This window comes from Micromonospora sp. NPDC005194 (assembly GCF_040608335.1).
Taxonomy (GTDB): domain Bacteria; phylum Actinomycetota; class Actinomycetes; order Mycobacteriales; family Micromonosporaceae; genus Micromonospora.
This window is the reverse complement of the sequence record NZ_JBEXIA010000044.1, coordinates 1-47,559: the sequence shown is the minus strand read 5'-3', so window position 1 is coordinate 47,559 and position 47,559 is coordinate 1. Positions and strand designations below refer to the sequence as shown.

43 protein-coding genes, 1 tRNA gene and 2 pseudogenes are annotated in these 47,559 nt (G+C 71.1%); 36 read left to right on the top strand and 10 right to left on the bottom strand.

Annotated elements, in window-relative coordinates:
- Both ABZU53_RS27790 and ABZU53_RS27785 read left to right on the top strand, forming a co-directional pair.
- Window positions 1-69: pseudogene (locus ABZU53_RS27790) on the top strand (DUF4383 domain-containing protein); the annotation flags it as partial.
- A 159-nt stretch (window positions 70-228) separates the two neighbouring features.
- Window positions 229-705, top strand: coding sequence for a DUF4383 domain-containing protein (locus ABZU53_RS27785; protein ID WP_354860522.1), 477 nt, complete (start codon window positions 229-231; stop codon window positions 703-705).
- 4 nt (window positions 706-709) lie between these two features.
- On the opposite strand, the gene ABZU53_RS27780 is transcribed toward ABZU53_RS27785, so the two are convergent.
- Window positions 710-1,396 (bottom strand): TetR/AcrR family transcriptional regulator, encoded by a 687-nt coding sequence (locus ABZU53_RS27780; RefSeq protein ID WP_355068450.1) that lies wholly within the window; start codon window positions 1,394-1,396, stop codon window positions 710-712.
- Window positions 1,397-1,618: 222 nt separating this feature from the next.
- Complete coding sequence (locus tag ABZU53_RS27775; RefSeq protein WP_355068444.1) at window positions 1,619-2,584, bottom strand: acyl-CoA desaturase; 966 nt, start codon at window positions 2,582-2,584, stop codon at window positions 1,619-1,621.
- Between the two features lie 330 nt (window positions 2,585-2,914).
- Here ABZU53_RS27775 and ABZU53_RS27770 point away from each other — a divergent pair.
- The 8 genes from ABZU53_RS27770 (at window position 2,915) to ABZU53_RS27735 (ending at window position 10,620) form a co-directional block, all read left to right on the top strand.
- A tRNA-Gln gene (locus ABZU53_RS27770) sits at window positions 2,915-2,986 on the top strand.
- 110 nt (window positions 2,987-3,096) lie between these two features.
- Window positions 3,097-4,629 (top strand): bifunctional UDP-N-acetylglucosamine diphosphorylase/glucosamine-1-phosphate N-acetyltransferase GlmU, encoded by a 1,533-nt coding sequence (glmU, locus tag ABZU53_RS27765; protein ID WP_355068442.1) that lies wholly within the window; start codon window positions 3,097-3,099, stop codon window positions 4,627-4,629.
- A gap of 57 nt (window positions 4,630-4,686) precedes the next feature.
- Window positions 4,687-5,667 carry a ribose-phosphate diphosphokinase gene (locus ABZU53_RS27760; protein WP_030329105.1) on the top strand — a complete coding sequence of 327 codons (981 nt, stop codon included), beginning with the start codon at window positions 4,687-4,689 and terminating at the stop codon, window positions 5,665-5,667.
- A 314-nt stretch (window positions 5,668-5,981) separates the two neighbouring features.
- Window positions 5,982-6,680 (top strand): 50S ribosomal protein L25/general stress protein Ctc, encoded by a 699-nt coding sequence (locus tag ABZU53_RS27755; protein WP_355068440.1) that lies wholly within the window; start codon window positions 5,982-5,984, stop codon window positions 6,678-6,680.
- A gap of 90 nt (window positions 6,681-6,770) precedes the next feature.
- Window positions 6,771-7,361, top strand: a complete 591-nt coding sequence (gene pth / locus ABZU53_RS27750) for an aminoacyl-tRNA hydrolase (protein ID WP_354860515.1) — start codon at window positions 6,771-6,773, stop codon at window positions 7,359-7,361.
- Between the two features lie 135 nt (window positions 7,362-7,496).
- Window positions 7,497-8,327 (top strand): inositol monophosphatase family protein, encoded by an 831-nt coding sequence (locus ABZU53_RS27745; protein WP_354860513.1) that lies wholly within the window; start codon window positions 7,497-7,499, stop codon window positions 8,325-8,327.
- Window positions 8,328-8,392: 65 nt separating this feature from the next.
- Complete coding sequence (gene cysD / locus ABZU53_RS27740; RefSeq protein WP_355068438.1) at window positions 8,393-9,304, top strand: sulfate adenylyltransferase subunit CysD; 912 nt, start codon at window positions 8,393-8,395, stop codon at window positions 9,302-9,304.
- Complete coding sequence (locus ABZU53_RS27735) at window positions 9,304-10,620, top strand: GTP-binding protein (protein WP_355068436.1); 1,317 nt, start codon at window positions 9,304-9,306, stop codon at window positions 10,618-10,620. Before cysD ends, ABZU53_RS27735 begins: the two co-directional genes overlap by 1 nt.
- A 250-nt stretch (window positions 10,621-10,870) precedes the next feature.
- On the opposite strand, the gene galK is transcribed toward ABZU53_RS27735, so the two are convergent.
- Together galK and galE are read right to left on the bottom strand one after the other, a co-directional pair.
- Window positions 10,871-12,040, bottom strand: a complete 1,170-nt coding sequence (gene galK, locus ABZU53_RS27730; protein ID WP_354860510.1) for a galactokinase — start codon at window positions 12,038-12,040, stop codon at window positions 10,871-10,873.
- The gene (galE, locus tag ABZU53_RS27725) at window positions 12,037-13,020 is read right to left on the bottom strand and encodes a UDP-glucose 4-epimerase GalE (RefSeq protein WP_354860508.1); all 984 of its coding nucleotides are present in this window, start codon (window positions 13,018-13,020) and stop codon (window positions 12,037-12,039) included. The genes galK and galE overlap by 4 nt, the downstream gene beginning before the upstream one ends.
- A gap of 191 nt (window positions 13,021-13,211) precedes the next feature.
- Here galE and ABZU53_RS27720 point away from each other — a divergent pair, with 191 nt between their 5' ends.
- The 7 genes from ABZU53_RS27720 (at window position 13,212) to ABZU53_RS27690 (ending at window position 18,460) form a co-directional block, all read left to right on the top strand.
- On the top strand, window positions 13,212-14,252 hold the full coding sequence (locus tag ABZU53_RS27720; protein WP_355068434.1) for a hemolysin family protein: 1,041 nt from the start codon (window positions 13,212-13,214) through the stop codon (window positions 14,250-14,252).
- Between the two features lie 33 nt (window positions 14,253-14,285).
- Window positions 14,286-15,311, top strand: coding sequence for a tryptophan--tRNA ligase (gene trpS / locus ABZU53_RS27715; protein ID WP_354860505.1), 1,026 nt, complete (start codon window positions 14,286-14,288; stop codon window positions 15,309-15,311).
- A gap of 25 nt (window positions 15,312-15,336) precedes the next feature.
- Window positions 15,337-15,906: a 2'-5' RNA ligase family protein gene (locus ABZU53_RS27710; RefSeq protein ID WP_354860503.1), complete on the top strand. Its 570-nt coding sequence runs from the start codon at window positions 15,337-15,339 to the stop codon at window positions 15,904-15,906.
- A gap of 79 nt (window positions 15,907-15,985) precedes the next feature.
- Window positions 15,986-16,909, top strand: a complete 924-nt coding sequence (locus ABZU53_RS27705; RefSeq protein WP_355068432.1) for a YhjD/YihY/BrkB family envelope integrity protein — start codon at window positions 15,986-15,988, stop codon at window positions 16,907-16,909.
- A complete protein-coding gene (locus ABZU53_RS27700; RefSeq protein ID WP_354860500.1) occupies window positions 16,909-17,295 on the top strand; it encodes a GntR family transcriptional regulator in 387 nt (128 codons plus the stop codon). The genes ABZU53_RS27705 and ABZU53_RS27700 overlap by 1 nt, the downstream gene beginning before the upstream one ends.
- Before the next feature lie 107 nt (window positions 17,296-17,402).
- A complete protein-coding gene (locus ABZU53_RS27695) occupies window positions 17,403-17,915 on the top strand; it encodes a hypothetical protein (protein WP_355068430.1) in 513 nt (170 codons plus the stop codon).
- Between the two features lie 107 nt (window positions 17,916-18,022).
- Complete coding sequence (locus ABZU53_RS27690; RefSeq protein ID WP_354860498.1) at window positions 18,023-18,460, top strand: hypothetical protein; 438 nt, start codon at window positions 18,023-18,025, stop codon at window positions 18,458-18,460.
- Window positions 18,461-18,469: 9 nt separating this feature from the next.
- On the opposite strand, the gene ABZU53_RS27685 is transcribed toward ABZU53_RS27690, so the two are convergent.
- The 3 genes from ABZU53_RS27685 to ABZU53_RS27675 form a co-directional block, all read right to left on the bottom strand.
- Complete coding sequence (locus ABZU53_RS27685; protein WP_355068428.1) at window positions 18,470-18,595, bottom strand: VOC family protein; 126 nt, start codon at window positions 18,593-18,595, stop codon at window positions 18,470-18,472.
- 137 nt (window positions 18,596-18,732) lie between these two features.
- Complete coding sequence (locus ABZU53_RS27680; protein WP_355068426.1) at window positions 18,733-20,355, bottom strand: glycoside hydrolase family 13 protein; 1,623 nt, start codon at window positions 20,353-20,355, stop codon at window positions 18,733-18,735.
- A 73-nt stretch (window positions 20,356-20,428) separates the two neighbouring features.
- Window positions 20,429-21,475, bottom strand: coding sequence for a LacI family DNA-binding transcriptional regulator (locus ABZU53_RS27675; RefSeq protein ID WP_355068424.1), 1,047 nt, complete (start codon window positions 21,473-21,475; stop codon window positions 20,429-20,431).
- 198 nt (window positions 21,476-21,673) lie between these two features.
- Between ABZU53_RS27675 and ABZU53_RS27670 the strand changes: the two genes are divergently transcribed.
- From ABZU53_RS27670 to ABZU53_RS27615, 12 genes are all read left to right on the top strand, one after another.
- Window positions 21,674-22,921 carry a maltose ABC transporter substrate-binding protein gene (locus ABZU53_RS27670; RefSeq protein WP_354860491.1) on the top strand — a complete coding sequence of 416 codons (1,248 nt, stop codon included), beginning with the start codon at window positions 21,674-21,676 and terminating at the stop codon, window positions 22,919-22,921.
- Window positions 22,921-24,549 (top strand): ABC transporter permease subunit, encoded by a 1,629-nt coding sequence (locus ABZU53_RS27665; protein WP_354860489.1) that lies wholly within the window; start codon window positions 22,921-22,923, stop codon window positions 24,547-24,549. The genes ABZU53_RS27670 and ABZU53_RS27665 overlap by 1 nt, the downstream gene beginning before the upstream one ends.
- A gap of 116 nt (window positions 24,550-24,665) precedes the next feature.
- Window positions 24,666-25,472 carry an ABC transporter permease subunit gene (locus ABZU53_RS27660; protein WP_354860526.1) on the top strand — a complete coding sequence of 269 codons (807 nt, stop codon included), beginning with the start codon at window positions 24,666-24,668 and terminating at the stop codon, window positions 25,470-25,472.
- Window positions 25,469-27,283 carry a glycoside hydrolase family 13 protein gene (locus tag ABZU53_RS27655; protein WP_355068422.1) on the top strand — a complete coding sequence of 605 codons (1,815 nt, stop codon included), beginning with the start codon at window positions 25,469-25,471 and terminating at the stop codon, window positions 27,281-27,283. Before ABZU53_RS27660 ends, ABZU53_RS27655 begins: the two co-directional genes overlap by 4 nt.
- Before the next feature lie 68 nt (window positions 27,284-27,351).
- On the top strand, window positions 27,352-27,699 hold the full coding sequence (locus ABZU53_RS27650; protein WP_355068420.1) for a hypothetical protein: 348 nt from the start codon (window positions 27,352-27,354) through the stop codon (window positions 27,697-27,699).
- A gap of 278 nt (window positions 27,700-27,977) precedes the next feature.
- Window positions 27,978-29,045, top strand: coding sequence for a BMP family ABC transporter substrate-binding protein (locus ABZU53_RS27645; RefSeq protein WP_355068448.1), 1,068 nt, complete (start codon window positions 27,978-27,980; stop codon window positions 29,043-29,045).
- A 91-nt stretch (window positions 29,046-29,136) separates the two neighbouring features.
- Window positions 29,137-30,810 carry an ABC transporter ATP-binding protein gene (locus ABZU53_RS27640; RefSeq protein WP_355068418.1) on the top strand — a complete coding sequence of 558 codons (1,674 nt, stop codon included), beginning with the start codon at window positions 29,137-29,139 and terminating at the stop codon, window positions 30,808-30,810.
- Window positions 30,807-32,165, top strand: a complete 1,359-nt coding sequence (locus tag ABZU53_RS27635) for an ABC transporter permease (protein WP_355068416.1) — start codon at window positions 30,807-30,809, stop codon at window positions 32,163-32,165. The genes ABZU53_RS27640 and ABZU53_RS27635 overlap by 4 nt, the downstream gene beginning before the upstream one ends.
- Window positions 32,166-32,168: 3 nt before the next feature.
- On the top strand, window positions 32,169-33,446 hold the full coding sequence (locus ABZU53_RS27630; protein ID WP_355068414.1) for an ABC transporter permease: 1,278 nt from the start codon (window positions 32,169-32,171) through the stop codon (window positions 33,444-33,446).
- Between the two features lie 152 nt (window positions 33,447-33,598).
- Complete coding sequence (locus tag ABZU53_RS27625) at window positions 33,599-34,309, top strand: cytidine deaminase (RefSeq protein WP_355068413.1); 711 nt, start codon at window positions 33,599-33,601, stop codon at window positions 34,307-34,309.
- Window positions 34,310-34,444: 135 nt separating this feature from the next.
- Window positions 34,445-35,728 carry a thymidine phosphorylase gene (locus ABZU53_RS27620; protein ID WP_355068411.1) on the top strand — a complete coding sequence of 428 codons (1,284 nt, stop codon included), beginning with the start codon at window positions 34,445-34,447 and terminating at the stop codon, window positions 35,726-35,728.
- Window positions 35,729-35,839: 111 nt separating this feature from the next.
- A complete protein-coding gene (locus ABZU53_RS27615; protein ID WP_354863209.1) occupies window positions 35,840-36,520 on the top strand; it encodes a DUF4272 domain-containing protein in 681 nt (226 codons plus the stop codon).
- A 3-nt stretch (window positions 36,521-36,523) separates the two neighbouring features.
- Here ABZU53_RS27615 and ABZU53_RS27610 read toward each other — a convergent pair whose 3' ends face one another.
- Window positions 36,524-37,393 carry a putative RNA methyltransferase gene (locus ABZU53_RS27610; protein ID WP_355068446.1) on the bottom strand — a complete coding sequence of 290 codons (870 nt, stop codon included), beginning with the start codon at window positions 37,391-37,393 and terminating at the stop codon, window positions 36,524-36,526.
- Window positions 37,394-37,656: 263 nt separating this feature from the next.
- Here ABZU53_RS27610 and ABZU53_RS27605 point away from each other — a divergent pair, with 263 nt between their 5' ends.
- The 3 genes from ABZU53_RS27605 to ABZU53_RS27595 all read left to right on the top strand — a co-directional run bounded on the left by ABZU53_RS27605 (window position 37,657) and on the right by ABZU53_RS27595 (window position 39,890).
- Window positions 37,657-38,382, top strand: coding sequence for a hypothetical protein (locus ABZU53_RS27605; protein WP_355068409.1), 726 nt, complete (start codon window positions 37,657-37,659; stop codon window positions 38,380-38,382).
- A 67-nt stretch (window positions 38,383-38,449) separates the two neighbouring features.
- Complete coding sequence (locus tag ABZU53_RS27600; protein ID WP_354863207.1) at window positions 38,450-38,716, top strand: hypothetical protein; 267 nt, start codon at window positions 38,450-38,452, stop codon at window positions 38,714-38,716.
- A gap of 106 nt (window positions 38,717-38,822) precedes the next feature.
- The gene (locus tag ABZU53_RS27595; RefSeq protein ID WP_355068407.1) at window positions 38,823-39,890 is read left to right on the top strand and encodes an adenosine deaminase; all 1,068 of its coding nucleotides are present in this window, start codon (window positions 38,823-38,825) and stop codon (window positions 39,888-39,890) included.
- Between the two features lie 46 nt (window positions 39,891-39,936).
- Here ABZU53_RS27595 and ABZU53_RS27590 read toward each other — a convergent pair whose 3' ends face one another.
- On the bottom strand, window positions 39,937-40,254 hold the full coding sequence (locus ABZU53_RS27590) for a hypothetical protein (protein ID WP_355068405.1): 318 nt from the start codon (window positions 40,252-40,254) through the stop codon (window positions 39,937-39,939).
- Between the two features lie 502 nt (window positions 40,255-40,756).
- Here ABZU53_RS27590 and ABZU53_RS27585 point away from each other — a divergent pair.
- The 4 genes from ABZU53_RS27585 (at window position 40,757) to ABZU53_RS27570 (ending at window position 45,906) form a co-directional block, all read left to right on the top strand.
- Window positions 40,757-44,434, top strand: coding sequence for a nitrate- and nitrite sensing domain-containing protein (locus ABZU53_RS27585; RefSeq protein WP_355068404.1), 3,678 nt, complete (start codon window positions 40,757-40,759; stop codon window positions 44,432-44,434).
- The gene (locus ABZU53_RS27580) at window positions 44,431-44,835 is read left to right on the top strand and encodes a roadblock/LC7 domain-containing protein (protein ID WP_007455462.1); all 405 of its coding nucleotides are present in this window, start codon (window positions 44,431-44,433) and stop codon (window positions 44,833-44,835) included. The genes ABZU53_RS27585 and ABZU53_RS27580 overlap by 4 nt, the downstream gene beginning before the upstream one ends.
- 98 nt (window positions 44,836-44,933) lie before the next feature.
- Entirely contained in the window at window positions 44,934-45,311 is a 378-nt protein-coding gene (locus tag ABZU53_RS27575; RefSeq protein WP_030329021.1) for a DUF742 domain-containing protein, read from the top strand.
- Window position 45,312: 1 nt separating this feature from the next.
- A complete protein-coding gene (locus ABZU53_RS27570; RefSeq protein WP_007455465.1) occupies window positions 45,313-45,906 on the top strand; it encodes an ATP/GTP-binding protein in 594 nt (197 codons plus the stop codon).
- 267 nt (window positions 45,907-46,173) lie between these two features.
- On the opposite strand, the pseudogene ABZU53_RS27565 reads toward ABZU53_RS27570, so the two are convergent.
- Window positions 46,174-47,559, bottom strand: a pseudogene (locus ABZU53_RS27565) (transposase); the annotation flags it as partial.

Here is a 47,559-nt window from a genome sequence, read left to right as displayed (position 1 = left end):
GCCCAGGACGACACCCGCGTCCTCGGCCAGGGCGCCAACCTCGGCTTCTCGCTGCTCTGCGTGCTGCTCCGGGCGGTCAGGCTTGATCCCTGCGCAGCTCGGGCTCCGGCGAAAACCTGACCTGGTCCAGCCATGCGGCGGACCGCGCAGCCATCGGTGGTTTGCCTGACATGCCCGTTTCGTTGGGCGACAATTCCCCTGAACCAGTCACGTCAGGGGGTCAGGGGTATGCCGCACTTTCCGGTGAACCATCCGGCACGGCCGCTCTACCGGGTCCTCTCCGGCCTGATCGGCGTCTACATCCTGGTCTTCGGCGTCTGGGGTGTCGCCGAGACGATCGGCGACCCGCTCTTTGACCGGGGCAACCACTGGGCCCTCGGGCTCCGCACCAACCTGGCCTTCTCGCTCGCCTCGGTGGTCTTCGGAGTCGTCCTGATCATCGGGGCGTCCCGGCGCAGCAACCTCGGCCACTACATGAACCTCACCGCCGGGGCGGTGTTCCTGGTGACCAGCATCCTCATGATGTCCGTGCTGCAGACCGACGCGAACTTCCTCAACTTCTCGATGTCGACCGTGATCGTATCGATGCTGTTCGGCCTGATCCTGCTGGGCACCGGCCTGTACGACAAAACCGGCCCGTCGGAGCACGCCGAGGCGGAGCTGGAACGCCGCAAACATCCGGTGGCCGACGTGCACCGCCGCTGAACGGTCAGCGGCGGCGGGCGGTGATCAACGTGGGCTTCGCCTCCAGGTGCGACAACCCGTTCCAGGCCATGTTGACCAGGTGCGCCGCCACCGTCTCCTTGCGCGGCTTGCGCACCTCCAGCCACCAGCGGCCGGTCAACGCGACCATGCCCACCAGGGCCTGCGAGTAGAGCTCGGCCAGCTTCGGGTCGTACCCGCGGCTCTTGAACTCGGCGCCCAGGATGTGCTCGACCTGGTGGGCCACGTCGTTCATCACGCTGCTGAAGGTGGCCGTGCCGGACAACAGCGGCGACTCGCGGACCAGCACCCGGAACCCGCTGGTCTCCTCCTCGATGTAGCCCAGCAGGGCCATCGCCGCCTGCTCCAGCAACTCACGCGGATGCCCCGCCGTCAGCGCCGTGGTGATCCGGTCCAGCAGGGCCCGGACCTCCCGGTCGACCACGACCGCGTACAGCCCCTCCTTGCCACCGAAGTGCTCGTACACCACGGGCTTGGAGACCTTGGCGCGGGCCGCCACCTCCTCGATGGAGGTGGCGTCGAAACCTCGCTCGGCAAACAGCTGCCGGCCGATCGCGATCAACTGCTCCCGCCGCTGCGCAGCCGACATGCGTACCCGTGAGGGGGGCTTGGTTTTCGCCGCCGCGGCCGGCACTGCACGCCGACCGCCGGCTTCGTCACTGACCTCGGGCATGTCGCCGCCTCGCTGGCGCTCGGTGACGCCCTGCCGTGGAATGGTGCCTCCGCTGTGCCCGCTCACGTCGTCGCCTCACTGGCGGGCGGCCCGACCGGCCTGCCGTGCCGTCCGACCGTACCCGGATCGGGCTCGGCCCCCCGTCCGCCGAGCCGTCCGGCCCCCCGCTCCGCTCGGCCACCCGGCCATCCTGCCAGGTGGCACCCCGCGGCACCGCCCGGTTTACCGGGGTGCGACCGGTTTCACGAGCTTGGCCGCGAGACGTTCGGGCTTCGGCCAGCGCACCTGCGACGCCGCGCCGACCTTCTCGAACAGCCAGATCACCCGGGCCGAGATGTCCACCTGACCACGCAGCACACCGTGCCGCGCGCTGGTCGGGTCCGCGTGGTGCAGGTTGTGCCAGCTCTCACCGAACGACAGGATCGCCAGCGGCCAGAAGTTCGACGCGCGGTCGCCCTGGCGCATCGCGAACGGGCGCTCGCCGTACACGTGGCAGACCGAGTTGATCGCCCAGGTGACGTGGTGCAGGAGGCCGATCCGGACCAGCCCGGCCCAGAAGAACGCGGTGAGCGCGCCCTGCCACGACCAGGTCACCAGGCCCCCGATCAGCGCCGGGCCGAGCAGTGAGACGGCCACCAGCGCGGGGAACAGTCGGTCCACCCGGCTGATGTCGCGGTCGGCGATCAGATCCGGTGCGAACCGCTCCCGGTTGGACAGCTCGCGGCGGAACAGCCAGCCCACGTGTGCGTGGAACAGACCCCGCGTCAGCGCCCAGAAACTGGTGCCGAAACGCCACGGCGAGTGCGGGTCACCCTCCAGGTCGGAGAAGGCGTGGTGCCGCCGGTGGTCGGCCACCCACTGGATGATCTCGCCCTGTACCGCCAGCGAACCCGCGACCGCCAGGGTCACCCGCAGCCAACGCTTGGCCTTGAACGAGCCGTGCGTGAAATAGCGGTGGAAGCCCACCGTGATGCCGAGCCCGGAAACCACGTACCAGACCAGGCCGATGATCACGTCGCTCCAGCCCAGCCAGCCGCCCCAGGCGATCGGCACGGCGACCAGCAGGGCCACGAAGGGGATCACGACGAAGGCCCACAGGGCGGCCAGGATCCCGTTGGACTGGCTGCCGTCGGTGAGCGGTTTCGGGCCGGGGCCGGCGGTGTTGGGTTCGAGCATGGTAGTGGACATGGCACCTCGCAGAGGGGACGGAAACGATCACGAACCTACGCCTACGTCACCGTAACTTACGGCTCGGTAGATCGCACGGGGAAGTTTGAAAAAGCTGTCGTACGTAGGTCCTAAAGCCCTGCTCAGGGCCCACCCTCCATTCGCTGTGGGGTGCCGCCCGAGCGGTTTCCCGCGCGGGGTGTCACCGCCGCCTCGGTCACGAGCCACGTGCGATGGTCGGCAAGGCCGAGGGGATCATGAAGGGCAGGAGTGCTGGCGTCGCGGCCGTCGGGCGTTAAGGTGTACCGGCAGGATGCTCGTTCTGAGGCGACGGTGTTCTTGACGTTGCAATCGGCCGTGGTGTAATTGGCAACACCCGGGTCTTTGGTACCCGTATTTCAGGTTCGAACCCTGGCGGCCGAGCTGTCCCGACAAGTCCGTTTTGGGTTCTGCTGGGGGTAAGAGGACGCGCTGGCGGGCCGCGTGGTTAGCATGGCCGCGAGAGTGTCCGCCGTCCCGACGGGAGCCACGTCGTGCCCCAGCCCCACCTTCGTACCGTCGTCGTGCTCGCCGCCGGTGAGGGCAAGCGGATGAAGTCGACACTGCCCAAGGTGTTGCACCCCCTGCTCGGCCGTACGCTGCTCGGCCACGTGCTGAGCGCGGCCGGGCCGCTGGCCGCCGACCGCACCGTCGTCGTGGTGGGCCACGGCGCCGACCAGGTCCGGGCCCACCTGACCGAGATCGCCCCCGACGCCACGCCCGTGCTCCAGGCCGAGCAGCTCGGCACCGGGCATGCCGTGCGGATCGCGTTGGACGCCGTACCGGAGGGCGCCGGCACGGTCGTGGTGATCAACGGCGACGTGCCGCTGCTGCGCCCGGAGACGGTGGGCGCGTTGGTGACCGCGCACGAGGAGGCCGCCGCCGCGGCCACCGTGCTGGCCGCCGAGGTGCCCGATCCGACCGGGCTCGGGCGGATCGTCCGGGACGCCGACGGCCGGCTGGAGCAGATCGTCGAGGAGCGCGACGCCGACGCGACCCAGCGCGCGATCCGGGAGATCAACGCCGGCATCTACGCGTTCGACGCGGTGCGGCTGCGCGACGCGCTGGGCAAGCTCTCCACCGACAATGACCAGGGCGAGGAGTATCTGACCGACGTGTTCGGCCTGCTCCGGTCCGTCGGCGAGCCGGTCGCGGTGCACGTGGCCGTCGACCACGTCGAGACGCTGGGCTGCAACGACCGGGTGGAGTTGGCGTCGCTGCGGCGGCTGCTGCGCGACCGGGTCAACGAGGCGTGGATGCGCACCGGGGTGAGCCTGCTCGACCCGGCGACCACCTGGATCGACGTGACGGTGGCGCTGGACCGCGACGCGGTCATCGACCAGAACACCCAGCTGCGCGGGGCCACGGTGGTCGGCGCGGGCGCGCTGGTCGGGCCGGACGTGACGCTGATCGACACGATCGTCGGCCCGGCGGCGTCGGTGGTGCGCAGCCACGCGGTGGGCGCCGAGGTGGGCGCGGGCGCCAGCGTGGGGCCGTACGCGTACCTGCGGCCGGAGGCCCGGCTGGGCGAGAAGGCGAAGGTCGGCACGTTCGTCGAGGTGAAGAAGTCCGAGATCGGGCCCGGCTCGAAGGTGCCGCACCTGACGTACGTGGGTGACGCGACGATCGGCGAGCAGACCAACATCGGCGCCGCGTCGGTCTTCGTCAACTACGACGGGGTCAACAAGCACCGCACGGTGATCGGCAGCCACGCCCGGACCGGGGCGGACAACATGTTCGTCGCGCCGGTCGAGGTGGGTGACGGCGCGTACACGGCGGCCGGCTCGGTGATCGTGGACGACGTGCCGCCGGGCGCGATGGGTGTCGCCCGCGCGCGCCAGCGCAACATCGAGGGCTGGGTGGTGAAGCGGCGGGCCGGTACGGCGGCGGCCGAGGCCGCGCAGCGCGCCGGCGACGCGGAGGGTGCGTCGGAGGTGGCCGGCACCGCAAGCGACAGTGAGGCAATGCACGGGCGGGCCGAGACGGTGGGCGGTGCGTCCGGCGCGGGAGATACTGCAACCGAATAGTCCCCGACCCACCACCACCGGGCCGGGTACCGCCGACAAACGGGAGCAGACGGGCCCATGGGCAGCATCGTCGCCGAAAACCGCAAGAGCCTGATGCTCTTCTCCGGACGGGGTTTCCCGGAACTGGCCAAGGAGATCGGCGAGGTGCTCGGTGTGGCACCGACGCCGGCCGACGCGTACGAGTTCGCCAACGGCGAGATTTTCGTACGGTTCAAGGACTCGGTGCGTGGTTCGGACGCCTTCGTGGTGCAGTCCGTGACGCACGGGGTGAACACCTGGGTCATGGAGACCCTGATCATGGTGGACGCGTTGAAGCGGGGGTCGGCGAAGCGGATCACCGTCGTGCTGCCGTTCTACCCGTACGCGCGCCAGGACAAGAAGCACCGGGGTCGGGAGCCGATCTCGGCCCGCCTGGTGGCGGACCTGCTGAAGACCGCCGGCGCGAACCGCATCCTCACGGTCGACCTGCACACCGCGCAGATCCAGGGCTTCTTCGACGGCCCGGTGGACCACCTCTTCGCGATGGACATCCTCGCCGAGTACGTGGAGCACAAGTACGCCGGGCGGCCGATGACCGTGGTGGCACCGGACTCCGGCCGGGTGCGGGTGGCCGAGCGGTGGACCGACCGGTTGGGTGGCTGCCCGCTGGCGTTCATCCACAAGACCCGTGACCCGATGAAGCCGAATCAGGTCGTGGCGAACCGGGTGGTCGGCGAGGTCGAGGGTCGGGTCTGCCTGATCGTCGACGACATGATCGACACCGGTGGCACCATCGCCAAGGCCGCGGACATCCTCAAGGAGTCGGGCGCGGCGGAGATCGTGGTCGCTTCCACCCACGCGCTCCTGTCGGACCCGGCGACCGAGCGGCTGAAGAACAGCTCGATCAGCGAGATCGTGGTGACCAACACGCTGCCGTTGCCGCCGGAGAAGCAGCTGGACAAGCTGACCGTGCTGTCGATCGCGCCGCTGCTGGCGCGGGCGATCCGGGAGGTCTTCGACGATGGCTCGGTGACCACTCTCTTCGGTGGCCTGAGCTGAAGATGGCCGAGTCGGCCGGCCGGAGCTGACAAACTGGTCGAAACGGGCTGGCACGCTGGCGGGGAACACCGTCGGCGGGCCAGCCTGGAGCCGTGACCGGGGACTGCCGGAAACCCGGGAAACAGCTCGGGTAGACTGGTGCGGTTGCCACGGCGAGGGTGCCCGGCGGGCCGCTGAAGAGCGCCGCACGGAGGCACCGTCATCGACGCGGTGCTCCGGGCAGTCGTTCATGACGCATGAGCCCCAGCGAGCCCCTCGCCCCAGCACCGCAAGACGACAAGCAAGCCGCAGCGAAAAGCATCAGGAGTTTCCCCGTGTCCGAGGTAAAGATCAGCGCCGAGCCCCGCACCGAGTTCGGCAAGGGTGGTGCCCGTCGTACCCGCCGGGCCGGCAAGGTGCCCGCCGTGCTGTACGGCCACGGCGAGAAGCCCAAGCACATCGCGCTGCCGTCGCGGGAGTTCGCCGCCGCGATCCGCAAGGGCGGTGCCAACCAGCTCTTCGCGATCGACATCACCGACGGCACCCAGGTGCTGGCGCTGCCGAAGGCGATCCAGCGGGACCCGATCCGCGACACCTTCGAGCACGTCGACCTCATCCTGGTGCGCCGGGGCGAGCAGGTCACCGTCGACGTTCCGGTCCAGCTGACCGGGGAGGCCGCCCGCGACACCCTGATCGTGCACGACCACGACACCCTCTCGGTGACTGCGGACGCCACCAAGGTGCCGGACCACCTCGAGGCGTCGATCGAGGGCCTGGAGGCGGGCTCCTCGGTGACCGCCGGCGACGTCGAGCTGCCCAGCGGTGTCGAGCTGGCCGTCGACCCGACGCTGCCGATCGCCGCGGTGACCGCCGCGCCGACCGCCGAGCAGCTCGAGGCGACGCTGCCCGAGGTCGAGGAGGCCACCGAGGAGGCCGAGGCCGAGACCGGCGAGGTCACCGAGGGCTCCGAGGGTGCCGACGCCGCCCCGGCCGCCGAGGGCGCGGAGAACACCGAGGCGCGTACCGAGGCCTGATCGGTTCGTATCGTGCGGCAGGCGTCCCCGAGTTTCGGGGGCGCCTGCCGGCGTATCGGGAGTCGGTGAAGACGGCGGGAGGGGCGGGTCGTGACGGACGAGGCGGGGCCGTGGCTGGTGGTCGGCCTGGGCAATCCGGGCCGGGAGTACGCCGGGAACCGGCACAACGTCGGGTTCATGGTGGTGGAGCTGCTGGCGGGGCGGTTGGGCGCGCGGTTCGGTCGGCACAAGCGGGCGGTGGCCGAGGTCGCGGAAGGGCGGCTGGGGTTCGGCGGTCCGAAGCTGGTGCTGGTGAAGCCACTGACGTACATGAACCTGTCCGGCGGGCCGGTAGCGGCGCTGTCGCAGTTCTACAAGGTGCCCCCGGCGCGGGTGATTGCGGTGCACGACGAGCTGGACATCGGCTTCGGCCAGGTGCGGATCAAGTGTGGCGGCGGCGAGGGCGGGCACAACGGCCTGCGTTCGATGTCCAAGTCGTTGGGCACCAAGGACTACGTCCGGGTGCGGTTCGGCGTGGGTCGGCCGCCGGGGCGGCAGGATCCGGCGGATTACGTGCTGTCGGATTTCGGCGCGGCGGAGCGTAAGGAACTCGATTTCCTGGTGGACCGGGCCGCCGATGTGGTGGAGTCGGTGATCGTCAAGGGCGTGGAGCCGACCCAGAACCTGTATCACGGCGGTTGAGCCGGGCGGGGCGTACCGGATCGGAAACGGTTGGCCGGTAGTCTGCGCCTTTCGGCGTGCCGTGACCGGCGACGCGGGTCGCGGCCGATCGGTGCGTGCGGGCACGGGCCGCGGCGAGGCGACGGGAGCGGGCAGATGGGCAGTCCTCCGATGATCGACGGGGCGTTCGCCCGGTGGTTGGCCTCCCGGGCCGGTCAGGCGCTGCTCGACCTGCGTGCAGAGTTGGGCTTCGCGGACACGGGCGCGCTGAAGTCGGCCGGGGACAAGGTGTCGCACGACCTGATCCGCACGGAGTTGGCGCGGTGGCGGCCGGGCGACGCGGTGCTCTCCGAGGAGGACGAGGGCTCGCGGTTGGCCTGGGCGGCCGAGGTGAACACCGGCGCGGTGTCCCGGCTGACCGCGGACCGCGTGTGGATCATCGATCCGTTGGACGGCACCCGGGAGTTCGCCGAGGAGGGCCGCTCGGACTGGGCCGTGCACGTCGCCCTCTGGGCGCGGAGCGCGCCGAGCCCGCACGGGCTGGTCGCCGGAGCGGTGGGATTGCCGGCGCAGCACCGGGTGCTGGGCACCGACTACCCGCCCGCGTACCCGCCGATGACGGTGGAGGCGGCGACGGCCGGTGAGCGGAAGATCCGCCTGGCGGCGAGCCGGAGCCGACCGCCGGTGTTCCTCACCGACCTGGCCGAGGACGTCGGCGCGCACCTGGTGCCGATGGGTTCGGCCGGTGCGAAGATCGCCGCGGTGGTGACCGGCGAGGTGGACGCGTACATCCACGCGGGTGGGCAGTACGAGTGGGATTCGGCGGCCCCGGTGGCTGTGGCGACGGCCACCGGACTACACGCTTCCCGGATCGACGGTTCTGCGCTTCGATACAACGAGGCGGATCCGCGCCTGCCGGACCTGCTGGTCTGTCGCAAGGATCTCGCCAACCGGTTGCTTGCAGCGCTGCAGAGGCATTCCGGGTAGCCTGAGCGCACTTCTTGACATGTCCGACCGGAAAGGTCTGGAAATCGGATGAGCGAGCGAGTGTCATGACGTCCCCCGCGGCCTACCGGGTCTCCCACCTGGACGCCCTTGAGGCGGAGAGCATCTTCGTGATGCGCGAGGTTGTCGCCGAGATGGAACGCCCGGTGCTGCTCTTCTCCGGCGGCAAGGACTCGATCGTCATGCTGCGGTTGGCGCAGAAGGCGTTCGCTCCGGCCAACATTCCCTTTCCCGTCATGCACGTCGACACCGGGCACAACTTCCCCGAGGTGCTCGAATACCGCGACCAGCGGGTCGCCGAGTTGGGGTTGCACCTCGTGGTGGCGAGCGTGCCGGAGGCCCTGGCCAGCGGGTTGGTCCGCGAGTCCGGTGACGGGATGCGCAACCGGATCCAGACGCCGGTGCTGCTGGACGCGGTCGAGAAGCACCACTTCGACGCGCTGTTCGGTGGCGCCCGCCGCGACGAGGAGAAGGCGCGGGCCAAGGAGCGGGTGTTCAGCTTCCGCGACGAGTTCGGCCAGTGGGATCCGAAGAATCAGCGCCCGGAGCTGTGGTCGCTCTACAACGGCCGGCACCACCCGGGCGAGTCGATCCGGGTCTTCCCGCTGTCCAACTGGACCGAGCTGGACGTGTGGCACTACATCGCCCGGGAGCGCATCCCGCTACCGTCGATCTACTACGCGCACGAGCGCGAGGTGATCGAGCGGGACGGAATGTTCTACGCGGTCAACGAGTTCTTCCGTCCCCGCGCGGGTGAGGAACGGTTCAAGGCGCAGGTGCGCTACCGCACCGTCGGCGACGCCTCCTGCACCGCGGCGGTCCGCTCGGACGCGGACACCGTGGAGAAGGTCATCGAGGAGGTGGCGGCCACGCGGATCACCGAGCGGGGCGCCACCCGTGGTGACGACCGGGTCAGCGAGGCCGCCATGGAGGACCGCAAGCGGGAGGGGTACTTCTGATGACCACCGAGATCGTGGCCCCGGCCGTTGCCGGCACCGAGGCCACCGGTGAGGCGCGGCCGATGGACCTGCTGCGGTTCGCCACCGCCGGCAGCGTGGACGACGGCAAGTCGACCCTGATCGGCCGGCTGCTCTACGACACCAAGTCGCTCTTCACCGACCAGCTGGAGGCGGTGGAGGCGGTCAGCGCGGCCCGTGGCGACGAGTACACCAACCTGGCGCTGCTCACCGACGGCCTGCGCGCCGAGCGGGAGCAGGGCATCACCATCGACGTGGCGTACCGGTACTTCGCCACGCCCCGACGCAAGTTCATCATCGCGGACACCCCCGGGCACATCCAGTACACCCGCAACATGGTCACCGGCGCCTCGACGGCCGACCTGGCGCTGATCCTGGTGGACGCGCGCAAGGGCCTGGTCGAGCAGTCCCGTCGGCACGCGTTCCTCTGCTCGCTGCTGCGGGTGCCGCACCTGGTTCTGTGCGTCAACAAGATGGACCTGGTCGACTGGTCGCAGGAGGTCTACGAGCGGATCGCCGACGAGTTCACCGCGTTCGCCGCGAAGCTCGACGTACCGGATCTGACCGTGGTGCCGATCTCGGCGCTGCGCGGCGACAACATCGTCACCCGGTCGGAGAACATGCCGTGGTACGAGGGCCCGTCGCTGCTGCACCACCTGGAGCGGGTGCACATCGCGAGCGACCGCAACCTGGTCGACGTCCGGTTCCCCGTGCAGTACGTGATCCGCCCCCAGTCCACGACGGTCACCGACTACCGGGGTTACGCCGGTCAGGTCGCCTCCGGTGTGCTGAAGCCGGGCGACGAGGTGATGGTGCTGCCGTCCGGCTTCACCAGCCGGATCGCCGCCGTGGAGACCGCCGACGGGCCGGTCGCGGAGGCGTTCCCGCCGATGTCGGTGACGGTACGGCTGGCCGACGAGATCGACATCTCCCGGGGCGACATGATCTGCCGGCCGAACAACGCGCCGGCGGTCGCCCAGGACATCGAGGCGATGGTCTGCTGGATGGACGAGACCAGCCCGCTGCGGGTCGGCGGCCGGTACGCGATCAAGCACACCACCCGGTCGGCACGGGCAATCGTGCGGGGGCTGCACTATCGGTTGGACATCAACTCGCTGCACCGCGACGAGTCGGCCGACGAGCTGCGACTCAACGAGATCGGCCGGGTGCGGCTGCGCACGACGGTGCCGCTCCTCGCCGACGAGTACCGCCGCAACCGCACCACCGGCGGCTTCGTCATCATCGATGAGGCCACCAACCGCACGGTAGGCGCCGCCATGATCGTCGAAGCGAGCTAAACCCAGCGCCCCCGGCCCTCGCGGGCTCGGCGCCGGCATGATCGCACTCGATCCATGAAGTAGTGACCTCGCCCACCGGGCGAGGCCACTACTTCCATGAACGAGCACGATCTCCCCCCTGCCCCTGCCCCTGCCCCCGCCCCCGCGACTCGTGATCAAGAGATTTGCGTCAAAATCCGGGCTCGGACTGACGCAAACCTCTTGATCAACCAGCGAGTGGGGGGCCGGGGGGTGGGGGGCCGGGGTGGGGTCAGTGCAGGCGGGTTGCGCCGGGGGCGGGGAGGACCGGGAGCGTGGTGGGGGCGGTGAAACCGCGTTCGGCGTACGCGGCCGTGACGGCTGCCGCCACCGCCTCGGCGCGATCGGTCTCCACCAGGGCGAGGACGCAGCCGCCGAACCCGCCGCCGGTCATCCGGGCACCCAGCGCGCCGGCCGACAGCGCCGCCTCGACGGCCGTGTCGATCTCCGGCACGGTGATCTCGAAGTCGTCGCGCATGGAGACGTGCGAGGCGGTGAGCAGCGGGCCGATGTCCCGGACCCGGCCGGCGCGCAGCAGCGCCACCGTGTCCAGCACACGCTGGTCCTCGGTGACCACGTGCCGGACGCGCCGCCGGGTCTCCTCGTCGTCGAGGCGGGCCAGTGCGCTGTCGAGCTGGTCGACGGCCACGTCGCGCAGCGCGGCGACGCCGAGCGCCTTGGCGGCCGCCTCGCAGGAGCGGCGGCGGGCGGCGTACTCCCCGTCGGCGTGCCGGTGCGGTGCGCGGCTGTCGATGACCAGCACGGCCAGCCCGGCGGCGTCCAGGTCGAACGGGATGTGCTCGACGGACTCGTCGCGGCAGTCGAGGAAGAGCGCGTGCCCGGCGCGGCAGCGGATCACCGCGGACTGGTCCATGATGCCGGTCGGCGCGCCCACGTAGACGTTCTCCGCCCGCTGCGCCAGCCGCGGCCGCCGCTCGGGGGACAGGTCCAGCTCACCGAGGTCGAGCAGGGCGGCGAGCACGGACGACTCCAGCGCGGCCGACGAGGAGAGCCCGGAACCCAGCGGCACGTCGGAGGCGATCGCCAGCCGGGCGCCGGGCACCGCGTGGCCGGCGTCGCGCAGCGCCCAGACCACCCCGGCCACGTACGCGCCCCAGCCGGTCACCCGGCCGGGCTCGGCCACGTCGTCCGCGCCGAAGGTGATCGTCTCGTCGGAGAGCTCGGACCAGACCGTCCAGCGCTCGTCATCCTGCCGGTCGGCGGCGACCACGGTACGCAGTGGCAGCGCGAAGGGCAGCACGAACCCGTCGTTGTAGTCGGTGTGCTCGCCGATCAGGTTGACCCGGCCGGGCGCGGCCCAGAGGCCGGTGGCCTGGCCGCCGTACTGGTCGGTGAAGCCGGCGGCGGCCCGCTCGACGACGTCACCGGTGGGGCTGGTCATGACTGCTCCAGGACGTGCGTCCGGTAGAAGGCCCAGGCGTCGCCGACCATGTCGTGCAGGGTGGGCTTCTGCGGCACCCAGCCCAGCTCGTCACGGGCCAGCGCGGACGAGGCGACCAGCTCGGCGGGGTCGCCCTCGCGGCGCGGCGCCACCTCGACCGGCAGCGGGTGCCCGGTGACCTCGCGGACCACGTCGGCCACCTGCCGGTTGGTGAAGCCGTTGCCGTTGCCGAGGTTGTAGATGCGGTGCTGGCCCCCGGTGGCGGCGTCCAGCGCCAACAGGTGGGCGCGGGCCAGGTCGGCGACGTGGATGTAGTCGCGGACGCAGGTGCCGTCCGCCGTGGGGTAGTCGTCGCCGAAGAGCTGGAGCTTCTCCCGCCGGCCGGCGGCGACCTCCAGGGCGATCGGGATGAGGTGCGTCTCCGGGTCGTGCCGCTCGCCGAGCGCGACGTCGCCGGCGAGGTGCGCGCCGGCGACGTTGAAGTAGCGCAGCGAGACGGCGGCCAACCCGTGCGCGATGGCCTCGGAGGTGAGCGCCATGTCGACGGCGAGCTTGGTGGCGCCGTACGTGTTGGTGGGCGCCTTGACCGCGGTCTCCGTGATCGGCAGCTCGGTGGGGTTGCCGTAGACGGCGGCGGTGGAGGAGAAGACCATCCGGGGCACCCCGGCGGCGCGGACGGCGTTGATCAGGGCGAGCGAGCCGACGGTGTTGGTCTGCCAGTACAGCTCCGGCTTCACCATCGACTCGCCGGCGGCGATGAGGGCGGCGAAGTGCAGCACCCCGTCGAAGCCGGCGTCGGGGGTGAGGATCTGGGCGGCGTCGTGAATGGACGCCTCGACGTGGGTCGCGTCCGGAGCGAGCGCCTCGCGGTGACCGGTGCGCAGGTCGTCCAGGACGACGACCTGGTGGCCCGCGTCGAGCAGCATCCGGGTCACCACGCTGCCGATGAACCCGGCGCCCCCGGTGACGAGCAGTTTCACGTCGTTGCCTCCTGCCTGGCCCGCCGGGACGTGGCCTTTGGTGATCACCCTACGGCGGCGGATGAGACCGGAGTCGACCACGCCGCCAACCCATTCCATCATAATCTCTCACGTTTAAACAGAGCCGCACATCGCCGATGACTCCGCGCGATCGCCGGTACGGCGGGCACCCGGTGTCTACCATCTCTGTCATGCGGGAAGCGGCCCGTTCCGGGCTCCGGCGACGCGTGCGGGGGAAGCCCCGCCGCGACCCCGGCCCGCTCGCCCGAGCCGTCGCCCGGATCCTGGTCCGCGCCGCCGACGGCGCCACCCGCCTCGTCACTGACCTGCTCGGGGCCGGCCCGGCGGCCGGGCGGGAACGCATCTCCGAGGCCGAGCTACGGGACCTGCTCGCGGTGAACACGGTGCTCGACCCGGACGAGCGGCGGATCATCGACGAGGTGCTGGTGGCCGGCGCGCGTCTCGTCCGCGAGGTGATGATGCCCCGCACCGAGGTGGTCTTCCTGCCGGCCCGGCTGACCATCGCCGAGGCCGCCCGGCTGGTGCGGGCCGAGACGCACACCCGTTACCCGGTGACCGATGGCACCCAGGACGACGTGGTCGGGTTCGTGCACCTGCGGGACGTGCTGCTGCGTCCGGACGCCGACCCGTGCGTCACCGTCGGTGAGCTGACCCGTGAGGTCAAGCAGGTGCCCGGCAGCAAGCCGGTCCTGGCCGCGCTGACCGAGATGCGCCGGGAGGGTCACCACCTGGCGGTGGTGATCGACGAGTACGGCGGAACCGCCGGGATCGTCACCCTGGAGGATCTGATCGAGGAGCTCGTCGGGGAGATCCACGACGAGTACGACACGACCCCCGACCCGCCGCACGCCGGCCTGCCGGCGGTGGTCGACGGCCGGCTCAACCTCGCCGACTTCGCCGAGCGGACCGGCGTGGCGCTGCCCGCCGGGCCGTACGAGACGGTCGGCGGGTACGTGATGGCCGTGCTGGGCCGGCTGCCACTGCCCGGGGACGAGGTGCCCGTACCCGCCGAGCCGCCCGACGACGGCGGTCCCGATCCGGTGGACCCGGCGGACGGTTGGCTGCTGCGGGTGCTGGCCCTGGACGGACGTCGGGTCGCCCGACTCGCGGTGTCGGCGCTCCGCGTGCCGGAGCAGCGGCGCGTGGGCGTGCCACGCGAGGTCAGCGCCCCGACACCGGCCGGCCATGGCCGACGCGCCGGCCCGTCATGACGGCCCCGCCTGCTTGCTGACAGAATTATCGCCATGCCCGACGTTTCCGAGCGACCCCGCGTCTTCTCCGGCATCCAGCCGACGGCCGACTCGTTCCACCTCGGCAACTACCTGGGAGCCGTGCGGCACTGGGTGGCCCTGCAGGACACCCACGACGCGTTCTACTGCGTGGTGGACCTGCACGCCATCACCGCGGGTCACGATCCGGCGCTGCTGCGCCAGCGGACCAGGGTGGCGGCCGCCCAGCTCTTCGCGGTCGGCCTCGACCCGGAGCGCAGCACCCTGTTCGTGCAGTCGCAGGTGCCTGAGCATCCGCAGCTGGCCTGGGTGCTCGGCTGCATCACCGGCTTCGGCGAGGCCAGCCGGATGACCCAGTTCAAGGACAAGTCCCAGAAGCAGGGCAACGAGCGGGCCAGCGTCGGGCTCTTCACCTACCCGGTCCTGCAGGCCGCCGACATCCTGCTCTACCAGGCCAACGCGGTCCCGGTCGGCGAGGACCAGCGTCAGCACCTGGAGCTCTCCCGCGACCTGGCCCAGCGGTTCAACTCGCTGTTCGGCGCGACGTTCACGGTGCCCGCGCCGCACATCGTCAAGGACACCGCGAAGATCACCGACCTGCAGGACCCGACGGCGAAGATGTCCAAGTCGTCGTCCTCGCCGGCCGGCATCATCGACCTGCTGGACGATCCGGCCCGGTCGGCCAAGAAGATCCGCTCCGCGGTGACCGACACCGGTCGGGAGATCGTCTTCGACGCCGAGACCAAGCCGGGCGTGTCCAACCTGCTGACCATCTACTCGGCGCTCAGCGGGCGTGGCATCGACGAGCTGGTGGCAGCGTTCGCCGGCCGCGGCTACGGAGACCTCAAGAAGGAGCTGGCCGAGGTCGTGGCGGAGTTCGTCCGCCCCATCCAGGAGCGCACGCGCACCTACCTCGACGACCCGGCGCAGCTGGACAAGCTGCTCGCCGCCGGTGCGGAGAAGGCCCGGTCGGTGGCCGGCGCGACCCTGCGGTCCGCGTACGAGCGGGTCGGCTTCTTCCCGCCGGTGCGCGGCGAATAGCGCTGCGGGACGGGTGGGCGGGTCGGTGGCCGACGTGGCGGCACGGAGCGTGGATCGCAGTGGCGGGGTGCCGCCGTCCGGCGACACCGTCCAGATCGGCATAGCGGTGGACATCCCGGAGCCGTGGGGGGCCCAGCTCACCCGGCGCCGGGTCGAGGCGGGCGATCCCCTCGCGGTGCCGGCACACGTGACGCTGCTCGGTCCGACCGAGATCCCGACCGCCGTCCTGCCGGGCGTCGAGCGGCACCTTGCCGCTGTGGCCGCCGCGCATCTGCCGTTCACGCTGCACCTGCGGGGCACCGGCACGTTCCGGCCCGTGACGCAGGTGGTGTTCGTCGCGGTGGCCGCCGGGATCAGCGAATGCGAACTGCTGGCCGCCGCGATCGCGGCCGCGCCGGGCCTGCACCGCCAGACCCGCTTCCCGTACCATCCGCACGTCACCGTGGCGCAGGACGTCCCTGGCGAGGCGTTGGACAAGGTGTACGAGGATCTGGCCGACTTCTCCGCGATGTTCGAGGTCGACGGGTTCACCCTCTTCTCGCACAGCGGGCAGGCCCGGTGGCAGCCCCGCCGGGACTTCCGCCTCGGCGACTGACGGTCGGCGACCCGCCGGGCGGCGAGCACTATTGCGCCGGTTGCGACGGCGGCGGTGAAAGATCGGCGAGGATGATCGCGTGAACGTGATCGGCCGTATCGAGGCGGGCATCGACCGCTGGGTGGGTGCCGCGCGCAGCCGGTCGAGCCTGTTCGACCACGTGTGGCGTGCCGGGGCGCTCTACGCCGAGGTGTTGGCTGGGCGGCTCGCCGCGGCGATCGCCTACTACGGCTTCTTCGCGGTCTTCGCGCTGGCTCTGGTCGCGTACTCCATCTTCGGCGCGATCCTGGAGGACAACGACGAGGTCTCCGCGGCGGCGGCCAGGTTCCTGAAGGAGAACCTGCCGTTCCTGGACGCGCAGCAGATCGCCAACTCCAGCGGCACGGTCGGCGTGGTCGGCCTGGTCATCCTGGTCTTCACCGGCATCGGCTGGGTGGAGGCGATCCGCTCCTCTCAGCGCCTCATGTACGCGCTCAACCAGCAGCCCGGCAACCTCGTGGTCCGGCGGCTGGTCGACCTGGGGGTGATGATCGGCGTCTTCGTGCTGCTCGGCCTCTCGGTGGCGGCGGTGGACGCGTTGGAGTCGCTGCTGCGCTTCCTGCTGCGCAGCACCGGGTCGATTGGGCTGACCACGGTCAGCGCGGTGCTCAGCGTGCTGGTCAACGCGGTGCTCGCCACCGCGCTGCTGCTCGCGGTGCCCCGGCTGCGGATGAGCCGGTCCCGGCTGCGCCCGGTGGTGCTGCTGGTGGCGATCGGCATCACGCTGCTCAACACCGTCGGGCGGTACTACGTGGTGCGCACCGAGCGCAACCCGGCGTACACGGTGGTGGCCGGCGCGGTCGGTCTGCTGCTCTACCTCTACCTGCTCAACCAACTGGTGCTGTTCGGGGCGGCGTTGCTCGCGACCAGTACGAGCGGGCGGGTGGTGGATCTGGCGGAGGGCGCCCCGCCGGTGGATCTCGACGAGGACACCGATCCCGGTGCGCCGGGCGGTGCGGGCTGATGGCGGAGGTGCCTGACGTGCTGATCACGGTCGATCCCGACTCGCCGGTGCCCCCGTACGAGCAGGTGCGGGTGCAGCTCGCCGAGCTGATCGGCGACGGCCGGTTGCCGGTGGGCAGCCGACTGCCCACCGTCCGGCAGCTCGCCGCCGACCTGCGGCTGGCCGCGAACACGGTGGCGCGGGCGTACCGGGAACTGGAGGTGGCGGGGCTGTTGGAGACCCGGGGGCGCAACGGCACCTTCGTCGCACCCGGCCGCGACGACGCCGTCGACCGGCTGCACCGGGCCGCCGTCGAGTACGCCGCCGAGGCCCGGCGGCTGGGCGTACCCCCGGACCGTGCTGTCGCTCTCGTCCGCGCCGCCGTCGACGCCACCCGGCACGACTGAGCCCCTGCAGGTCGATCAACGTTCCCCCGTGGTTATCGCTTGTATTGCCGAGGGCTACCGGCTCCAGAGATGTCAATGAATGCGCAATATTGACCGATGTTGCGGCTGTGCGTACCCGAGCGCTTCCCGCCGCCTCGCAGGGCACCAGAGGCAACCCGGGGGAGGACGTGAACAGCTCACCCGCCGTCACTCCTTCCGGACCGATGGCGGCGTTCCCCGGCATGACACCGAGCAAGGTTATGGACGCCTGGGCCGGGCGGTGGCCCGTCCCGGTGACGGTGGACGGCGCGCTGCACATCATCCGGGTGACCCTGCCCGGTAAGCAGGGCCAGTTGTCGGCCGCGGTCGGTCAGCCCTCGAAGGACCGCACGAACGAGGTGGCCCAGGTCCTCTGCATGGTCAAGCTGGGTGGTGCCGTGCAGCGGCCGTTGTTGCAGTCGCTGGTCGAGGGCTGCATCGGTCCGGTGCTCAAGGCGGAGGAACGCAAGGCGGTGCTCAACTGGCTGGTCGGCGTGGACTTCTCCGCTCCGACCTATCAGCTCCGGCGGACCTCTGAGTACGAACTGAACGCCAACCACAATTCCGACGAGAACTTCGCGCTCACCCTGTACGCGCGTTGATTCGCGGCGGTATAGCGCCGGGCCGCTGAATGGCCGATCGGGCGCCGGACGGGCGGTAACTGAACGGAACGGCACCGATGCTCGCGTTCGCGGACCATGATGAGCGCGTGGGCGCACTCATGACACTGGACCTGCCGGCCGACTCGCCGATGCTCGGCCTGCCGTGGATCATCACCTTCGGGCCGCTGGGCGACCTCGACGAGTGGGAGCCGGTGGTCTGCGGGCCGTACGAACGGCCGCACGCGTTGGCGTTGGCCGAGGCGGTGGTGGCCGATGAGCAGTTGATGGCCGTGGTCGAGCCGCTGCTGCCGGCGCTGTCGGCCGACGAGATCCGCAGCGAGATCGCCGCCGCGCAGGTGGCCGCGGAGGACGAGGCCCGGCAGGTCGAGGGGGCTGACCTGTACGGGGACTTCGAGGACGTGATCGACGAGGAGTTGGACGCGGCTGCCGACGAGGCGGGCCACGGTGAGCCCGCCGAGCCGCCGGACGAGGCCGAGGTGCGCGCCGGCTTCACCCGGATCGCGGCGCTGCTCACCGCGAAGTGACGCGACCGCTCAGCGGGTCGGCGGCCCGTCCAGCACGCAGAACTCGTTGCCCTCGGGGTCGGCGAGCACGGTGAACCGTTCGTTCCCGGTCTGGCCGAGTCGACGTGCCGTGCACCGGGGCACACCACCTGTCACACACGGACACCGGCGCCGCGCGGAGTGGACTCCGCGTGACGCCGGTGCACCTCACCCCCCACCACAAGGGGCCGGTAGCCCAGTCGCCCGTTGGCGCGGGGCACGACGGACGACCAGGTCGAGTTGGGCTTACCCGCTCAGCGCCGTTCCAACCAGGCGGCCGCGTCGACGGGCAGCAGGCGATCGGTGAGCGGCGCGCTCGCGACGATGAGCTCGCCGTACCCGTCGAGGGCCACGGGCGCTCCGCTGAGGTTGACGACGCAGGTCAGCGCGGTGGTGCCCGCGGTGCGGGAGAAGGCCAGCACGCCCGGTTCGGCCTGCAACCAGGTGACCTCGCCGGCGTCGACGGCCAGCGCCGGGTGTTCGTGACGAATACGCAGGGCGGCCCGGTACAGCTCCAGCGTCGAGTCGGGCGTACCGGCCTGCGCGGCGACCGACAGGGCGTCCCAGGTCGTCGGGGCGGGCAGCCAGCTCAGCTCGCTGCCGGCTGGCCCGAAGCCGTACGGCGCCAGCTCACCGCTCCACGGAATCGGCACCCGGCAGCCGTCGCGGCTCTCGCCGGTCCGCAGGAACGCCGGGTCCTGGCGCAGCTCGTCGGGAAGGTCGAGAACCTCGGGCAGGCCCAACTCCTCGCCCTGGTAGAGGTAGGCGCTGCCGGGGAGGGCGAGCATCAGCAGGCTGGCGGCGCGCGCCCGGCGCAGCCCTTCGGCGCCGTCGCCGTAGCGGGTGACGTGCCGCTGCTTGTCGTGGTTGGACAGCACCCAGGTGGTGGGCGCGCCGACCACTGTCGCCTCGGCGAGGGCGGTTTCGATCACCTTGCGAAACGAGTCGGCCGACCAGGTGGCGTCGAGGAAGTCGAAGCTGAACGCCTGGTGCAGCTCGTCCGGGCCGATGTAGCGGGCCAGCCGCTGCGGCGTCTCGGCCCACGCCTCGGCGACCGCCATCCGACCGCCGGGGTAGCTGTCCAGGATGGGTCGCCACGCGCGGTAGATCTCGTGCACCTCGTCCTGGTCGAAGTAGGGCAGGCAGGCCTTGCCGAGCAGGTCGACCTGGCGCTGCCCGGTCGTCGCCGTGCTGAAGCCGACGTCCGGCAGACCCTCGGCCTTGATCATGCCGTGGGCCACGTCGACGCGGAAGCCGTCCACGCCCCGGTCGAGCCAGAACCGCAGGACGTCCTCGAACTCGGCGCGGACCTCGGGGTGCCGCCAGTTCAGGTCCGGCTGGGCCGGGTCGAACAGGTGCAGGTACCACTGGCCGTCGGCGATCCGGGTCCAGGCCGGGCCGCCGAAGATGCTCTCCCAGTCGTTGGGGGGCAGGTCACCGTGCTCGCCCCGGCCGTCGGCGAAGAGGTAGCGGGCCCGCTCGGGCGAGCCGGGGCCGGCGGCGAGGGCGTCGACGAACCAGCGGTGCGCGCTGGAGGTGTGGTTGGGCACCAGGTCGACGATGATCCGCAGGCCGAGGGCGTGCGCGTCGCTGATCATCGCGTCGAAGTCGGCGAGGGTGCCGAACAGGGGGTCGACGTCGCGGTAGTCGGCGACGTCGTATCCGCCGTCGATCATCGGGGAGGTGTAGAAGGGGGTCAGCCAGAGCGCGTCCACCCCGAGGTCGCGCAGGTACGGCAGCCGCTCCCGGATGCCCGCGAGGTCGCCGACGCCGTCACCGTTGCTGTCGGCGAAGCTGCGCACGTAGACCTGGTAGACGACCGCCGAGCGCCACCAGTCGTCGTCGGTGCGGGGCGGGGTGATGGTGCTGACGGTCATTGGTGATGTTTCCCCGTCTGTCTCAGGCTCGGGCGCGGCTGTCTGAGCAATATGCCGCCCGCCTCTGCAAGAGTCAAGCAGATCTTGCGTAAGGAAACCGCACGGCGGCCGGGGCGACCGCGGTCGAGCCCCGCGCGACCAACTCGGGGCGGAACAGGTACTCCGAGTGCGGGGCGCCGTGCCCGTTTATCTCGTCCACCAGGGCCCGGACCGCCGCCACCGCCATGGCGATGACGGGCTGCCGCACCGTGGTCAGCGGGGGGTCGGTGAAAGCCATCAGCGGTGAGTCGTCGTAGCCGACCACGGAGAGGTCGCCCGGAACGGTCAGACCGCGTTGCCGGGCCGCCCGCACCGCACCGAGCGCCATCAGGTCGGAGCCGCAGACCAGGCCGGTGACGCCCCGGTCGAGCAGCCGGCCGGCCGCCGCCTCACCACCCTCCACACCGAACAGTGTCAGCTCGGCCAGCGGGCCGAGGTCGGCCTCGGCGACGCCGGCCAGGCGGGTCATCGCCGTCCGCCAGCCGGCCACCTTGCGCTGCACCGGCACGAACCGGTCCGGGCCGGTGATCAGGCCGATCCGCCGGTGCCCGAGCGCGACGAGGTGGGCCACGGCCAGGTCGGCGGCCTCCCGGTCGTCACAGGAGACGAAGGGGGCGCCGATGCCGGGGACGTACCCGTTGATCATCACGACCGGCAGCGGCCGGGCGATCAGCGCCCGGTAGCGGTCGTGGTTGGCGGCGGTGTCGGCGTGCAGGCCGGAGACGAAGACGATCCCGGAGACCTGCCGGTCCAGCAGCATCTCCACGTATTCGTCCTCGGTCACGCCGCCGGCGGTCTGGGTGCAGAGCACCGGGGTGAACCCGCTCTGCGCCAGCGTCGACTCGATGACCTGCGCGAACGCCGGGAAGATCGGGTTGTCTAACTCGGGCACCACCAGGCCGACCAGGCCGGCGCTGCGCTTGCGCAGTCGTGCCGGTCGCTCGTAGCCCAGGACGTCGAGGGCGGTGAGGACGGCCTGTCGGGTCTCCGGGGCCACGCCGGGGCGGTCGTTGAGCACCCGCGACACCGTGGCCTCGCTGACTTCGGCCTGCTGGGCGATGTCGGACAGTCGAGCGCGCATGGCGGCACTTTAGCCCACCGGCAAGTTCTTGCGGGGCTCTCTGCAAGCCCTTCCATTATCTGCAACCTCTTGCTAACGTCCCCGCAACATACGCGAGCAGCGGCGCAGCATCGCTGCGCCGGTTGGCAAAAACTTTCAGTTTTCCCACTGGCGGACCGTCCTTCCCCCGGCGGATCCGCCATGACGACAGGAGTACCGATGCGCATCCGTACCGCGGGTGTGGTCGCCCTCTTCGCCCTGGCGCTCGCCGCCTCCGGCTGTGGTGGCGACAGCGACAAGCCGGCCGCGAAGGAATCCCCCAAGGCGGCCGGCGGCAAACTGGTGATCTGGGCGGACGACAAGCGCACCGCTGCCCTCAAGCCGTTCGCCGAGAAGTTCGGCCAGGAGAACGGCGTCACCGTCGAGGTCCAGGCCGTCAGCAAGGACCTGCAGACCAACTTCGTCACCGCCTCGCAGCAGGGCAGCGGCCCCGACGTGGTGGTCGGCGCGCACGACTGGATCGGCAACCTGGTGCAGAACGGCGCCATCGACCCCGTACAGCTCGCCGCCGAGCAGAAGAGCGCGTTCAACGCGACCGCCATCAAGGCGGTCACCTTCAACGGTCAGCTCTACGGTGTGCCGTACGCGCAGGAGAACCTGGCGCTGATCCGCAACACCGAGCTGGCCCCCGAGGCGCCGAAGACCATCGAGGACCTGGTCGCCACGGGCAAGCAGCTCAAGGCGTCGAAGAAGGCCACCGAGACGCTCTGCCTCCAGGTCGGCCAGAACGGCGACGCGTACCACATCTACCCGCTCTACAGCTCGGCCGGCGGCTACCTCTTCGGCACCGGAGCCAACGGGGACTACGACCCGAAGGACCTGGGCGTGGGCAAGCCCGCGTCGATCGAGGCGTTCAAGAAGATCAGCGCGCTGGGCGAGAAGGGCGAGGGCGTGCTCAAGCGCTCCATCGCGGACACCAACTCGATCGCCACCTTCACCGGCAAGAAGTGCGCGTACCTGGTCTCCGGGCCGTGGGCGATCGCCGACGTCAAGAAGGCCAACGTCAAGTACGACATCTCCGCCATCCCCGGCTTCGCCGGCGGTAAGGAAGCCCAGCCGTTCGTGGGTGTGCAGGCGTTCTACGTCGCCGCCAAGGGCAAGAACAAGGCACTGGCCCAGGAGTTCGTCGCCAACTACACCACCACTCCCGAGCTGGCCGTCGCGCTCTACAACGCCGAGCCCCGGCCGCCGGCGCTGACCGCCGCCCTCGACCAGGTCAAGGGCAGTGACCCGGATCTGGCGAAGTTCCAGGAGGCCGGCAAGAACGGCCAGGTGCTCCCGGCGATCCCGGCGATGGCCGCCATCTGGGACCCGTTCGGCAAGGCCGAGGCCGCCGTCATCGGCGGGGCCGACCCGACCAGCACCATCACCGCCGCCGGCAAGACCATCTCCGGCCAGATCAAGTAATGAGTACGCCGCTGTCCGGCCCGGGGTCTGCCACGCAGACCCCGGGCCGGGGGCCCGTCGGCTCCCGACCCCCGCGCTCGCGTGACCACGCGCCGATCACCCTGACCGGCCTCGCCGGCAAGGTGCTCCTGCTCGGCCTCACCGCCGGCATCGCCCTCTGGGCGGCATTCCCGCTCATCGACGGGGAGAAGTGGGCCGGCCTGGCCCTGCTGGCGGCGACCACCGCCGGGCTGTTCTACCTCTACCTCACCCGGCGGCACATCCCGGCCAAGTACCTGGTGCCAGGCACCCTGTTCCTCATCGCCTTCCAGGTGTTCCCCGTGCTCTACACGGCGAGCACCGCCTTCACCAACTTCGGTGACGGGCACCGGGGCAGCAAGGACGAGGCGATCGTCGCGATCCAGACCTCGTCGGTCACCCAGGTGCCCGGCTCCGCCGAGTACGCCCTGTCGGTCGCCACCAAGGGCGACCCGGCCACCGCGCCACTGGTCTTCCTGGTTACCGACCCCACCACCGGGGCGGTCTCCGCCGGCGACGCGGGCGGGCTGCGCCGACTCGACGCCGCCGACGTCACCGTCGGCACGGGCGGAAAGGTCACCGCCGCCGACGGCTACACCGTGCTGAACTTCGGCCAGGCCAGCGCCCGCAGCAAGGAGATCACCGACCTGGTCGTCCCGACCGCCGGTGGCGCGCTGCGGTCCAGCGGCCTGTCCCGGGCGTACGAGGGCAAGGCGGTGCGGGCGTACGACGCCGGCTGCGACTGCGTCCGGGACACCGGAACCGGGCAGACCTGGACCGCCGACGAGGAGGTGGGCGCCTTCGTCGCCGCCGACGGCGAGCGGCTGGCCCAGGGCTGGAAAATCAACGTCGGGCTGCGCAACTTCACCCGCGTGCTCACCGACGAGAACATCTCCGGCCCGTTCCTGGGCACCCTGATCTGGAATTTCGCGTTCGCCATCGCCTCCACCGCAGGCACGTTCCTGCTCGGCATGCTGATCGCGCTCGTGCTGCACTCGCCCCGGATGCGGGGCACCAACCTCTACCGGGTGCTGCTGGTCCTGCCGTACGCCATGCCGTCGTTCGCGATGCTGCTGGCCTGGCGGGACATGTTCAACGCCGACTTCGGCCTGATCAATAACCTGTTCGGGCTGGACGTGGACTGGTTCGGCCAACCGTGGACGGCCCGCTTCGCGGTCATCCTCGTGCAGCTGTGGCTCGGCTACCCGTACATGTTCCTGGTGGCCACCGGCGCGTTGCAGGCCATCCCGAGGGAGCTGACCGAGGCCACGTCGGTCGACGGGGCGTCGCCCTGGCAGTCCTTCCGCGCGGTCACCCTGCCGCTGCTGCTGGTCGCGCTGTCTCCGCTGCTGATCTCGTCGTTCGCGTACAACTTCAACAACTTCAACGCGATCTACCTGACCACCGAGGGCGCGCCCTTCCCGGCCGACAACCCGACCAACGGCGCCACCGACCTGCTCATCACGTACACCTATCGGCTGGCCTTCGGCGGGCAGGGCGCGCAGTTCGGCTTCGCCGCCGCGATCTCGCTGTTCATCTTCGCCATCGTCGCCGTCGTCTCGGCGGTCAGTTTCCGGCGGACCCGCAAGCAGGAGGAGGTGTATTCGTGAGCACCCTCACCGCGCGTACCGGCGACACGGCCGGCCGCCCGGCCGCGAACCGGAACATCAGTGGTAGGCGGCGTAACCGCTGGTTCGCCCAGGTCGGCTGGCGGCACCTGGTCGCCATGCTCGCCGTGCTGTTCAGCCTCTTCCCGATCGTGTTCGTGCTCTCCGCCGCGCTCAATCCGCTCGGCACGCTCTCCACCAGCGAGCTGGTGCCCACCGACGGGGTGTCGCTCGGCAACTTCAGCGGGCTGTTCGAGCGGACCGCCTTCGAACGGTGGTTCCTCAACTCCCTGCTGATCGCCGGGGTGGCCTCGTTCGCGTCGGTGTTCCTGTCGGCGCTGGCCGCGTACGCCTTCTCCCGGATGCGCTTCCGGGGACGGCGGGTGGGGCTGTTGTCGCTGCTGCTGATCCAGATGTTCCCGCAGTTCCTGGCGATCGTGGCGATCTACCTGATCTTCGGCACGATCACCGACCTGTGGCCGTCGATCGGCTTCAACACCCCGTGGGGGTTGCTGCTGCTCTACCTGGGTGGGGCGCTCGGCGTGAACACCTGGCTGATGAAGGGCTTCTTCGACACCCTGCCCCGGGAACTGGACGAGTCGGCGACGATGGACGGCGCGTCGCACGCCCAGGTCTTCTTCCGGATCATGCTGCCGCTGGTGGCGCCGATCCTGGCGGTGGCCGGGCTGCTGGCGTTCATCGGCACCATCAACGAGTTCCTGATGGCCAACGTGTTCCTCACCAGCAGCGACTCGAAGACCCTCGCGGTCGGCATGTACGGCCTGTTGCAGGGCAACGAGCGCAACAACAACTTCGGGATCTTCGCGGCCGGCACCCTGCTCACCGCGATCCCGACGGTGCTGGTCTTCCAGCTCCTGCAGCGCTACATCGTCTCCGGCCTGACCGCCGGAGCGGTCAAGGGATGACCACGCCGCAGCCGCACCACGACGGATCCGTCGGCTACGTCCCGCAGCAGGAGCCGACGCTCGGCGAGACCGTCGACGTCTTCGTCCGGGTTCCGGCCGGTGCCGACGTCCGGCAGGTGCACGTGCGGACCACCGGCGACGGTGAGCCACACTTCCGTGCGGCCACCGTGGACCGTGCCGAGGGCGACGTCCTCTGGTGGCGTGCCGAGGTCGAGGCGCGCAACCCGGTGAGCAACTACCGCTTCCTGCTCTCCGGGCGGCACGGTCCCCGGTGGCTGACCGCCGCCGGTGTGGCCGACCACGACGTGCCCGACCACGGCGACTTCAAGCTGGTCACCCACGCCGCGCCGCCGGCCTGGGCACGGGACGCGGTGATCTACCAGATCTTCCCGGACCGGTTCGCCCGTTCGGCGGCGGCGGATGATCGGCCGCTGCCGGACTGGGCGATCCCGTGCGACTGGGACACCCCGGTGATCGGGCGGGGCCCCGAGACGCCGTACCAGTTCTACGGCGGCGACCTGGACGGGATCACCGAGCGGCTGGACCATCTGGACCGGCTCGGGGTGAACACCGTCTACCTCACCCCGATCTTCCCGGCCCGTTCCAACCACCGCTACGACGCGGCCAGCTTCGACCGGGTCGATTCGCTGCTCGGCGGGGACGCCGCGCTGGCCCGCCTCGCCGAGGCGGTACGCGCCCGGGGCTGGCGGCTGCTCGGCGACATCACCAGCAACCACACCGGCGACGGCCACGACTGGTTCGCGTCGGCCTCCTCGGACGTGCGCGCGCCCGAGCGGGGGCTGTACTACTTCGACGAGAGCTCCGGCTCGTACGAGTCCTGGAACGGCGTCAAGTCGCTGCCGAAGCTGAACTGGGGCAGCGTCGACCTGCGCCGTCGCTTCGCCACCGCCGAGGACGCCGCGCTGCGCCGCTGGCTGCGCCCGCCGTACGGCCTTTCCGGGTGGCGGGTCGACGTGGCGAACATGACCGGCCGGCGGGGCGTCGACGCGTACACCCACGAGGTGGCGGCGCTGCTGCGCTCGGTGGTCGTCGGGGAGCGTCCGGACGCCCTGCTGATGGCCGAGCACGGCCACGACCACACCGGTGACCTGGACCGCGATGGCTGGCACGGCACCATGAACTACGTCGGCTTCACCGACCCGATCTGGTCCTGGCTGCGCCACGGCGACCAGCCGGTGCCGAACTTCCTCGGTACCCCGGGCGGGGTGCCCCGGCGGGACGCGGAAGCGGTGCTGGCCACCATGGGCGCGTACCGGTCGCTGGTCTCGTGGCGCTCGTACGTGCACTCCTGGCAGCTGCTCGGCTCGCACGACTCGGCGCGGATCCGGACGGTGGTCGGCGACGCCGCCCGGCAGGAGGTGGCCGCCGGTCTGCTCGCCACGATGCCCGGCACTCCGATGATCTTCGCGGGGGACGAGCTGGGGCTGACCGGCACGAAAGGCGAGTCCTCGCGTACCCCGATGCCGTGGCGCCGGCCGGGCAGTTGGGACGCCGCCACGTTCGCCACGTACCGGTCGCTGATCGCGTTGCGTCGCGCGGAGCCGGCGCTGCGCCACGGCGGTCTGCGGTGGCTGCACCACGACCCGGACACGCTGGTCTTCCTGCGGGAGGCGCCGGCCGGCTCGGTGCTGGTGCTGGCCCGCCGGGCGCCCGGCACGCCGGTGCGGCTGACCGGGCTGCCGGCCGCCGACAACGTGTACGGCGGGGCGTCCGCGCTCCGGCCCGGGCCGGACGGGGTGTCGACCCTGTCCGGCGACGGCCCCACCTTCCAGGTGTGGCGGCTGTGGTGACCGGGCTCGACGCGCCGACCGACCGACCCCCTACTACGAACTGTCGTTGATGGGGGAGGATGGGCGGCGTGGAAGCACTGCGACTCATTCTCCTCTATGTCCATCTGATCGGCTTCGCCCTGCTGCTCGGCGGCTCGATCGCCCAGTACGTCAGCGGGAAGCTGCGAATCAACTCCGCCATGCTCTGGGGCGCCGTGATCCAGCTGCTGACCGGGCTCGGTCTCTCCGCGCCGCTGCGCGGCGGTGGTGACAACGAGCCGGACCCGGCGAAACTTGTGACGAAGTTGGTGATCGCGCTGCTGATCTTCGTCATGGTCTTCTTCTCCCGGAAGCGGGACGTGGTCAACCGCGGCCACTTCCTCGCGATCGTCGGCCTGACCCTGGTCAACGCGGCGGTCGCGGTCTTTTGGCGGTAACGTCCGGCGGAGGGGATGACCTCCGCGAACCGGACGTTCGGGACGCCTCGATGCTCGGTTACCAGCACGAAGAGTGATGTGCCCCACGCAAGGGTTACACCCGGGTAACAGGCGCTCAACAGTCGTGCACGATTGTCGGCCGGTGGGTGGGCGCGGGCGTACGCTCCCGTCCGTAACGTGGGACAGCCGGCGGCACACCCGCAGGTCGGCTGATGGGCTGCCACCGCACTAGGCGCGGTGTGCAATGGGAAGGAGACGTCTTGCGCTCGGTGCGTGGGATGCGGATCGCCTCGATCTTCGCGGTAGGTGGGCTCGTGCTCAGCGCCGCCGCGTGTGGCGAGGCCCCCGATAGTGACAAGAACGCCGGCAGTGGCGCCAAGAAGTACAGCGCCTGCATGGTGACCGACGTCGGCGGCATCGACGACAAGTCGTTCAACACCTCGGCCTGGAAGGGTCTGCAGGAGGCCAAGGCCGCCAACGACAACATCGACATCAAGTACGTCGCGTCAAAGTCCGAGCCCGACTACGAGCCGAACCTGACGCAGTTCGTCAACCAGAAGTGCGACTTCATCCTGGCGGTCGGCGGCCTGATGGCCAACGCCACCTCGAAGATCGCCAAGGCGAACCCGAACCAGCAGTTCGGCATCGTCGATGCCAACCCGGGTGACGCCAACGTCTACCCGATGCAGTTCGACACCGCCCAGGCCGCGTTCCAGGCCGGCTACCTCGCCGCCGGGATGAGCAAGACCGGCAAGGTGGGCACCTACGGTGGTCTGCCGATCCCGCCGGTGACGATCTTCATGGACGGCTTCGTCGACGGTGTGAAGTACTACAACACCGCCAAGGGCAAGAACGTCCAGGCGCTGGGCTGGAACAAGGAGACCCAGAAGGGCTCCTTCACCAACGACTTCGCCAAGCAGGACGAGGGCAAGAAGGTCTCCGACGCGCTGGTCGCCCAGGGCGCGGACATCATCATGCCGGTCGCCGGCGGCTCCGGCCTCGGCACCACCGCCGCGGCCAAGGCCTCGGGCGGCAAGTACAGCACCATCTGGGTGGACGTCGACGGCTGCGAGAGCACCCCGGACTGCGCCGCGATCATCACCACCGTGGTCAAGAACATCCCGGAGGCCGTCAAGGAGGCCGTGCTCAAGGCCGCCGGTGGCGAGAAGCTGCAGGCCAAGCCGGGCTTCGTCGGCACCCTGGCCAACACCGGTGTCTCGATCGCCCCGTACCACGACTTCGACGGCAAGGTTCCGGCCGAGCTGAAGACCGAGGTCGACAAGATCAAGGCGGACATCGCCGCCGGCACCATCACCGTCACCTCGAAGGCCCAGCCGACCAAGTGACAACCGCCCGGCCCCTCCGGTGAGATCATCGCAGGAGCGGCGGGGTACAGGTACGACCGATCCGGCCGCTCCGGCCCGCGGGTGACCACCCGTGGGGCCGGAGCGGCCGATCGCGCGCCACGGTGACCGGCGTGGTCCGGCCCGGTCGACCGGCAGCTACGCTGCACCATCGCTCGCACTCCAGGAGGTTGCGCTGAGACTCGAACTGCGCGGCATCACCAAGCGGTTCGGTGATCTGGTCGCCAACGATCACATCGACCTGACGGTGGAGCCTGGAGAGATCCACGCCCTGCTCGGCGAGAACGGCGCGGGCAAGTCGACCCTGATGAACGTGCTCTACGGGCTCTACCAGCCCGACGAGGGCGAGATCCTGGTCGACGGCACGCCGCTGAAGCTGAAGGGCCCGTCCGATGCCATCGCGGCCGGGATCGGCATGGTGCACCAGCACTTCATGCTGGTGCCGGTCTTCACCGTGGCCGAGAACATCATGCTCGGCGCCGAGCAGGTCCGGGGCGGCATCGCCGGTTTCCTGGACCGGCGGCGGGCCCGGCGCGAGGTCACCGAGGTGTCCGAGCGCTACAACCTGCGGGTCGACCCGAATGCGGTGATCGAGGATCTGCCGGTCGGCATCCAGCAGCGTGTGGAGATCGTCAAGGCGCTCACCCGCGACGTCGACCTGCTCATCCTGGACGAGCCGACCGCGGTGCTCACCCCGCAGGAAACCGAGGACCTGCTGACGGTCATGCGGTCGCTGAAGGCGGCCGGCAAGTCGATCGTCTTCATCACCCACAAGCTGGGCGAGGTCAAGGCCATCGCCGACCGGATCACGGTGATCCGGCGCGGAAAGACCGTCGGCACGGCCTCGCCGGAGACGAGCCGGGACGAGCTGGCCGCGCTGATGGTCGGCCGCAGCGTGCGGCTGACCGTCGACAAGTCGCCGGCCGCACCGGGCGAGCCGGTGCTGGAGGTGGCCGGGCTGGTCGTTGACGACGACCGGCAGGTCCGGGCGGTCGACGGCGTGGACCTGACCGTCCGCGCGGGCGAGGTGCTCGGCGTGGCGGGCGTGCAGGGCAACGGCCAGACGGAGCTGATCGAGGCGATCATGGGCCTGCGCCCGGTGCTCGCCGGCACGGTCAGCCTGGGCGGCGACCGGATCGACGGCTGGACGACCAAGAAGGTGCTCCGCGCCGGCGTCGGTTACGTGCCCGAGGACCGCAGCGTGGACGGCCTGGTCAAGGAGTTCAGCGTCGCCGAGAACCTGGTGCTGGACATCTACGACCGGCCGCCGTTCGGTGCCGGGCTCGCCCTCAAGCCGGACGCCATCGCGTCGTCGGCGCGGGAGCGGATCGAGCAGTTCGACGTCCGTACCTCATCGGCGGACGCGGCGGTGGGCACCCTGTCCGGCGGCAACCAGCAGAAGGTGATCGTGGCGCGGGAGCTGTCCCGGCCGCTGAAGCTCTTCATCGCCGCCCAACCCACCCGTGGCGTGGACGTCGGGTCGATCGAGTTCATCCACAGCCAGATCATCCACGAGCGGGACATCGGCACCGCCGTCATGGTGGTGTCCAGCGAGCTTGACGAGGTGGTCGGGCTGGCCGACCGGATCGCGGTGATGTACCGCGGACGGATCATCGGCATCGTCGGCCCGGACACTCCGCGTGAGGAGATCGGTCTGTTGATGGCCGGCATCCACCCGGACGCGGCCGGCACGGCCGACGGGGGTCCGGCGCGCGCCGACGGCCCCGCGAGCGAGGACGAGGCATGACCACCAACCCCAATCCGCAGTCGGGCTCTCCGGACAAGGAGCCGGCGAGCGAGGCGCAGGCGGCGCAGAACGCGCTCGGCAACACCGAGCGGGCCGGCACGACCACCACGCCGAAGGCCCCCGAGCCGCAGCCGAAGCCGTCCCTGGGTCGGCTCTTCCTGGATAACCTCTGGGCGGCCAACACCTTCACGGTGACCCTGCTGTCGCTGGTGCTGGCGATCGTCGTCGGCGCGGTGTTGATGATCGTCTCTGACCCGGACGTGCTGCACACCTACACCTACATCACCGCCCGTCCGGCCGACGCGCTCACCTCGAGCTGGACGCTGGTGAGCGAGGCGTACGCGAACCTGTTCAAGGGCTCGATCTTCGACCCCGAGGCGTTCTCCGGCTGGGTGAACGGCAGCAACGGCTGGCAGGCGGTGCTCGCGCCGATCTCCGAGACGCTGACGTACGCCGCGCCGCTGGTCTTCACCGGCCTGGCGGTGGCGCTGGCCTTCCGTGGCGGCCTGTTCAACATCGGCGCGCAGGGTCAGGCGACCATCGGCGTGATCCTGGCCGCGCTGGCCGGCTTCCTGCTGCCGCTGCCGCCCGGCCTGCACCTGCTGGTGGCGGTGCTTGCCGGCGCGCTGGGCGGAGCGATCTGGGGCTTCATCCCGGGCATTCTCAAGGCTCGCGCCGGCGCGCACGAGGTGATCAACACGATCATGCTCAACTACGTCGCCACGTACTTCCTGACCTGGCTCATCGTTCAGAACGGCGTGCAGGACCCAACCCGCACCGACGCGATCAGCAAGGCGGTGGACACCTCCGCCCAGCTGCCCCGCCTGCTCGGCGACAACCTGCGGGTGCACGCCGGCATCCTGCTCGCCGTGCTGGCCACCTGGGCGGTCGCCTGGTTGCTCAACCGGTCGACGCTCGGCTTCGAGCTGCGCGCGGTCGGCGCCAACCCGGACGCCGCGCGGACGGCGGGCATCAGCGTCACCCGGACGTACATCCTGATCATGGTCTTCTCCGGGGTCCTGGCCGGTCTGGGCGGCTCGAACATGGTGCTCGGCTCCACCGCCAGCGCGCTGACGCCGCTGGTGGTGGCGCAGATCGGCTTCGACGGCATCCTGGTGGCGCTGCTCGGCCGGGTGAAGCCGTGGGGGGTGCTGCTCGCCGCGCTGCTGTTCGGTGCGCTCCAGGCCGGCGGCAACCGGATGCAGTCGTACTCCGGCATCTCGCTGGAGCTGGTGACCGTGCTCCAGGCACTGATCGTCATCTTCATCGCCGCACCCGCCCTGGTAAAGGCGATCTTCCAGCTCCGGGCCGCACGGGCCGCCCGGTTGCAGACGAGCCTGGCGAAGGGCTGGTAACGCATGTCCACCATGGCTGTCCCCGACGTCGCGGTCGGCGTCGACGAGGGTTTCTGGACCCGTACCCGCAAGGTCGGCCTCACGCTGACGGCGCTCGGTCTGCTGGCGGCGGTGCTGTTCGGGGCGCTCGCCACCGACCAGGAGGCCCGGTTCACGTTGAGCGACGACGCGGCCGGTGCCGCGCTGGAGATCAACGGCACGATCGGCGCGATCCTGTTCGGGATCATCGCGATCGCCGCCGGCGCGGCCCTGCTCGCCGGCGTGCCGAAGCGCTGGTTCCTGCCGGTGCTCGGCGTCGGGCTGGTCGCCTTCGTGCTCTCCTTCCTCTGCTGGCAGGTCTCCGCCGCGCCCGCCGGGCAGAACTTCATGCCGCTGGTCAACATCATCCGGGGCACGTTCATCCTGGCCCTGCCGCTGATCTTCGGTGCGCTCGCCGGCGTGCTCTGCGAACGGTCCGGCGTGGTCAACGTGGCCATCGAGGGGCAGTTGCTGATGGGCGCGTTCAGCGGCGCGCTGTTCGGCAGCATCTCCGGCAGCGTCTGGGTGGGTCTGGTCGCCGCCGCCATCGGTGGCGCGTTCATCTCGCTGCTGCTGGCCGTCTTCGCCATCCGCTACCTGGTGGACCAGGTCGTCATGGGTATCGTGCTGAACCTGCTCGCGGTCGGCGTCACCGGCTTCCTCTACGAGCGGCTGATGCAGACCGACGCGGAGAAGTACAACAGCGCGCCGCGCTTCAGCAACTGGGAGATCCCCCTGCTCAAGGACATCCCGGTGCTCGGGCCGGCGCTGTTCCGCGGCAACATCTTCCTCTACGTCGGCCTGCTGCTGGTGCTGGTGATCCACATCGGGCTCTTCCGCACCCGCTGGGGGCTGCGGACCCGGTCGGTCGGCGAACACCCGATCGCCGCCGACACGCTCGGGGTCAAGGTGCTGCGGGTGCGCTACCGCAACGTGCTGCTGGCCGGCGTGGTCGCCGGTATCGGTGGCGCGTCGTACACGCTGGCGCTCTACTCGTTCACCAAGAACATGATCGGCGGCAAGGGCTTCATCGCGCTGGCCGCGCTGATCTTCGGTCGGTGGAACCCGACCGGGGCGCTGCTCGCCGCGCTCTTCTTCGGCTTCGCCGACCAGCTCGCCACCTACCTCGGTGCCATCAACAGTGTGATCCCGAGCCAGTTCCTGGCCATGCTGCCCTACCTGGCGACGATCCTGGCGGTCGCCGGCCTGGTCGGCCGGGTCCGGGCACCCGCCGCCGACGGCAAGCCGTACATCAAGGGCTGACCCCCACCCACCCCTCTGGTGATCAAGAGGTTTGCGTCAGGATGGACGACTTTCCTGACGCAAACCTCTTGATCACCGCGCCAGGGCGGCGGGGTGGGCGGGGTTGCCGCCCTGCCTGCTTTTGACCTGGGCTGCTTCGGCAGAATGATGGGATGACCGACATTGACTGGGCGCGGTTGCGGGCCGCCGCCACCGAGGCGATGCGGCACGCGTACGCCCCGTACTCGACGTTCCCCGTCGGCGCGGCCGCGCTTGTCGACGACGGCCGCGTGGTGGTCGGCTGCAACGTGGAGAACGCCGCGTACGGGGTGACGCTCTGCGCCGAGTGCGGAGTGGTGTCCAGCCTGCACGCCACCGGTGGCGGGCGCCTCGTCGCGCTCTCCTGCGTCGACGCGACCGGTGAGCCGCTGATGCCGTGCGGCCGGTGCCGGCAACTGCTCTGGGAGAACGGCGGGCCGGAGTGCCTGATCGAGACGAAGACCCGCCCGCTGCGGATGGCGGAACTGCTGCCGCACGCCTTCGGCGTGGAGGACCTGGAGGCGGTGACCGGGGAGACTCCGGTGCCGGTGGTCCCGGAGCGGCTGGCCGCCTGGCGTGGACGCGGCACCGTCTTCGTGCACCCGGACCTCTCGGACGGGCAGCAGGTCTGGACGGCGTACTGGGAGCGCTCGGCGGGAGACGACGCGAGCGCCGAGACCGGCGTGCTGGAGGAAGCCCCGAGCTGGGACGATCCGGCCGAGGCGATCACCTGGGGAATGGCCCGCACGCCCCGCGTGGTCGTGGTCGACGAGACCGGGACGATCTTCTGGGCCGGCGAGGGGGAGCCGCCGTTGGAGATCCCGGTGCGGTGGTCTGCTTCTTGAGGGTGGGGATTGGGCCGACCGTGCCCGGCTCCGGGCGGTCAGGCTTGATCCCTCCGCCGGGCACGGTCGGCCCAATCCCTCGGTGCGGGCTGTCCGTGGGTCGGGATCTGCAACAGACGAGGAAAGATCATTCTGATGAGTAGTGGGTTTGCTGCTGTTGACGTTATTCGGGTGAAGCGGGACGGGGGTGTGCTGTCGGACGCGCAGATCGACTGGGTGCTGGACGCGTACACCCGGGGGGTTGTCGCTGACGAGCAGATGTCGGCGCTGGCCATGGCGATCCTGCTCAACGGCATGACCGGGCCGGAGATCGCCCGGTGGACCGCCGCGATGATCGCCAGCGGTGAGCGCCTCGACCTCTCGGCGGTCCGTCGCCCGACCGTCGACAAGCACTCCACGGGCGGTGTCGGTGACAAGATCACCCTGCCGCTCACCCCGCTGGTGGCCGCGTGCGGTGCCGCCGTTCCGCAGCTCAGCGGGCGCGGCCTCGGGCACACCGGCGGCACGCTGGACAAGCTGGAGTCCATTCCGGGCTGGCGGGCCTCGCTGAGCAACGACGAGTTCATCGCCCAGCTCGGTGATGTCGGCGCGGTGATCTGCGCGGCCGGCGCCGGGCTCGCTCCGGCCGACCGCAAGCTGTACGCGTTGCGCGACGTGACCGGCACCGTGGAGGCGATCCCGCTGATCGCCAGCTCGATCATGAGCAAGAAGATCGCCGAGGGCACCGGCGCGCTCGTCCTCGACGTCAAGGTCGGCTCTGGTGCCTTCATGAAGTCCGTCGACCAGGCCCGCGAGCTGGCCCGCACGATGGTCGAGCTGGGCGGTGCGCACGGCGTGCGGACGGTCGCCCTGCTCACCGACATGTCCACCCCGCTCGGCCTGGCCATCGGCAACGCGGTCGAGGTGACCGAGTCGGTCGAGGTGCTGGCCGGGGGCGGGCCGGCCGACGTGGTGGAGCTGACGCTCGCCCTGGCCCGGGAGATGCTCGACGCCGCCGGCCTGCCCGACGCCGACCCCGAGGCGGCGCTGCGCGACGGGCGGGCGATGGACTCCTGGCGGGCGATGATCCGCGCGCAGGGCGGCGACCCGGACGCGCCGATGCCGACCGCGCCGGAGGTCGAGGTGGTCCGCGCCGAGCAGGACGGGCACGTCGCGGCCGTCGACGCGTACGCCATGGGGGTTGCGGCCTGGCGGCTCGGCGCGGGCCGGGCCCGCAAGGAGGACCCGGTCAGCGTGCCGGCCGGGGTGGTGTTGCACAAGCGGCCGGGCGATCCGGTGCGGGTCGGGGACGCCCTCTACGAGCTGCGCGCCGAGGACCCGTCGCGGATTCCGGCGGCCCTGGCGGAGGCAAGTCGCGCGGTGCACATTGCACCGACCGCGCCAACCGCGACGCCCCTGGTCATCGAGCGGATCGGCTGACCGGGGCGGAGGTCGGGGCGGCGTGGTGCCCGTCACCTGGGAGCGCTATTCTCGCAGGCCAAGGGGGGACAGCCGGCGTTGAGCCGTCGCGAGCAGACAGGAAGTTGCCCCGTGACCGTACCTGCCCCCGACCCGCGCGAGGTGCGCGAGGCGAGCCTGGACGAGCTGTCCCGGCTCGGCCTGCCGCTGCCGCCGGCCCAGTTCCCGCTCGTCTGGGAGCCGGGTGATGCGATCGAGCTGCGACCCAGGGCGGAGATCGAGGCGCGCATCGCCGTGCTGCACCTCATCCTGGCGCGCTGCTTCGGGATGCCCCCGCAGGCGGCGATGAGCTGGCTGCTCGGCTCGCACCTGGTCGAGATGGTCACCCCGCCGGAGTGGCAGTTCGTGATGGGCGGCAAGGGCGACCACCGGTCGTTCGTGCTGCACCACGACGCGCTCTTCGCGCTGGCCTGGGTGCTGGGGCTCAGCAAACAGCTCGATCCCACCCTGGCGGTGGACGAACGGTTGGTCGAGCGGCTGCCGCACATCGCCGAGGGGGAGACCTTCGGCCGCTGGCAGTCCCGGATCCTCGCCGCGCCGCAGCACCCGGCCGACGCGGCGGCCCTGCTCGATCTGCACTACTGCCTGGACTGGGCTTACCTGGAGACCGAGCGGAGCGGCCGGCGGGCGCCGGGGCTGGTCGACGCCAACGCGATCGGGCAGCGACGCTGGGCGCTGGAGTGGGCGGTGATCCTGCGCGGGCCGTACCATGACGAGCCGCCGGGCTGGGAAGAGGTCGACCTCTCCACCTGAGCCTCAGCGGCGTCGGTAGGCGTCCAGCCGGACCGCCACGCGCACCCGGACCGGCTCGGGCAGCGCGGCCAGCCGTTCGGCGAGGGCGGTCGGGTTGGTGTGCCAGGCGCTCGGACCCATCCCGACCAGCGTGGCGACCTCCGGCCGGGTCAGCGCCAGCTCCGCGCGGTGCACCGTCGAGCTGACCGGCGTGAAGTGCCCGCCCAGGCTGGCGGCCACCCGGTCGGCCTTGTCCGGGTCGACCCGCAGCAGGTCGAGGGCGTCCACCAGTTCGGTGAGATGGTCGGCGGCGGGCGTCACCACGAGCAGCGTGCCGGCCGGGTCGAGCACCCGGTGGAACTCCGCGCCGTTGCGCGGGGCGAACACGTTCAGCAGCACGGCCGTCGAGCCGTCCGCGAGGGGCAGCCGCTGCCAGGTGTCGGCGAGCGCCGCGGCCGCCCGGGGATGCGCCCGGGCCGCGCGACGCAGCGCCGGCTTGGAGACGTCCAGGGCCAGACCCACGGCGTCCGGCAGCGCCGCCAGCACCGCGCCGAGGTATCGGCCGGTGCCCGCGCCGGCATCCACCACCAGGGGGTACGCGTCGAGCGACGACACCTCGCGCAGGTGCTGCACGGCCTGCGTCGCGGCGGCGGCCAGGGCGTCCGAGACCGGGTCGTAGTGCCCGGCGGTGAGGAAGTCGGCGCGGGCGGCCACCATCTCGGCGCTGTCCCCGGAGTGCGGTGCGCGGCCGGCGAGCAGGTTGACGTACCCCTGCCGGGCCACGTCGAAGCTGTGCCCGCGCGGACACCGCAGCGCCCAGGCGGTGCCGGCGGTCGTCTCGGCCAGCGGTTCGCCGCAGACCGGGCAGCGCAGCCGGGCCGCCACTGGTGCCAGCGGGGTGGGTGCGGGGTCTGCCACCGCCAGATCCTATGTCGGGCCGAGAGTCGACGCGTGCTGCGTTGAGTGTCGGCCGGCCAACGGAGGTCGGTGAGCTGCGCGGTCAGCGCCGGACACGATGCCCGACATAACCAATCTGTCTATTAAATACTATTTCAACTTGATGAATAGCGAAATTACCGATGAGTCGTCGTGGTCGAACGAGATCCAATTAGCTTGCTAGCCTCCGCTCGTCATTACTTGAGACATGGGGGATGTACATGCGCATTGAACGCTCCTTAAGCCGAACGCTGCTCGCCGCATTTGTGGCTGGTGTCGCCGTGGTCGGCCTCTCCACCCCGGCATACGCCGAGGACGACGCCCACGCGACCGCCCTGGCGGCTGCCACCGCGGCTCTGCAGACGTCCGCGTCGAGCACGGGGCTGACCGTGGACTGGGCAATCCTAGCGACGCTGTCCACCGAGGAACTGCTTGCGATCCCGGAATCCGTCCCGACGGATCCGGACGGCATCGAGTTGCAGGATCCCGACCCGGTCGAGTCCGGTGCGCTCGGTCAGCCGCCGGCCGACTGGCCGACTCCGGACGGCGCGGGCTCCGCGTCCGGCGGCGATAGCTGCAAGACCAACGGCGCCACCCTCTATTTCAAGGGTGGGGTCACCAAGGCGAAGCTGTGGAGGTTCACCGAGTCCGTCTATTACTGCTACAACTACGGCAGGCGCACCATCACGCGCATCTCTACGCCGGACACCGCCGGTTACATCTACGGCCCGGGTCAGGTGCAGGGCTGGAAGTACCGTGGCGTCAGGAGCGGCCCGAACAACGTCAAGCACACCGATCTCTACGGGGTTTCCTACTACACCAGTTACGTGCAGGCGCAGTTCGAGCTCTGCACCGTGCGTCTGGCGTGCGTCGCCGAAAGTGACCCGTGGATCCGGCTCTACAGCTACCGCGACGGCTCGGTGCGGGCCGAAAAGGGCGGGGTGTGAGCGCGCTCCGGGATGCCTGACGCCGGACCGTCGTAGACTCGGAAAGACCGGGAAGAGGAGGGTGACGATGACCGCGGAACGCGTCGAGGTGCCGCCCCGATTGGATCGGCAGCGTCGGTTCACCGTGGTGGCCGTCTGCTGCGTCGTGCTCGCCACGTTGGTCGCCAGCGCACCCGGCGGTGCGGTCGTGTCCCTGGTCCTGTTCGTGCTGGCCGCTCGTCGGCAGGCACCGAGGGCGTTGCGGTGGAGCCTCGGCGTGAGCTCCGCCGTGCTGGCGGCGCTCAGCCTGCTCGTGCTGGCCGACGCCGGATTCGGCTTTACCGCTCTCGCATAGCGCGGCGGTGCGGGAGCCCGGCTGCCCGGGAGCCCGCACCGCTGGCGCGGGCGGCGGCAGCGGCACCACCGCCCGTATCCGGCTCAGGCATGACTAGGGTCGGAGCATGGCAATCCGGTACGAGGACATCGTCAAGGTCCCGAAGGCGCTGCTGCACGACCACCTCGACGGAGGGCTGCGGCCGGCGACGATCGTCGAGCTGGCCGCGGAGGTGGGGCACGAGCTGCCCACCACCGACCCGGAGGCGCTCGGACGCTGGTTCGTCGAAGCCGCCGACTCCGGGTCGCTGGAGCGTTACCTGGAGACGTTCGCGCACACCGTGGCGGTCATGCAGACCGGGCCGGCGCTGCGCCGGGTGGCGCGGGAGTGCGCGCTGGACCTGGCCGCCGACGGGGTCGTCTACGCCGAGGTGCGCTTCGCCCCCGAGCAGCACCTGGAACGGGACCTGAGCCTGGACGAGGTGGTCGAGGCCGTGCTGGCCGGGTTCGCCGAGGGCACCGCCCAGGCCGTCGAGGCCGGCCTGACCATCCGGGTGGGCACCCTGCTCACCGCCATGCGGCACGCGGCGCGCTCACAGGAGATCGCCGAGTTGGCCGTGCGGCACCGCGACGCGGGGGTGGTCGGCTTCGACATCGCCGGCGCCGAGGCGGGCTTCCCGCCCACCCGGCACCTGGACGCCTTCGAATACCTGCAGCGCGAGAACTTCCACTTCACCATCCACGCCGGTGAGGCGTTCGGGCTTCCGTCGATCTGGCAGGCGATCCAGTGGTGCGGCGCGGACCGGCTCGGTCACGGCGTACGGATCGTGGACGACATCGCCCCCGACGGCGCGCTGGGCCGGCTGGCCGCGTACGTGCGGGACAAGCGGATCCCGTTGGAGCTCTGCCCCTCGTCGAACGTGCAGACCGGCGCGGTGGCCTCGATCGCCGACCATCCGATCGGGCTCCTGCGCGACCTGCGGTTCCGGGCCACCGTCAACACCGACAACCGGCTGATGAGCGGCACCTCCATGTCGCGGGAGATGTCGCTGCTGGTGGAGACGTTCGGCTACGGCTGGCGCGAGCTGCAGTGGTTCACCATCAACGCGATGAAGAGCGCCTTCATCCCGTTCGACGAGCGACTGCGGATCATCGACGAGGTGATCAAGCCGGCGTACGCCAAGCTGCTGCCCTGAGGGGGCCTCGGCCCTGCGGGTGGCCTCCTCGGCTCTGCGGGCGCCCTCAGCCCCGCGGGTGGCCTTCGCGGCCGTGCGGGTGGTGGCCGGCGAGCAGGCCGGCCACCCGGCGCAGCACCTCCCGGGCTCGGGCCGCCTCGGCGCCCAGCCCCATCTGCCGGCGCAGCACCGCGGGCTCCGCCCGCAGCAGGGCCACCCCGCGCCGGACCAGCACCCGGGGCGCCTTGCGCTGCTCGGACAGGTCGCGGGCCAGCCGGCGCAGGAAGGTCGCCCCGCGCGGACGGCGCAGCGCGTACGCCCCGGCGAGCAGCCCGCGGCGGCGGCACTCCTCGACGATCTCGGCGGCGAAAATCCCTTCGGCCACGAAAAGTGGCGATCCGTCGACATCAAATGGCCGGGTGGCCACCCGTCGATCCGCGCCGATCGCATAAACCGGCACATCGGCACGGCCCTCGCGGGCGAGCCGAGCAATCGTTTCGACGGCGGTCAGGGCGTCCCAGGACTGCGGTGATTCCCAATCGACCTGGCCGTTTCGGCGCGGCAACGTAGGGTCATCGCCGTCCTTGTAGAAGTCGTCCAAACACAGCACCGGCAACCCGGTTTGCTGCGCTATGTACGACTTTCCGGAGCCTGAGGGGCCGGCGAGCAGGACAACGCGGTGGGGATGTTCCATTACCTTCAGTTACTCCGGCCAGACGGACTGCTATCAAATCGCATCAACATCTCATCACACCTTCGGCCGGTGACAACCTGGGCTTTCTTCTTGCCGACCGGCGTGATGGAATCTCGGGGGTCCGACCCGCCGGGTCGGTCGCTGGGCGTTGCCCGGGGCAACGCGTTCAAGCTGTAATCGCGAGGGCGGTGACGTGAGCAAACGGCCAAAGACGGCGGGCTCCTTCCTGTCGCGGCTGCGCCGGCCGGCCAGTCGGCTCCGGGACATGCCGATCTGGTCCAAGCTCGGTCTCATCATGATCGTGCCGACCATCGCCACGGTCGTCGTGGGCACCAGTGGTCTCGTCGACCACCTGGACACGCTCAACAATGCCAACCGAGCCGGCGACCTGGCCAACCTGTCGAGCTATTCGGGTGACCTGGTCGACACGCTGCAGGACGAGCGGACCACCGCCGTGCTGCTGCTGCAGGCCACGGGGACGCAGCCGAAGGCGCAGTACCAGGAGGCCTACAACCGGGTCAACTCCCGGGTCGACCAGGCGACGGGCCCGTACCGGCAGCAGCGGGGCGACGTCGAGGACCTGCCGGGCAGCCTCGAGGGTCTGCTCGACGGCATCGACCAGAACCTGCAGGAGCTGCCGGGCGTCCGCAGTCAGGTGTTCAACGGCAAGCTGAAGCTCGCCGAGGCCATCCAGGCGTACGAGGGTCTGATCAACGACCTGCTCGCCATCCGTGACTCGGCCACCCAGCTCGCCGGCGACAACGACCTGAGCGACCGGATGCGCGCCGCCGCGGCGGTCGCCCGGGAGAAGGAGTTCCTCGCCGTCCGCCGGGTCGTCGTCCACCGCGCGCTGGGCGTGCAGGGCGGCCAGCGGCTGACCCCGGCGCTGCGCACCGACTACATCGCCAGCGGCACCGGCCAGCAGCAGGCTCTGCAGAGCTTCAAGGCGGTCGCGAGCCCCGACGAGGCGAAGTACCACGACCAGACGGTCGCCGGCGGTGACCGCCGCGAGGCGCAGAACTACACCGGCTGGATCGACGGCAACACCACCGGCGACATGCGTGGCGCCCCGTTCGGCCCCGACCAGTGGGACTCGGCCATGACGGCCAACGCCAAGCTGATCCGCGCCGTCGAGACGAAGCTCGACGGGGACGTGGTCGCCGAGGCCGACAACCTGCGCTCGGACGTCCAGCGCCAGGTGTTCCTGGAGACCGGCCTGCTGCTCAGCATGCTGCTGCTGGCCATCCTCTTCGCGTACCTGGTCGCCCGCTCGATGGCCCGTTCGCTGCGTGAGCTGCGTCAGGGCGCCCTCTCCGTCGCCCAGTACGGGCTGCCGCAGGCGGTGGCCCGACTCCGTGACCCGCAGGTCGTCGGGCAGCTCTCCCCGGTGCAGCTGGCCAACCAGATCGCCGAGCCGCTGCCGGTCCGCAGCAAGGACGAGTTCGGCCAGGTGACCGAGGCGTTCAACGCCGTTCACCTGGAAGCCGTCCGGACGGCCGCCGAGCAGGCGGCCCTGCGCGCCTCCGTCGCGACCATGTTCGTCAACCTGGCCCGTCGTTCGCAGATCCTGGTCGACCGCCTCATCGGGCACCTCGACCGACTGGAGCGCGGCGAGGAGGACCCGGACCGGCTGGCCGAGCTGTTCCAGCTCGACCACCTGGCCACCCGGATGCGCCGCAACGACGAGAACCTGCTCGTCCTCGCGGGCGCCGACTCCACCCGCGTGCAGCGTGAGCCGGCCGCGCTCATCGACGTGCTGCGCGCGGCGCAGTCCGAGGTCGAGCACTACACCCGGATCGAGTTCGGGGTCATCGACCGCGACATCGAGGTCGCCGCGCACGCGGTCAACGATCTGGTGCACCTCATCGCCGAGCTGTTCGACAACGCCACCGCGTTCTCCCCTCCGGACTCGCAGGTCATGGTCGAGGCCCGCCGGGTCGGTGACCGCGCCTCGCTGTACGTGGAGGACCGCGGCATCGGCATCAGCCGCGAGCAGCTGCACGAGCTCAACGACAAGCTCGCGACGCCGCCGCAGGTGGACGTGGCTGTCTCCCGGATGATGGGCCTGGTCGTGGTCGCCCGCCTGGCGTCGCGGCACGGCGTCCGCGTCGAGCTGCGCCCCGGCGCCGACCGCGGCACGGTCGCCGACGTGACCCTGCCCACCTCGGTGCTGGTGCCCCGCGCGCTCGCCGGCCGGGTGCAGCAGCCGCCGGCCCTGCCCGCGGCCGGCCCGCAGCACGGTGGGCCCGCGCCGGTCCTCGGCGCGCTGCCCGCGCTGGGCAACGGACCCCGCCCCGGCGAGTCCGGCAACCAGGTCACGCTGGGCGGCCGGCCGTTCGACCCGGCCTCGCGCAACGGCGCCGGCACGCCCGCCAACACCGGTGCGTACCGTTCGATGCCCGCCTGGTCGGACCTGACCGGCGCGAGCGCGAGCAACGGGGTCAACGGCGGCGACGGGTTCGCGCCCCGGACGGCCAACGGCCAGCCCATCGACCCGCTGCCGCAGCGGCGGGCCGGCGACGAGCCGACGACCACCGGCCAGCAGCCGGCCATTCCCCGGCAGTTGCCCAGCAGCCCGGAGGTGCACCCGTACTCCGCGCCGCCGGTCTCCGCGCAGCCCTACTCCGGTGCGCCGGTCTCCGCCTCGCCGGCGTCCGGTCAGCCGTACTCCGGTCAGCCGTACTCCGGTCAGCCCTACTCGGGTGCGCCGTACGGCAGCCCGCCGGTGTCCGCCGCTCCGGCCTCCGGCCAGCCGTACGCCGGTCCGCCGGTGTCCGCGTCGCCGGTCTCGGCCTCCCCGGCGTCCGGTCAGCCGTACTCGGCGCCCCCGGCCTCCGGCCAGTCGTTCAGCGGCTTCACGCCCCGGTCCGCCCCGCCCGCTCCGGCGCCCAGCGCCCCGGCGCCGCCGGCCTGGCCGCCGGTGCCCGGCGGCGAGCGGGACACGCAGACCCCGCCGGTGCCCGAGCGGCTCGCCGCCGCCCTGGACATGACGACGGAGCTGCCCCGGGTGCCGCGCCCCGGCGACCAGCCGAGCACCGCGGCCCAGCCGCCGGCTCCGGCGCCCCAGGCTCAGCAGGTCCGCGCCCCGCAGGCTCCGGCTCAGCAGGCTCCGGCCCCGCAGGCCCAGGCTCAGCAGGCCCAGGCGTCGCGTCCGCCGGCGCAGACCCGCCCGGCACCGCAGCAGCCGCAGGCCCAGAACCGCCAGCGGTACGCGGACGAGACCATGGAGCTGCCGATCTTCCGGGAGCTCGAGTCCGCCTGGTTCCGTACCCGCCGTCCGGGTCCGGAGGAGGCCGCGGCCGGCGACAAGCCGGCGGCGAACGGCGGTGGCGGTGACGCGACCCAGCAGTTCGCGGCGGTCGAGGCCACCGGTCGGGCAGTCCACAAGACATCACCCGGGACGACAGGTAACACGCCGATGGCAGACACTCCGACGGCCGGAGGAGCGCCGCAGGACAACGGGTCGACAGCGAACGGGGGCGCACGCCCCGGCCTCGCCGAGAGCCTGCCGAACCGCCGGCCCCAATCGCAGACCAACGGCTGGCAGACCGCCGCCGACGACGGCTGGCGTGCCGCCTCGGCAGCGGCCACGGCGGCGCCGGTCAACGAGACCACCACGACCGGTCTGCCGAAGCGCAAGCCGATGGCGCAGCTGGTGCCGGGCGCGGTGGAGAAGCCCACCACCTCGGTCCAGCGACGTTCCCCGGAGGCGGTCCGTGGCCTGCTCTCCGCCTACCACCGGGGCGTGCAGCGAGGGCGTAGCACCTCGGACAACCCGACCAGCCCGGAGGCGACTCCGGGAGGGCAGCAATCCTCGCAGTCTGGCTCAGGCCCAGCGGCCGGGAGCGGGCAGAAGGAGCAAGAAGGATGACAACTACGCAGGATCTTGGTTGGCTGCTGGCCAACTTCGCCGACCGGGTGCCCGGTGTCGCACATGCGGTCGCCGTCTCGGCGGACGGCCTGCTCCTCGCGTCGTCACGGGACCTGCCGCGGGACCGGGCAGACCAGCTCGCCGCGATCGCGTCCGGTCTGGTCAGCCTCACCCAGGGGGCAGCCCGCTGCTTCGAGGGAGGCGCGGTGCTCCAGACCGTCGTGGAGATGGACAATGGCTTCCTGTTCCTGATGTCCATCTCGGATGGTTCGTCCTTCGCCGTGCTGGCGGCCCGCAGCTCCGACGTCGGGCAGGTCGGCTACGAGATGGCACTACTGGTCGACCGGGTGGGCGACGCCCTGACCCCGCAGCCGCGTGCGGCCGCGGGCATGCTGGGCTGACGCCTCGCCGATCGTGTGGTCGGCGCAACTGAAACGACAAGAACGACGAGTTCCACCGGTGGGAGCCGGTACGGGGTGCGAAGGAGGTGAGCGGCGACATGGCCGATCGTGACGAACCGACCGGAGCGTTGGTCCGTCCATACGCCGTGACCCGTGGTCGAACCCGTCCCCGGCTCGACATCGCGCTGGAGGCGCTCGTCGAGACGACGGTGCGCGGTCGGGCCGCTGCCAATGGCAACGGCGGCCAGGGCCGCGAACACCAGTACATCGCCGCGCTGTGTGACGGACGCGTGCAATCGCTCGCCGAGATCGCGGCGCGGATGCAGCTCCCGCTCGGTGTGGCCCGGGTGCTCATCGCCGACATGGCGACGGACGGCCTGGTCGCGGTCCACGAGCCGACCATCCTGGACGACTCCGACGACGCGGTGGGCACTGAACTGCTGGAGAGGGTGCTGAGTGGACTTCGCAGGCTCTGACATGTCGCACCGCCCACCGAACCCGAGTGGGCGCGTGACGTCGGCGAAGATCGTTATCGCCGGTGGATTCGGCGTCGGTAAGACGACGCTGGTCGGCTCGGTCTCGGAGATCACGCCGCTGACCACCGAGGCCATCATGACCTCCGCTGGCGTGGGCGTCGACGACACCCGGCAGGTGCCGGGCAAGACGACGACCACGGTGGCCATGGACTTCGGCCGGATCTCGATCGACCGTGACCTGATCCTGTACCTGTTTGGTACGCCGGGTCAGACCCGATTCTGGTTCATGTGGGACGAACTGGTGCGGGGCGCGATCGGCGCGGTCGTGCTGGTGGACACCCGCCGGCTGGCCGACTGCTTCGCGGCGATCGACTTCTTCGAGCACCGGCGGCTGCCGTACCTGGTGGCCATCAACTGCTTCGACGGGATGCAGTACCACGACCCGCAGGACGTCCGGGACGCCTTGGCGATCTCGAGCGACGTGCCGGTCGTGGCCTGCGACGCCCGTAACCGGGAGTCGACGAAGCACGTGCTGATCTCGCTGGTCGAGTACGTGCTCACCATGCGCCGTACGCGCGCCGTCGCCCCGGCCTGATCGGGACGCTCTCGCGCCCGGTGGTGGCCCTGGCCGCCACCGGGCGCTGAATGCTGCCCGGGGCGGGTACGGCTCCGCCCAAGAGATCTTGGAAGGTGTCCGGCCCTTCGGGGCGGGTTCCTTCCAGGATCTCTTGCGTTGGCGCGCGGTCGTTCGGGCCGCCCTACCCGCGTGTGCGCGGGCCGGTCTGGTTGGCCCCTGAACGCACTTCCGCCCCCAGCCGGTGTACGGCTGAGGGCGGAAGGAACGCGTACGGGAGAGAGTCGCTCAGGACTGGTAGCCGGCGGAGCGGTACTCGTACTCCCGGTCGTCGTCGCGGTCCCCGTGGTCGCGGCTGAAGTCCCAGCCGCCGGCGGCCTCCCGGCCCGGTCGGCCGCCCACCGCGAACCCGCCGATCTCCTGCCCGCGACGCCAACCGCGGAAGTAGCCGGTGGTGTTCTCCGCGAGGCTCGCCGCATCGCGCACTATCCGCAGTGGGCGCTCCTCGCGCAGCGGGGAACCCGGGACCAGATTGGCCTGCGGGACGCGCTTCGGCAGCCCGGCGTTGGTCTCGGCGCCCACCGCGGGGCGGGCTGCCTGCTCGGCGGCCTGCCACCCGGTGTCGGCCGTGGTCGACCAGTCCAGGTCGGACTCCTCCTCGGTGTGCCCGACGAACCACGCCGACTTGGCCTGCGCGAAGATCAGCAGATCACCGTCGCCCTCGTCGGCCACCGGCGGCGGTCGGTGCTCGACCGGCGGGGGTCGGTGCTCGACCGGGGGAGGCGGCCGGTGCTCGGCGGCCCGCTCGACGCGGGGCGCCTGACGGTTGTTGCGGGCGGCCTGCTCCCGGTCGACCAGCCGCAGCGGCGGCGTCTCCAGGCGGGGATCACCGGGGGGAGGGTTGAGCCCTTCCCGCAGTGCCCGGTCCGCCAGCGGCGGCGGCTCGACCAGCCGCAGCATGGGTGGCTCCTGGGGCAGGTCGTCGGCCAGCCAGGGCGGCGTGACCCGACCGTCGGCCCGGCCCGGATCGGTCGGGGCGTCGACGCGGTTGCCGCCGTACGAGTAGGCGACGGGGTTGTTCGGCGAGCTGTCGGCCGGGTCCTCCGGGTTGTTGACCAGGGGCCAGTTCGCCCGGGAACCCGGGGGTGCCGACTCCTGACCCGGCCGGGGAGCGGGCACCGGGATGCTGAGGTCGGTGGCGCTGAACCCGCCGGTGGGCGGCTCCTCGACCGGCCGCTGCACGTGACTCTGCCGCTCGCCGTTGGTCTTCGGGCGGGGCGGAATGACCGTGCGCTGCCGCTCGGCCCGCGCGTGGTTGATCGCGGCGGTGGTGAGGGTCGGCCGGAACGGCTCGCCCGCCTCGGCCGGCGGCACGGTGCCCCGCTGAGCCGGCGCGATGGGAGTGATCCCCGGCGGCGGGGGCGGCGGCGACGAGACCGGCCGGTTGGTCGGGCCGTCGATTCGGCTCGGGATGGGCTCGGCACGCCCGGGAGGCGCGGACACCGGCGGGCCGGCGACCGCGGCCGGGGCGATCGGCGCGGGTGCGATCGGCGGAGGGGTGACCGGAGCGGGGGCGACCGGCGGCGGCCCGAGCGGGCGCGGCGACGCCAGCGGGGCGCTGCCCGGTGCCGGCTCGGGTCGGCTGCGTCGGCCGGTGACGGGTGTGGGCTCGGC

Coding starts and splice junctions, on each gene's coding strand:
- ABZU53_RS27670 (WP_354860491.1), top strand. CDS start 21,674: ATGCGCATCCGTACCGCGGGTGTGGTCGCCCTCTTCGCCCTGGCGCTC.
- ABZU53_RS27735 (WP_355068436.1), top strand. CDS start 9,304: ATGACCACCGAGATCGTGGCCCCGGCCGTTGCCGGCACCGAGGCCACC.
- ABZU53_RS27635 (WP_355068416.1), top strand. CDS start 30,807: ATGACCACCAACCCCAATCCGCAGTCGGGCTCTCCGGACAAGGAGCCG.
- ABZU53_RS27780 (WP_355068450.1), bottom strand. CDS start 1,396: ATGCCCGAGGTCAGTGACGAAGCCGGCGGTCGGCGTGCAGTGCCGGCC.
- ABZU53_RS27605 (WP_355068409.1), top strand. CDS start 37,657: ATGCGCATTGAACGCTCCTTAAGCCGAACGCTGCTCGCCGCATTTGTG.
- ABZU53_RS27575 (WP_030329021.1), top strand. CDS start 44,934: ATGGCCGATCGTGACGAACCGACCGGAGCGTTGGTCCGTCCATACGCC.
- ABZU53_RS27620 (WP_355068411.1), top strand. CDS start 34,445: ATGAGTAGTGGGTTTGCTGCTGTTGACGTTATTCGGGTGAAGCGGGAC.
- ABZU53_RS27785 (WP_354860522.1), top strand. CDS start 229: ATGCCGCACTTTCCGGTGAACCATCCGGCACGGCCGCTCTACCGGGTC.
- ABZU53_RS27645 (WP_355068448.1), top strand. CDS start 27,978: ATGCGGATCGCCTCGATCTTCGCGGTAGGTGGGCTCGTGCTCAGCGCC.
- ABZU53_RS27625 (WP_355068413.1), top strand. CDS start 33,599: ATGACCGACATTGACTGGGCGCGGTTGCGGGCCGCCGCCACCGAGGCG.
- galK (WP_354860510.1), bottom strand. CDS start 12,040: ATGACCAGCCCCACCGGTGACGTCGTCGAGCGGGCCGCCGCCGGCTTC.
- ABZU53_RS27570 (WP_007455465.1), top strand. CDS start 45,313: ATGTCGCACCGCCCACCGAACCCGAGTGGGCGCGTGACGTCGGCGAAG.
- ABZU53_RS27700 (WP_354860500.1), top strand. CDS start 16,909: ATGGCGGAGGTGCCTGACGTGCTGATCACGGTCGATCCCGACTCGCCG.
- ABZU53_RS27655 (WP_355068422.1), top strand. CDS start 25,469: ATGACCACGCCGCAGCCGCACCACGACGGATCCGTCGGCTACGTCCCG.
- cysD (WP_355068438.1), top strand. CDS start 8,393: ATGACGTCCCCCGCGGCCTACCGGGTCTCCCACCTGGACGCCCTTGAG.
- ABZU53_RS27600 (WP_354863207.1), top strand. CDS start 38,450: ATGACCGCGGAACGCGTCGAGGTGCCGCCCCGATTGGATCGGCAGCGT.
- ABZU53_RS27680 (WP_355068426.1), bottom strand. CDS start 20,355: ATGACCGTCAGCACCATCACCCCGCCCCGCACCGACGACGACTGGTGG.
- ABZU53_RS27775 (WP_355068444.1), bottom strand. CDS start 2,584: ATGTCCACTACCATGCTCGAACCCAACACCGCCGGCCCCGGCCCGAAA.
- ABZU53_RS27675 (WP_355068424.1), bottom strand. CDS start 21,475: ATGCGCGCTCGACTGTCCGACATCGCCCAGCAGGCCGAAGTCAGCGAG.
- trpS (WP_354860505.1), top strand. CDS start 14,286: ATGCCCGACGTTTCCGAGCGACCCCGCGTCTTCTCCGGCATCCAGCCG.
- ABZU53_RS27595 (WP_355068407.1), top strand. CDS start 38,823: ATGGCAATCCGGTACGAGGACATCGTCAAGGTCCCGAAGGCGCTGCTG.
- ABZU53_RS27720 (WP_355068434.1), top strand. CDS start 13,212: ATGCGGGAAGCGGCCCGTTCCGGGCTCCGGCGACGCGTGCGGGGGAAG.
- ABZU53_RS27745 (WP_354860513.1), top strand. CDS start 7,497: ATGGGCAGTCCTCCGATGATCGACGGGGCGTTCGCCCGGTGGTTGGCC.
- ABZU53_RS27665 (WP_354860489.1), top strand. CDS start 22,921: ATGAGTACGCCGCTGTCCGGCCCGGGGTCTGCCACGCAGACCCCGGGC.
- ABZU53_RS27760 (WP_030329105.1), top strand. CDS start 4,687: ATGGGCAGCATCGTCGCCGAAAACCGCAAGAGCCTGATGCTCTTCTCC.
- ABZU53_RS27660 (WP_354860526.1), top strand. CDS start 24,666: ATGCTCGCCGTGCTGTTCAGCCTCTTCCCGATCGTGTTCGTGCTCTCC.
- ABZU53_RS27580 (WP_007455462.1), top strand. CDS start 44,431: ATGACAACTACGCAGGATCTTGGTTGGCTGCTGGCCAACTTCGCCGAC.
- ABZU53_RS27630 (WP_355068414.1), top strand. CDS start 32,169: ATGTCCACCATGGCTGTCCCCGACGTCGCGGTCGGCGTCGACGAGGGT.